This window comes from Pseudomonas sp. R3.Fl, assembly GCF_023516765.1.
Classification (GTDB): domain Bacteria; phylum Pseudomonadota; class Gammaproteobacteria; order Pseudomonadales; family Pseudomonadaceae; genus Pseudomonas; species Pseudomonas citronellolis.
This window is the reverse complement of record NZ_JAMGSO010000001.1, coordinates 5,912,650-5,969,534: the sequence shown is the minus strand read 5'-3', so window position 1 is coordinate 5,969,534 and position 56,885 is coordinate 5,912,650. Positions and strand designations below refer to the sequence as shown.

The following is a 56,885-nucleotide window of genomic DNA, read 5'->3' as shown; positions in this document are numbered from 1 at the left end:
AGCACGCTCAGCGGCTGGCTGGCGTGGCCGAAGCCGAGCACCACTATCACCAGCAGCGCGGCCACTTCGCAGAGCAGGAAGACCCCGGTGACCCAGGCGTTGACGCGGATGTTGAGGATGCCCAGCACGTAGCTGGCGGCGACTATGACCAGGGCCACGGTCTGGGTGTCGAACTGCGTGCCCAGCGCGCCGTTGAGGTAGGTGGCCGCGCCCGTGGCCAGCACCGGCGGGATGAACAGCAGCGAGACCAGCACGGCGAGGAAGGTGGCGTAGCCGGCCATGCCGCCGAACACCCGCTTGGCGTAGACGTACTCGCCGCCGGCCGAGCTGTGCGCGCGGCCCAGCTCGGCGTAGCACCAGGCGAACATCAGCGCCAGCGCCGCGGCCATGACGAAGGCCAGGAAGGCGCCGCTGCCGGCCTGCTGGATGGCGAAGGGAGCGATGACGAATACGCTGCTGGCGGGGGTGACCGCCGAGACGGTGATGGCGACCACGTCGAACACGCCCAGGCTGGGCTTGAGCGCGCCGTCCGGCGCTGCGGGAGAGCTCATGTCGTTTTCCTCGAATTGTTATTGGCGGTTGAGGCAGGAACGAAAACCCTTGTGGCGCCCTCTGCGCGGGGCGCTGCATGGCCCGCAGTCTGGGCGGCCGGGCCCTGGCGGCCAATCACCATTTGGGGTTACGCCCCTTGACGGCGGGGCCTGAAAAAGAGGAAACCGGGTGACCTTTCGCGCCGGAGCCCCGGGGATGCACAACCTGTTTCGCGAAGTCGGCATGCACGCCAACCTCGGCCGCGCCATCGAGCAGATCGGCCAGCCGCGCTTCTGGAAGCAGTTGATCCTGCTGCTGCACCAGTGGCTGCCGTTCGACAACGCCCTGGCGGCCTTCTACCCCGCCAACGCCATCCCGGTGGCGCTGGAGGAATACGACGCCGATCCACAGGCCGTCTCGGCGGCCATGCCCGCCTACCTCAGCGGCCTGTACCAGCTCGACCCCTTCTACCAGGCCTGCCGCGAAGGCCTGCCCAGCGGCCTGTACCGCCTGGAGGAAGTCGCCCCGGACCAGTTCCGCCAGAGCGAGTACTTCCTCAACTACTTCCACGACAACGTGCTGGAAGACGAGGTGCAGTTCATCCTGCAGTTGCCCGGCCAGGGCGCGCTGTCGCTGTCCCTGGGCATGCGCAAGCCGTTCGACGCCGCACAGTGCGGCCTGCTGGCGATGCTCTGCCCCTGGGTGCTGGCGCTGATGCAGCAGCACTGGCAGCAGCGCAGCCAGCGCCTGCTGCCGGCGAACCCGGAGGGCGTGGCCACCCAGGTGCGCGACGCCCTCAGCCACTTCGGCGCCGGGGTGCTCTCCGAGCGCGAGCTGGAGATCGCCCGGCTGATCCTGCGCGGCTACTCCTCCAAGGCCATGGCCGAGCGCCTGGCGATCTCTCCGGAGACCATCAAGGTCCACCGCCGGCACCTCTACGCCAAGCTCGACATCTCCTCGCAGCCGGAGCTGTTCTCGCTGTTCCTGCAGTCCCTCGGACACGACCCGGAGAACCCCTGAAGCAGGCTCCATCGACCCGGCGAATGCGCCCGCGCGGGGAGCTTCGCGGCCTGAATGGGCGTGTCCGGAGAGACAGCAGCCTGTCCGCCGCGGCCACTGGCCGGCTACGGCCGGGCCCCTAGACTGAAGGCCGTCCAAACGACAATCACAAGAGGACAGCCCGATGAATGCCCGCGCCAAGTTCACCCACATGGAAGACGGCAGCGTCGAGGACTGGTCGATCATCGCCCAGGACTTCGCCGCCTACGCCACCCAGTTGCCCGACCGCATCCTCACCCACCTGCGCCTGCTCGACGGCGACTTCGGCGGCTTCCCGGTGGACCGCCTGAGCCACTCGCTGCAGACCGCCACCCTGGCCCACCGCGACGGCCGCGACGAGGAATACGTGGTCTGCGCCCTGCTCCACGACATCGGCGACACCCTCGGTTCCTACAACCACGCCGACATCGCCGCGGCCATCCTCAAGCCCTTCGTCAGCCCGGAGAACCACTGGATGATCGAGAAGCACGCGATCTTCCAGGGCTACTACTTCTTCCACCACCTGGGCCTGGACCGCCACCTGCGCGAGCAGTTCAAGGACCACCCGCAGTTCGAGCAGACCATCGAGTTCTGCGCGCGCTACGACGCCGCGGCCTTCGACCCCGAGGGCGAGACGCTGCCGCTGGAGTTCTTCGAGCCGATGCTGCGGCGCGTCTTCGCCAAGCCGCGGCAGTCCATCTACATGGCGCGGGACGCCGACTGAAACCGGCCGCCGGCCGGGGCGATGAATCGTCACTGGCCGGCGGATGGGCGCTTGGTTAAGATCCCCAGGTCGTACTTGTGGAAGGCGCACGTCAGAATGCGCCATCACCGATCAGGGATAATCCGAGCGCATGAAGCCCAACCGTTCCGAAACGCCGTCCCGACCTGGCGCCGCCCCCCTGCGCGAGTACCATTCGCGCGTCCTGGCCTACCTCGCCGTGGCCGCCACCGTCAGCGCCGGCACCTTCAGCCAGTACTTCGGCTACGACGCGCTCTGGATGGTCCCCTACGCCCTGCTCTACCCGCACCTGGCGCAGAACCTGAGCCGCCGCTACAAGCACAGCCACCCGCAGCAGACACGCCTGGTCCTGCAGGCCCTGGACGCCCTGCACACCGGCGCCGGCGCCGCCCTGCTGGGCTTCTCGGTGGTGCCGGCGCTGATGCTGGTGCTGATCCTGGCCTTCTCCTCGCTGGTCGTCGGCGGCCTGCGCACCCTCGGCCTGGCCCTGCTGATGGCGCTGAGCGCCGCGGTGCTCACCGGCGCGCTGGCCGGCCCGGGCTTCAAGGGCAACGCGCCGCTGCTGGTGAACCTGGTCAGCGTGCTGTTCTGCGCCTTCTACATCTGCGTCACCGCCTACTTCACCCACCAGCAGGGCCTGCGCCTGGCCCAGGTGCGCGGCGAGATCGCCCGCGAGCAGGAAAAGGCCGCGAGGCTGGCGCACAACCTGGCCAAGTACCTGTCGCCGCAGGTCTGGGAATCCATCTTCAGCGGCAAGCGCAGCGTGCGCCTGGAAACCCAGCGCAAGAAGCTCACGGTGTTCTTCTCCGACATCAAGGGTTTCACCGAGCTGTCCGAGGAGCTGGAAGCCGAAACCCTGACCGACATGCTCAACAACTACCTCAACGAAATGTCGAAGATCGCCCTCAAGTACGGCGGCACCATCGACAAGTTCGTCGGCGACTGCGTGATGGTGTTCTTCGGCGACCCCGCCACCCAGGGCGCGAAGAAGGACGCCGTGGCCGCGGTGTCCATGGCCGTGGCCATGCGCAAGCACATGAAGGTGCTGCGCCAGCAATGGCGCGCCCAGGGCATCACCAAGCCGCTGGAGGTGCGCATGGGCATCAACACCGGCTACTGCACGGTGGGCAACTTCGGCGCCGACACGCGCATGGACTACACCATCATCGGCCGCGAGGTGAACCTCGCCAGCCGCCTGGAAAGCGCCGCCGAGGCCGGCGAGATCCTCCTCAGCCACGAGAGCTACTCGCTGGTGAAGGACGTGATCATGTGCCGCGACAAGGGCCAGATCAGCGTCAAGGGCTTCAGCAAGCCGGTGCAGATCTACCAGGCGGTGGACTTCCGCCGCGACCTGGGCGCCAACCCCAGCTTCATCGAGCACGAGTTGCCGGGGTTCTCCATGTACCTGGACACCAACAACGTGCAGAACTTCGACAAGGACCGGGTGATCCAGGCGCTGCAGCAGGCGGTGGAGAAGCTCAAGGACAAGATCATTCTTTGAGCTTGTGCCGCTGGCTGCCTTTGTAGGAGCGAGCTTGCTCGCGAACGGGGTTTGCCGGTGGCTGCGGTGCTGGGTAATTAGAGCACCCTCTCCCCAACCCTCTCCCTGAAGGGAGAGGGGGCTGTCCTGAGCGGGCTGCAAGTCAGGCACCATCCTTCCACCCCGTCATTCCCGCGAACGCGGGAACCCAGAGACTTTGGGGTGACTCCTTTCCCTCTCCCTGAAGGAAGAGGGGCCGTTCGGAGCAGTTGGGCTTTCCAGAGTCAGCCGGCAGCTCCAGAGTTGCCGGCCGACACCAAATCCTTTCTCGGCACGGACAGCTCCCTCTCCCTTCAGGGAGAGGGTTGGGGAGAGGGGGCGGAGTCAACCTGAAACACGACAGCCACCGGTAAACCTCGTTCGCGAGCAAGAACTAAGCGTCCCCCTCGCTCCTACAATCTCCCCGCCCATAAAAAAGCCCGCTGCGGGGGCGGGCTTGAAGGAGGCGCGGCGCTTCACGTCGCCACGCCCAACCGGAGAACCGGGAGGTATCAGGCGGCCTGGGCCTCCTTGGCTTCCAGCGCCGACGGGCCGGCGGCCAGTTCGCGCTCCAGTTGCGCGGAGTCCAGCTGCTTGCACCACTTGGCGACCACCACGGTGGCCACGCCGTTGCCCACCAGGTTGGTCAGCGCGCGGGCCTCGGACATGAAGCGGTCGATGCCGAGGATCAGCGCCAGGCCGGCGACCGGCAGGTGGCCCACGGCGGACAGGGTGGCGGCCAGGACGATGAAGCCCGAACCGGTGACGCCCGCCGCGCCCTTGGAGGCGATCAGCAGCACCAGCAGCAGGGTCAGCTGGTGGGTGATGTCCATCGGGGTGTCGGTGGCCTGGGCGATGAATACCGCGGCCATGGTCAGGTAGATCGAGGTGCCGTCGAGGTTGAACGAGTAGCCGGTGGGGATCACCAGGCCGACCACGCTCTTGTCGCAGCCCAGCTTCTCCATCTTGGCGATCATGCGCGGCAGCGCCGATTCCGAGGACGAGGTGCCGAGGACGATCAGCAGCTCCTCGCGGATGTACTTGATGAACTTCAGGATGTTGAAGCCGTGGGCGCGGGCGATGCCGCCCAGGACGATGAGCACGAACAGCAGGCAGGTGATGTAGAAGCAGGCCATCAGCTGGCCCAGCTGCACCAGCGAGCCCACGCCGTAGGCGCCGATGGTGAAGGCCATGGCGCCGAAGGCACCGATGGGGGCGACCTTCATGATCACGTTGATGATGTTGAACATCACCTGGGTGAAGCGCTCGATGAACTGGAAGATCGGCTGGCCGTAGCTGCCCAGGCGGTGCAGGGCGTAGCCGAACAGCACGGAGAAGAACAGCACCTGCAGGATGTCACCGTTGGCGAAAGCGCCGACCACGGTGTTGGGGATGATGTTCATCAGGAAGTCGACGGTGCTCTGCTTCGCGCCGGCGGCGGCGTAGGCAGCGATCTTGCTGGTGTCCAGGCTGGCCGGGTCGACGTGCATGCCGGCGCCGGGCTGGACCACGTTGACCACCACCAGGCCGATGATCAGCGCGATGGTCGAGACGATCTCGAAATACAGCAGGGCCATGCCGCCGGTCTTGCCTACAGCCTTCATGCTCTGCATGCCGGCGATGCCGGTGACCACGGTGCAGAAGATGATCGGCGCGATGGCCATCTTGATCAGTTTGACGAAGCCGTCGCCCAGGGGCTTCATCAGCACGGCGGTCTGCGGATAGTAGTGGCCCAGGGCGATGCCGATGGCGATGGCGATCAGCACCTGCACGTACAGGCTCTTGTAGAAGGGTTGCTTGGTCATTGCGGCAGGGTCCTCTTGAGCTGGCGGCCCGCCTTCCTGGCGGCGGCGCGTTGCCCGAAGCGTTATCTCCCTTCAGTGGGAGAATTTGTTTTCGTCCTGCCCGTCGGCAGGCCTTGAACCCTATTGGCAAGCCCTGTGCCAAATCGCCATCCTTTAATTTTCACTTAAATTTCAACAACTTAATAAATCACTAAAGCAACATGCGGGCTGATCGATGGCGGAAACCCGCCAAGCCCGCGGCGGGTTTCCCGCCACTTGGCGGGTATCCGCCAGGGCCCCGGGTGCCTTAGATTTGCCCCACGGCCGCCGCGAACCGGCGCCCGGCACACACGCAGCAGAACAAGGAAAACCCATGCGTGAACGCACCATCGCCAGCCATTTCGTCCGCGCCGCCCTGCGCGGCGCCCGCCAGCAGGGCCACGACCCCCTGCCCCTGCTGCGCGCCGCCGGCATCCAGCCGGCCTTGCTCGAAGAGCCGCGGGCGCGGGTCTCGCCCGAGCAGTTCGGCCGGCTGATCCAACTGGTCTGGGAAGACCTCGACGACGAGTACATGGGCTTCGGCGAGGTGCGCAGCAAGCGCGGCACCTTCGCCATGATGTGCCACGCCATCATCCAGTGCCGCACCCTGGAGAAGGCCCTGGGCCGCGGCGCGCTCTTCTACGACCTGTTCCCCGCCGCGCCGCGCATCGAGCTGCGCCGCGACGGCGAGCGCGCCGAACTGGTCATCGACCACAGCGCGCTGCAGGACCCGGAACACTTCCTCACCGAGAGCCTGCTGGTGATCTGGCACCGCCTGGGCAGTTGGCTGATCGGCCAGCGCATCCGCCTGGAGGAGGCCCGCTTCGCCTACCCCGAGCCGAGCCACGCCGCCGAGTACGACCTGCTGTTTCCCTGCCCGCGGCGCTTCGCCGCCGACAGCACCGGGCTGAGCTTCCACGCGCGCTACCTGGACATGCCGCTGCTGCAGGACGAACGCAGCCTCAAGCACTTCCTCAAGGACTCCCCGGCCGACCTGCTGGCCCGCCCGGACGGCGGCGACAGCCTGACCAGCCAGATCCGCCGCCTGCTCGGCCGCGACTGCCGGCGCTGGCCAGACCTGGAAAGCGTGGCGCAGCAGCTGCACATGAGCCCGCAGACGCTGCGCCGCCACCTGCGCGAGGAAGGCCCGAACTTCCAGGAGCTCAAGGACCAGCTGCGCCGCGACCTGGCCATCTACCACCTGGGCCGCGACGAACTGTCGATCCAGGACATCGCCGACCAGCTCGGCTTCTCCGAGCCCTCGGCGTTCCACCGCGCGTTCAAGAAATGGACCGGGCTGACGCCGGGGGCGTACCGGGCGCGGCAGGGGGAGTGACGTGTTTGCGGGCGATGGGTATCGCTGCGCTCAACGCCATCCTACGACAGCGTTTTTCCTGCCCCCGGAGCGGACCTTGTCCGCGATAGCCGGAGGTCCAGGCGCGATTCGCGGATGAGATCCGCTCCTACGCTGCCCCACCTACGCCATTCCCATGTAGGAGCGCGCCCTGCGCGCGAAATCGCGGGCAGGGCCCGCTCCTACAGGTTGCCGGGAAACACGGTATTCCTCCCCCGGAGCGGACCTTGTCCGCGATAGCCGGAGGTCCCGGCGCGGTTCGCGGATAAGATCCGCTCCTACGCCGCCCCCCCACGCCATTCCCCTGTAGGAGCGCGCCCTGCGCGCGATTTCGCGGGCAGGGCCCGCTCCTACAGGTTGCCGGGAAACACGGTATTCCTCCCCCGGAGCGGACCTTGTCCGCGATAGCCGGAGGTCCCGGCGCGGTTCGCGGATAAGATCCGCTCCTACGCGGCCCCACCCGCACCATTCCCCTGTAGGAGCGCGCCCTGCGCGCGAAATCGCGGGCAGGGCCCGCTCCTACAGGTTGCCGGGAAACACGGTATTCCTCCCCCGTAGGAGCGGACCTTGTCCGCGATAGCCGGCCGTCCCGGCGCGATTCGCGGATGAGATCCGCTCCTACGCTGCCCCACCCGCGCCATTCCCCCGTAGGAGAGCGCCCTGCGCGCGATTTCGCGGGCAGGGCCCGCTCCTACAGGTTGCCGGGAAACACGGTATTCCTACCCCGGCAAACGGATGCGGAAACAGGCGCCGCCCAGCTCGGAGTCATCCAGCGCCAGGCTGCCGCCGTAGCTGTCGAGGATGTCCATCACCACCGCCGTACCTATGCCCTGCCCCGGGTGCTGGGTGTCCAGCCGTTCGCCGCGCTGGAGGATGCGCTGGCGCTGGTCCGGGGGGATGCCCGGGCCGTCGTCTTCCACCCGCAGTTCGTAGCCGCCGTCCTGCTGGCGGGCGCTGATGCGCACCCGGGCCAGGCACAGGCGGTAGGCGTTCTCCAGCAGGTTGCCGAGCAGTTCCAGCAGCGCGCCCTGCTCCAGCGGCAGGCTCAGGTGCTCGGGGAAGTCGCGTTCGAGGATCACCCGCTTGTCGCGGTAGACCTTGTCCAGCGCGCCGGCCAGGGTGTCCAGCAGCGGGCCGAGCTGCACGCGGTGGCGCACCAGGCCGCTCTTGCGCAGGCTGGCGCGCTGCAGCTGGTAGCCGATCTGCTGGCTCATGCGCTCGATCTGGCTCTGCAGCACCTGCACCTGCTCGCGGTTGCGCGGCTCGTCGGCGAGGTTTTCGCTCACCCCCTGCAGCACCGCCAGCGGCGTCTTCAGGCTGTGCGCGAGGTCCGCCAGGGAGTTGCGGTAGCGCTCGCGCTGGCTGCGCTCGCCGTCCAGCAGGCGGTTCAGCGAGTCGGTCAGGCGCAGCATCTCGCTGGGGTGTTCGTCGCTCAGGCGTTCGCGCTCGCCAGCCTCGATCTGGTCCAGCTCCTCGCGTATTCCGCGCATGGAGCGGAAGCCCCAGCCCAGGCCGAGCCAGAGCAGCCCGAGCAACAGCAGCAGCGCGCCGCCGAGCCAGATGTACAGCTGCTCGCGGAAGCCGTGCACCAGCTCGCGAAAGGCGCTCACCGGCTGCATGGTGACGATGCTGTAGGCGGCCTGCTTGCCGCCCACCAGGTCGATCTCCACGTCGTAGACGAAGAATTCGTTGCCGTGGTCGTCGCGGGCGCGGGTGAACACGTCGGGCTCGCCGTCGTAGAGCGGCACGTACTGCACGCTCTCGTCCTGGGTCGAGGTGGAGCGCCAGACCATCCGCCCCTCGCGGTCGTAGATGTAGCCCAGCAGCTTGGACTCCGGCAGGTTGAAGTCCTCCACCGCCAGGTGCTCGGGCATGTTCAGGCGGTCGCCGTCGATGCGCGCGGACGACACCAACGTGGCGACGTCCGAGGCCAGGCGCTGCTGGATGGCGTTCACCAGGGCGATGCTGAAAGCCCGCTGCAGCGCCGGCAGCAGGGCCAGCATGAACAGGATCGCCAGGGCCGCGGCCCCCAGCATCAGGCGCAGGCGCAGCGAGCGCATCAGCGGCAACGCTCGGTGAACAGGTAGCCCTGGCCGCGCACGGTGTCGATCGGGCGGAAGCCCTCGTGCGACTCCAGCTTGCGCCGCAGGCGGCCGACCAGCACCTCGATGACGTTGGGGTCGCGCTCGTCGTCGTCCGGGTAGAGCTGCTCGATCAGCCGCTCCTTGCTCACCACCTGCTGGTGGTGGCGCATGAGGTATTCGAGGATGCGGTACTCGAAGGCGGTCAGGCCCAGCACCTGGCCGTCCACCGAGGCCTGCTTGCGGTTGAGGTCGAGCGACAGCGGGCCGGCCTCGATGGTGGCCTGGACGAAGCCGCTGGAGCGGCGCAGCAGGGCGTTCAGGCGCGCTTCCAGCTCCTCGAACTGGAACGGCTTGACCACGTAGTCGTCGGCGCCGGCGGCCAGGCCTTCGACCTTGTCCTGCCAGTTGCCGCGGGCGGTGAGGATGAGGATCGGGAAGGCCTTGCCCTGGCTGCGGAACTCGCGGATCAGGTCCAGGCCGCTCATGCCCGGCAGGCCGAGGTCGATGATCGCCAGGTCGTGATGGTATTCGTGGGCCCGGTACAGGGCCTCTTCGGCGTTGCCCACGGCGTCGACCACGTGGCCCTGTTCGCCGAGGCGGGTGTACAGGTGATGACGCAACAGCGCCTCGTCCTCCACCACCAGTAGTTTCATGGGACTTCCTCCTTATGCGGGGCCGGGCCGCGAGCCCGGCCCCCTGCCAGTCAGAACCGGTAGTTGGCGCCCAGGTAGAGCTGCGCGCTGCTGTGCAGGTCCAGCGAGCCGACCTTGTCGCCGCCGTGCGGGCTCATCTCCGTGCTGGCATTGGTACGCAGGTAACGATAGCCGCCTTCCAGCGAGGCGTTCCGGCCGATGTCCTGGAGGATACCGGCCTGGGCGCCGATGGCGTAGCCGATGTCGCTGTCACGGCTGTAGCCGCGGGAGTCCTGTTCCAGCTTGGTCAGGCCCAGGGTGCCGCCGCCGAACAGCTTGGTGCCCTGGTCGTTGAGCGGCAGGAAGGCGTCGTAGCTGCCGAGCAGGTTCTGCTGGCGCAGCTTCAGGCCGCGGTAGGTGTCGGAGGTGTTCTCGTAGGTGGCGTAGTAGCGGCCCTGCTCATTCTGCTGGCCGGCGCGCACGCCCCAGGTGCTGCTGTTGTTGATCACGCTGTCGAGCTTGGGATCGTTGAGGTTGCGGTTCAGCGCGTCGGACTTCTGGATGTTGTTGCTGGTTTCGCCCCAGGTCAGGCCGGCGAAGTTTTCCGAGGCCTGGGCGATACCTGCGGAGGCGCCGAGGATGGCGGTGGCGAGGGTGAGCTTCTGCAGCAGGTTCATGGTGTTTCTCCGTCAAGGATGTGGGTAAGTGGTTGACGGAGTGCAGGTTAAGGGGCGGCCACTGAACGCTACCTGACGCGCCGCTGAACCTGGCCTGAACGGAAAGTAGGACGCATGACGCCTATGGCGTTATCCGTCGTTTGACCTTGGTTCCCGGCGGCTCCGGGGTTGACCTGGGCGTTGGCTGTGGCCTCGGTGTATCGGCGTATAACCGCGAACGGTTATACGCCCTACGTCAAGGTCGGGCCTGGCGTAGGGCGGATAACGTTCGACGTTATCCGCCGTTTGGCCTCGGCCCTCGGCGGCTCCGGGGTTGACCTTGGCGTTGGCTGTAGCCTCGGTGTATCGGCGGATAACCGCGAACGGTTATTCGCCCTACGGTTCGGGAAGGCACGGCTCAGTGCGCGGCTTGCAGGGCCTTGAGGATCTTCTGCCCGGCGCGGCCATCGGCCGGCTGCAGGCCCAGGCGCTGCTGCTCGGCCTGGATGGCGCGGCGGGTGTTGTCGCCGATCAGCCCGTCCGGCTCGCCGATGGCGTGGCCGCGGGCCAGCAGCAGTCGCTGCAACTCCTTGCGCTGGGCGCGGCTCAGGCCGGGGTCGTCGGTCGGCCAGGGGGTGCGCAGGCCCGGCTCGCCGCGCAGGCGGTCGGACAGCAGGGCGATGGCCAGCGCGTAGCTTTCCGCCGCGTTGTACGAATAGATCGCGTCGTAGTTGCGCAGCACCAGGAAGGCCGGGCCGGCCTTGCCGGTGGGCAGCAGGATGGCGGCGCGGGCGTCGCCGGCCGGCAGCGGCCCGCCGTCGATGCGCTTCACGCCCAGGGCCTGCCAGTCTGCCACCGTGCGCCGCTTGGTGCGCCCGGCCTGGGACTCGGCGAAGTTCGCCGGCAGCTTCACCTCGTAGCCCCAGGCCGCGCCCGGCACCCAGCCGGCCTTGCGCAGGTAGTTGGCGGTGGAGGCCAGGGCATCGGGCACGCTGCCCACCAGGTCGCGGTGGCCGTCGCCGTCGAAGTCCTCGGCGATGCGCGCGTAGGTGCTGGGCATGAACTGCGTCTGGCCGAAGGCGCCGGCCCAGGAGCCGGTGATGGCCGGATCGCGCAGGTCGCCCTGCTGCAGCAGCTTGAGGGTGGCGAAGAACTCGCCCTGGAAGAACGCCTGGCGCCGCCCGTAGCACGACAGCGTGCCCAGCGAGACCAGCAGCGGGCGCTTGCCGGTGATGCGGCCGAAGTCGCTCTCCACGCCCCACACTGCCGCCACCGTGTACTTGTCCACCCGGTACTGGCGGGCGACGCGCTCGAACAGCTCGGCATGCTGCGCCAGCATGGCCTTGCCGTCGGCGACGCGCTGTTCGTCCACCAGCCCGGCCAGGTAGTCCCACAGCGGGGTGACGAATTCCGGCTGGGCGTTGAGCAGGTCGAGCACGCTGAGGTCGGCCGCAAGGCCGCCGGTGTAGCGCTGGTAGGCGGCGGCGCTCACGCCCTTGGCGGCGGCCTGCGGCTGCAGGCGCGCGAGGCAGGCGGAGAACTCGTCGGCCACGGCGCCCGGGGCCTGGGACAGGCCGGCGGCGAGCAGCAGGGCCGGGAGGATTCGGGAAGGCAGCATGGGGCAGTTCCTCAACGGTGCATGATCGACAGGGCGCTGAAGGTCGCCCGCCCGCCTTCGCTGGCGGGGCCGCGATTATCCTGCAGGTACAGCCCCGCCTTGAAGTACAGGCCCTGGCGCGCCCACTGCGGGTCGAGTTGGCGGACCAGGCGCTGGTCGTTGACCTCGATGCTCAGCACGCCCGAGCGCGACACGCCGATGCGGTAGTCGAAGCTGCGCCCCAGGGGGATGCCGTCCAGCACCGTGTAGGTGATGGCGGTGGCGTCGCCCGGGCGCTCGCGGATCTGCGCCAGCACCCGGCCCTGGTCCAGGCGCAGCTGGTAGACCAGCTTCAGCAGCGGCGCGGCATCGCCGCTGCCGGCGCCATCGCTGTGGATCTGGCCGATCACCATGCGCCGCATGGAGGGCACCGCGTCCACGTGCAGGGTGGCGCGCAGCAGGCTGTCGACGTTGGGATAGCGCCAGGTGTAGGGCGAGCCGTCGCTGCGCGTCTCGCGCAGTTCGGTGCGCGGGAACTCGCTGTTGCGCGTGTGGCTGCCGTTCACCGGCACCCAGAACTCCACGCCGTCGGCGCTGCGGTGGAAATACGGGCTCTGGTAGTCGCGCTGCAGCGCCGGGGTGGAAATGGTCCTGGCCGGGCGGCCTTCGGGAAGGGTGAGGTTCCAGGTACTGAGGTCGAACATCCGTTGTGGGTCCCGCACGGCTGACTGGCCCGGCAAGGGTAGCCGATGGCGCCGCGGCTTTCACGCCATGCCGCGGGCTTGAGCGGTTGCGCGGGGGAAATCCGACCGCCGCCGCACAACCGGCTATCTTTTTCAGTCCACCCTCTGGAGAAAACGCCCATGCGCCTGCTCGCCACCCTGCTGCTGCTCGGCCTGGGCTTCGCCGCCCAGGCGGAGGTCAAGACCCAGGAAATCCCCTACCAGGCCACCGACGGCACCAAGCTGGTCGGCTACTTCGCCTACGACGACGCCCAGGCCGGCATCCGCCCGGGGATCATCGTGGTCCACGAATGGTGGGGCCTGAACGATTACGCCAAGCGCCGCGCCCGCGACCTCGCCGCGCTGGGCTACGCGGCGCTGTCCATCGACATGTACGGCGAGGGCAAGGCCACCGAGCACCCCGAGCAGGCCCAGGCCTTCATGCAGGAAGCATTGAAGAATGCCGACGCCGCCAAGGCGCGCTTCCAGGCCGGCCTGGACCTGCTGAAGAAACAGCCGCAGACCGACCCGGCGAAGATCGCCGCCATCGGCTACTGCTTCGGCGGCAAGGTGGTGCTGGACATGGCCCGCCAGGGCCTGCCGCTGCTGGGCGTGGCCAGCTTCCACGGGGTGCTGGCCACCGCCACCCCGGCGCAGCCGGGCGCGGTCAGCGCCAAGGTGCTGGTGGAGCACGGCGGCGCCGACACCCTGGTGCCGGCCGACAGCGTGGCCGCCTTCAAGCAGGAGATGGACGCCGCCAAGGTGGACTACAGGTTCGTCGTCCAGCCCAACGCCAAGCACAGCTTCACCAACCCCGACGCCGACAAGCACAAGGGCCACGGCCTGGACGTGGGCTACGACAAGGCCGCCGACCAGAAGTCCTGGGCCGACCTGCAGGCCTTCCTCAAGGACATCTTCCAGCAGAAGGCCGACTGAAGCGGGATGCTCTTCGTAGGATGGGTTGAGCGAAGCGATACCCATCACCATTGCCCGATGGGTTTCGCAAGCTCAACCCATCCTACGGGGAGTTGTCCCTGGCCGGACCGGGCAAAAAAAAACGGGAGCCCGAAAAGGGGCTCCCGCCACGATCTGTGAAAAGGCCGGAGCGCGCGGCTCCGACAACAACCTCACCTGCGTTCCGGCAAAGGAACGCGAGGCGCAGTGTGGCAAATTCCCCGGCCGCCGATCCGTAGCGCTTCGGTAAGCCTTTGCAAGCGAATGTAAACGCCGCGTGACCGCCCGGACGCGACTGGGCGGTCACTCGCCACACGAATCCACTGGCACCGCGTCCGGCGGCCGGGCAGAATCCCCGCCATGCCCGACACCGACGACTTCCTCACCCCGCCCCAGGCGCACTGGCCGCTGCCCCAGGTGCTGCCCGGCGCCCTGCTCCACAGCTGCCGCTTCCAGCCGCAGAAGCTCGACGCCCAGGCCTTCGGCCGCCACGGCGTGGACCTGCCGCCGAACATCGGCCGCGCGGTGGCCAAGCGCCGCGCCGAATTCCTCGCCGGGCGCCTGTGCGCCCGCGCCGGCATCCAGCGCCTCACCGGCCTGCCGCAGACGCCGGGCCTGGCGCCGGACCGCGCGCCGATCTGGCCGGGCGGGCTGGTCGGCTCCATCACCCATGGCGACGACTGGGCCGCCGCCGTGGTGGCCCGCCGCGACGCCTGGCGCAGCCTCGGCCTGGACGTCGAGACGCTGCTGGACGACGCCCGCGCCAGCCGCCTGCTGGAGGAAATCCTCACCCCCGCCGAGCGCGAACGCCTGGCGCCGGAGCAGGTCGGCCTGGGCGTGACCCTGACCTTCTCGCTCAAGGAAAGCCTGTTCAAGGCCCTCTACCCTCTGGTGGGCCGGCGCTTCTACTTCGAGGATGCCGAACTGCTGGCCTGGGACGCCGAAGGCCGCGCGCGCCTGCGCCTGCTCTGCGACCTGTCCGCGGAATGGCACCACGGCCGCGAGCTGGAGGCGCAGTACGCGCTGTTCGACGGACGCCTGCTGAGCCTGGTGGCGGTCGCCTAGCGCTCCGCCGCCAAGGTGCGGCATCGCGGCCATTGACTGGAAAGTCAGAATTTGGCCTCATGCACCGCGTCCAGCGACCGACCCTAGCCTTTGCCTGACCGCGTCATCGTCACGGCAATCGCGTCTTGCGCCTATCGCTATATACAAAAACATATAGCGATGGACATCAGCCGCGGCTACCTTGGCCGGCGCGGACGGCGCCACCCCGGCCACATACATAGAAAAAGAACGGACCAAGGAGCATGACAATGAAGCGATCCACCCTCGCCCTGGCGATCGCCGCGGGCGTCCTCGCCCAGCAGGCCAGCGCCGGCGGGTTCATCGAAGACAGCAAGGCCAGCCTCGGCCTGCGCAACTTCTACATCAACACCGACAACCGCAACGGCCCCGCCTCGCCCAGCAAGCAGGAAGAATGGGGCCAGGGCTTCATGCTCAACTACGCCTCCGGCTTCACCGAAGGCACCGTCGGCTTCGGCGTCGACGCCCTGGGCCTGCTCGGCCTGCGCCTGGACGGCGGCGGCAAGTCCGGCAAGAGCGGCATCGACCGCCAGCCCGGCACCATCTTCCCGCTGGAGAGCGACGGCAGCGCGGTGGACGAGTTCAGCAGCCTGGGCCTGACCGCCAAGGCGAAAGTGTCGAAGACCGAGTTCCGCTACGGCACCCTGCAGCCCAAGCTGCCGGTGGTGGTCTACAACGACGCGCGCCTGCTGCCGATGACCTACGAGGGCGGCCAGGTCACCTCCAACGAGTTCAAGGACCTGACGCTGATCGGCGGCCAGCTGACCCACACCAAGGGCCGCAACTCCACCGACTGGCGCAGCATGTCCATCGCCGGCGCCAACGGCAGCAGCGCCAGCTCCCGCGACAGCAACAAGTTCTACTTCGCCGGCGGCGACTACAAGGCCACCAAGGACCTGACGCTGCAGTACTACTACGGCCAACTGACCGACTTCTACCAGCAGCACTTCCTCGGCCTGACGCACAACTGGGCAGTCGGCCCGGGCACCCTGAAGACCGACCTGCGGGTGTTCATCAGCGATTCCGACGGCAAGAACGGCAGCGCCTCCGGCCGCGCCGACGGCTACGTCAGCAGCGGCTACTACGGCAGCGGCGTGACCAAGGGCGAGGTGGACAACAACGTCTACAGCGGCCTGCTCACCTACAGCCTCGCCGGCCACAGCATCGGCGCCGGCTACCAGGTGCTCACCGGCGACAGCGACTTCCCCTACCTGAACCGCGGCGACGGCGAAGGCACCAGCACCTACCTGCACACCGACGCCCAGTTGCTGAAGTTCAACCACGCCGGCGAGCGCACCTGGATCGGCCGCTACGCCTACGACTTCGCCAAGCTCGGCGTGCCGGGCCTGACCTTCAGCGTGCTCTACCTCAACGCCGACGATATCAAGACCGGCCGCGGCGACCAGGGCGAATGGGAACGCGACATCGCGGTGGGCTACGTGGTCCCCGAGGGCACCTTCAAGGGCCTGGGCCTGGCCTGGAAGAATGCCACCATGCGCAGCGGCCTGCCGGTCAGCGGCTCGGGCACGGCGACGCAGCGGGATCAGGATGAGAACCGGTTGATCGTGAGTTATACATTGCCGTTGTTCTAGGTCTGGAGTGGGGGTTGTTGGAGTCAAGAGCCAAGAGCCCCTCTCCCTAACCCTCTCCCTGAAGGGAGAGGGGACCGTTCGGAGTGAGTGGATGTTTCGGCGTCAGCCGGAGATGACGGTTCAGGTTGAAACCATTGCTGTCCGCCGGCACGGACAAGCTCCCTCTCCCTTCAGGGAGAGGGAACGGAGCCAACCCAAGGCACGAAAGCCACCGGGCCGCGCCAGGATGCTCTTCGTAGGAGCGAGCTTGCTCGCGAACCGCATGGCACCGTATTTGTTCGCGAGCAAGCTCGCTCCTACGAAAAGCCATAAAGCCATCCGCCCTCAGGCCAACACCGCCACCGACTTCACCTGCGCCCACACCCCCTCCCCCACCCGCAACCCCAGTTGCTCGCAGGAATACCGGGTAATCCGCGCCAACAACGGATTCCCCCCCACATCCAGCCGCACCAGCAGATGCGCCGGCGTATCCGTGGGAGCCAGCTCGGTCACCGTGGCCGGCAGCAGGTTGAGGATGCTGCTCTGCTGCGGGCGCTGCAGAGTCAGGCTGACGTCGCGGGCCTGCACCTTGATGCGTAGCGCCTTGCCCACCGGCAGCGGGCCATGGGCCAGGCGGATGCGTTCGCCGCAGTTGGGCAGGCCGAGGTCGAGCAGGCCGTATTCGGCGTCGTGGCCCAGTACCTGGCCGTCGATCACCACGCCGGCGTCTTCCAGCAGCGAGGTGGGCAGGTCGGTGCGCGCCAGGGTCTCGCCCACCGCGCCGCTGGCCAGCGCGCGGCCGGCTTCCAGCAGCACCAGGTGGTCGGCCAGGCGCGCCACTTCATCCGGCGAGTGGCTGACGTAGAGGATGGGGATGTCCAGCTCGTCGTGCAGGCGTTCCAGGTAGGGCAGGATTTCCGCCTTGCGCTTGAGGTCCAGGGCTGCCAGCGGTTCGTCCATCAGCAGCAGCCGCGGGCTGGTCAGCAGGGCGCGGGCGATGCCCACCCGCTGGCGCTCGCCGCCGGACAGGTGGCGCGGCATGCGTTCGAGCAGGTGGCCGATGCCCAGCAGCTCGCAGGCCTGGTCCATGGCCACGCGGTGCTCGCGCGCCGGCACGCGCTTCATGCCATAGCGCAGGTTGCGTTTCACCGACAGGTGCTCGAACAGGTTGGCATCCTGGAATACATAGCCGATGGCGCGCTTGTGCGGCGCCAGGAACAGGCCCTGGGCGCTGTCCTGCCAGGTTTCGCCATTGACCACCAGGCGCGCCTCGCGCGGCCTTTCCAGGCCGGCCACGCAGCGCAGCACGGTGGTCTTGCCGGAGCCGGAGTGGCCGAACAGCGCGGTCACTCCGCGGCCCGGCAGGCGCAGGTCGACGTCCAGGGTGAAGCTGCGGTATTCGAGCAGGAAGCGCGCTTGGATGTCTGCCGGCATCTCAGTTCCAGGCCGAGTGGCTGCGGCGCGTGGAGTACAGCGCCAGCAGCACGAAGAAGGAGAACACCACCATGCCGCCGGCCAGCCAGTGCGCCTGGGCGTACTCCATGGCCTCGACGTGGTCGAAGATCTGCACCGAGACCACGCGGGTCTGGCCGGGGATGTTGCCGCCGATCATCAGCACCACGCCGAACTCGCCCACGGTATGGGCGAAGCCGAGGATGGCGGCGGTGACGAAGCCCGGCCGCGCCAGCGGCAGGACCACGCTGAAGAAGGTGTCCAGGGGCCCGGCGCGCAAGGTCGCCGCGGCCTCCAGCGGGCGCGTGCCGATGGCCTCGAAGGCGTTCTGCAGCGGCTGCACCACGAAGGGCAGCGAGTAGATCACCGAGCCCACCACCAGCCCGGCGAAGCTGAACGGCAGGCGCTGCCAGCCGAGGGCGTCGGTGAGCTGGCCCACCGGGCCGTTGGGGCCCAGCGTGACCAGCAGGTAGAAGCCGATGACCGTCGGCGGCAGCACCAGTGGCAGGGCCACCAGCGCACCCAGCGGGCCCTTGAGCCACGAACGGGTGCGCGCCAGCCACCAGGCGATGGGGGTGCCCAGCAGCAACAGGATCAGGGTGCTGACGGTGGCCAGCTCGAGGGTGAGCCGGATCGCCGTGAGGTCCGCCGCGGTCAGGTGCATCGTTTTCCCTGTTTACAGCTCGTAGCCGTAGGCCTTGATCACCGCTGCCGCCTTCGGCCCCTTCAGGTAGTCCACCAGGGCCTTGGCCGCGGCGTTGTCCTTGCCTTTTTCGAGGATGACCGCGTCCTGGCGGATCGGCTCATAGAGGTCGGCCGGGACGATCCAGGCCGAACCGGCCGTCACCTTGCCATCCTTGTAGATCTGCGACAACGCCACGAAGCCCAGTTCGGCATTGCCGCTGGACACGAACTGGTAGGCCTGGCCGATATTCTGGCCCTCGACGATCTTGCCGGTCAGCTTGTCCTTCAGGCCGAGCTTGTCCAGCACCTGGGTGGCGGCCAGGCCGTAGGGCGCGGTCTTCGGGTTGGCGATGGACAGGTGCTGGAAGCCGCCTTTCTTCAGGACCTCGCCCTTGGCATCGACGTAGCCGTCCTTCGGCGACCACAGCGCCAGCTTGCCGATGGCGTAGGTGAAGCGCGAGCCGGGGACCACCGCCTTCTCCTGCTCCAGCTTGGCCGGGGTGCTGTCGTCGGCGGCGAGGAACACCTCGAAGGGCGCGCCGTTCTTGATCTGCGCGTAGAACTGCCCGGTGGCGCCGAAGGAGGCCACCAGCTTGTGCCCGGTGTCCTTCTCGAAGTCCTTGGCGATGGCCTGGATGGGCGCGGTGAAGTTGGCCGCGACCGCGACCTGCACCTCGTCGGCCAGCGCCGCGTGGGTGGCCAGGCAGGCCGCCAGGGCCAGGGAAAGGCGGGCGAATGTCTGTTTCATCGATGTGCTCCAGTGGTTGGCTGTTGTTCTGCTTCGAAGGGCCCGCCGGCTCTGCTATACCTTCCTGACCTCACTGAAACCAAGGAGAGAAAGACATGAAAGTCAGCGCGCGCAATGTGTTCCGCGGCACGGTCAAGCAACTGCGCAACGGCGCGGTGAATGCCGAGGTGGTGGTGCAACTGCCCGGCGGCAACGACCTGGTGGCCATCGTCACCGAGGAAAGCGTGAAGAGCCTGGGCCTGGCCCAGGGCAAGGACGTGGTGGCGCTGGTCAAGGCGCCCTGGGTGATGCTGATGACCGATGCCGAGGGCATTCGCCTGTCGGCGCGCAACTGCCTGGCCGGCACGGTGAAGTCGGTGGCCGACGGCGCGGTGAACGCCGAGGTGGTGCTGGACCTTGGCGGTGGCAGCGAAGTGGTGGCGGTGGTCACCCGCGACGCCGTCGCCGAGCTGGGGCTGGCGGCCGGCGTCAAGGCCACGGCGGTGATCAAGGCTTCCCATGTGATTCTCGGTGTTCCTTCCTGACGGATGCCACGGCGCGACGCTGGAGGGCCCCGGTCTGTCCGGGGCCCACTGCCGGAGAATCGTTATATCAAAAATTACATAACGATACCCGCGCCGCAGCAATACCCATTAAGGGCAACGCCATGGGCTTGGCCACGGGCGTCGGTGCCGATGGGCACGCCAGCATTCTGCATTTATTGACCTAAAGGTCAATTTTTCCGCAAGGCTACAACGCCAGGTACAGCGTCAGCAGCAGGCCCAGGCCGGCCACCGTCAGGTTGAGCCAGGGCCCGGCGTTGACCCGGTAGCCCTCGGGAATCTCCACCGGCTTCAGCCCGCGCACCACGTTGCGGTACTGCAGCGCCGAGCTGCAGGCGGCCACGCAGCCGAGCAGGATGAAGCCCAGCCCCACCCAGAACGACATGCGCAGCGCCGCCGCGGTCTCCAGGCCGGCGTGCATCAGGCGCAGCAGCAGGCCGGTGCGCTCCACCACGAAGCCGAAGGCGATCAGCGCCAGGGCGGTACGGTTCCAGGCCAGCAGGGTGCGCTCGGCGGCGAAGAAGACGCGGGGGTCGTTCAGGTCGGACATGGGGCCTCGGTTCGCAGGGGAATCTCCGGGTAGCGTAGGCGGCGGGCGGCGCTGCGTCTAAGGCACGGCTTCATGCCCCCGCGCCCTTGCGCCGCTGCTGCCATTCGAACACCGCCATGCCGGCCAGCATCCCCAGCACGAACAGCGCCGCCTGCCAGTGGCCGGCGCCCAGGCCGACCAGCGCCGGCCCCGGGCAGATGCCGGCGATGCCCCAGCCGACGCCGAACACCAGGCTGCCCAGCACCAGGCGGCGGTCCAGGTCGCGGCGCGTCGGCAGCTGCATGGCGCCGCCGAGCAGGCCGTGCGCCTTGCCGCGGGCCAGGCCGAAGAACGGCAAGGCGGTGAGGATGGCGCCGACCATCACCAGCGCCAGGGACGGGTCCCAGGCCCCGGCCAGGTCGAGGAAGGCCAGCACCTTGGCCGGGTCGGCCATGCCGGCCAGCAGCAGGCCCAGGCCGAACAGCAGGCCGCAGAGGAAAGCGCTCAGGCGGGCCATGCTCAGGCTCCCAGCAGGTGGCGGATGCAGAAGACGGTGGCGAAGCCGCTGGCCATGAAGCACAGCGTGGCCAGCAGCGACCGCGGCGACAGCCGCGCCAGGCCGCACACGCCATGGCCGCTGGTGCAGCCGGCGCCATAGCGGCTGCCCAGCCCCACCAGCAGCCCGGCCAGCAGCAGCGCTGGCCAGGCGCTGTCGAAGTGCAGCGCCGGCAGCGGACCGAAGGCCAGCCACAGCAGCGGCGCCAGCAGCAGCCCGAGGAGGAACGCCAGGCGCTCGCCGCCGACGCCGCCCCTGGCCAGCAGGCCGCCGAGCAACCCGCTGATGCCAGCCACGCGGCCGTTGAGCAGGGCGAACAGGCCGGCGGAAAGGCCGATCAGCGCGCCGCCGGCCAGGGCGCTCCAGGGGGTGAAGGCAGTCCAGTCGATGTTCATTCGGCATCCTCTGCGCAGAACAATTGGTAGAGAGTCTGGATCACCGCCAGCGCCTGCGGGCTGCTGATGCGGTAGTACACCTGCTTGCCCTCCTTGCGCGTCGCCACCAGACCTTCGCGGCGCAGCACGCCCAGTTGCTGGGACAGCGTCGGCTGGCCGACGCCCACCCGCTCCTCCAGGGCGCCGACGTGCAGCTCCTCCTGGGACAGCATGCACAGCAGCAACAGGCGGTCGGGGTTGCCCAGGGCCTTGAGCAGGCGCCCGGCCTGGTCGGCGGAGCGGCGCAGGCGTTGCAGATCGATGGCTGGGGTGGCGGGCATGGGAACGCTCTATGAAATTACAATATATAAAAATATATAATATAAACCCGCAGAACGTCTACCCTAGCCCGCCGCGGGCTATTCCTTGGGCGCCTGGCGCCGCGGCCAGGCCAGGGTGAAGCAGGCGCCGCCCAGGGCCTGGCTGCGGGCGATGGACACCCGGCCGCCGTGCCAGCGGATGATCCGCCGCACGATGGACAGCCCCAGGCCGTGCCCGCCGGTGACCCGCGTGCGGCTGTCGTCGACGCGGAAGAACGGTGTGAACAGGCGCTCCCAGCGGTCCTCCGGCACGCCCGGGCCGTCGTCCTCGACGTCCACCTGGCAGCGGTCCAGGCTGACCCGGTAGCTCACCCGCACCCGCGTCTCGGCGTAGCGGATGGCGTTGCTCAGCAGGTTCTGCAGGGCGCGGTGCAGGTAGCGCGGCTCGGCCTCGATCCAGCTGCCCTGGTCGAAGGGCACCAGCGCGCCGGCCTCGCAGGTCACCTGCACCTCGCCGCGCAGCGGGGCGATCTCCGCCGCCACCTGGCGCACCAACTCGCCCAGCTCCACGCTCTGGTAGGTCAGCGCCGGCGAGCCCTGCTCCAGGCGCGCGTAGGTGAGCATCTCGTCCACCAGCTGGTCGAGGTCCTGGATGTCGCCGTCCATGCCCTCCAGGTACTTGCGCCGGGTCTTGTCGTCCTCGGCGGACTCGATCATCTCCAGGCCGAAGCGCAGCCGCGCCACCGGCGTGCGCAGCTCGTGGGACACCGCGCGGACCAGCTCGCGCTGCACGCTGATCAGGCGCTGGATCTGCTCGGCCATGTGGTTGAAGGTGCCGGCCAGGCGCCCCACCGAGTCGCTGCCGCGTTCCTCCACCCGGGTGTCCAGGCTGCCGCGGGCGATGCGCGAGGCGGCCGACTCCAGGCCGCGCAGGCGCTGCTCCAGGCGGCTGATCAGCAGGTACAGGGTGAGGCCGATCAGCGACAGGCCGACGGCGGCGATCAGCAACAGCAGTTGCGGCGGATAGGGGTTCATCTGGTAGATCGGCCCCAGCTCCAGCACCCAGGGCGTGTCGACGATGCCGGCCACCACGCGGATGGAGTCGCCGTTCTTGCCCAGCGCCAGCACGGTGTCGCCCTCCTCCACCCGGCGGCTCTGGTCGTCGTCCAGGTCGATCTCCTTCAGGCGCAGCAGGTGCACGTCGAAGCCGAAGCGCTTGTCGCGCACGATGCGCGCCAGGTGGTAGGGCTGCTCGCTGGCGGGGAAGCGGCGCAGCTCGTCCATCAGCATATAGATGGTGGCCCGCGCCAGTTGCTCGCTGACCTGCTCCACCTCGCCGGTGAGCACCAGGCCCTCCTGCAGGCTGACCTGGGTATGGATGCGCACCTGGTGCGGCCCGTCGGCCTCCACCAGCACCTGGTCGTTCATCAGCCGCGCGCGGTCACGGCCGTCCATGCCCAGGGCGTCGAGCTTCTGCAGGCTCAGCGGGATGCCCATCAGGCGGCTCCACTGCAGCAGCGCGCGCTTGCGGTCCACCTCCTCCATGCCTGCCATCTCGTCGGCCATCAGGCGGAAGGTGCCGCGCGCCAGCTCCTCGCGGTAGCGGTCGCCGCGCACCTCGTTGACCAGGTGCAGTGTCAGCACGCCGAGGACGGCGACCAGCACCAGGGTCAGCAGCATGCCGCCGTAGATGCGCAGGAAGATGGATTTCATCGGCGAAGCCCTGTGCCGGGTTCATGGGCCGGGGTGAAGTCGCTGGGTTCCCGCGTGCGCGGGAATGACGCCGGGGAGTCTGGATGCCGGGGGGTTGCTGCGCAGGGTGCGGGAAACACCGAACCCACCCCCGTCATTCCCGCGCACGCGGGAACCCAATGAACAGCCGCAGCAACGCACGACCCCGAAGCCAGGCAGCGAATCAGCGCAAGCCCCCTACTGCTCGCCAACGAACAGGTACCCCTTGCTGCGCACCGTCTTGATCAGCCGCGGGTGCATGGGGTCGTCGCCGATCTTCGGGCGGATGCGCGAGATGCGCACGTCGATGGAGCGGTCCTGGCCGTCGTATTCGATGCCGCGCAGGGAATTGAAGATTTCCTCGCGGGAAAGGATGCGCCCGGTGTTGGCCGCCAGCAGCCACAGCAGGTCGAACTCGGCGCTGGTCAGCTCGATGGTCTGGCCGTCCAGCCAGGCCTCGCGCATGGCGTTGTCGATCACCAGCTTGCCGAAGGTCAGGCGCTTGCTGCCCGCCGCGGGCGCCTCGTCCGGCCCCTCGCTGCGCCGCAGCAGGGCGCGGATGCGCGCCAGCAGCAGGCGCGGGCGCACTGGCTTGCACACGTAGTCGTCGGCGCCCATCTCCAGGCCCTGGATCTGGTCCATGTCGTCGGTGCGCGCGGTGAGCATCAGGATCGGGCCGTCGTAGTCCGGGCGCAGGCGCCGGCAGATCGACAGGCCGTCCTCGCCGGGCAGCATCAGGTCCAGCACCACCAGGTCCGGCCGTTCCGCCAGCACGCGGTCCACCGCGCGGGCGCCGTCGGCCTCGACGCCCACCTTCAGGCCGTTGCTTTCCAGATAGTCCTGGGTCAGCTCGGCCAACCGCTGGTCGTCCTCGACAATGAGGATTCGCGCCTCTTGCTCCACACCGCCTCCCAATGCACCTGAACGGGTCCGCCGCGCACCGCCGCGAGGCAGGCGGGACGTGCCGCATTGTAGCCAGGAAGCCGCGCCATGGCACGGGCGGAACGCGATGGGGCAGGACCACAAGATATTGTGGTAGGGTTCACACCCTGACAGCCTCAGGCCAACTCCTGAATCTGTCAGTCGCTCATGACGAACGGTGAAAATCAGCAGCGGTGCGGCCTGGCGCGATCCCTACGCGATCACGCACACGCCACCCACAATTTATCCACAGGTTTCCCCCAGCCTCCCGCCTTGCAAAGCCTCCCATAGCGCATTATCTTGTATCCCCGTTGCGGATAACCCCTACATGTTGGGTCCGCAACCTGGAACCGGACACAAGAAGAAGCACGAGGTCGCGAGCCTTTTCCACGGCTCCTCCGGTTCCCCCAGCAGCTGCATCCAGGCGTACGAAAGTCCGACGCGGCGTAGGCCGCAAAGGAGTGATCGATGTCGATGGCCATGCGGTACGGGTGTTGCAACCGATCGGTCAACACCACTAGGTATTGTGGTTCCGGCCCGTAAAGCCGGACACCCGACTTGGGCCAGGGAGGCGCTTGAGTCCCCTTCCCCTGTTACGCAAGTTTTCATGCGGCCGGCCCCGCCGGACGCACACGCTCTTTATTGCTGTTTTTCCGGAGCGGCGCCCCCGGCGCCAGTGACAGAACCCACTAAGAGAATGTGGAGACAACCCCCCATGCAGACCGACACCACTCGCGAGAACCCGCAGGCCGCAGCGCCGCAGGCAGCCGAATCCGCCCAGGATCTGGCCGCCACCGCGCCCGGCCAGCTGCGCGTGATCAAGCGCAACGGCACCGTAGTTCCCTACACCGATGACAAGATCACCGTAGCCATCACCAAGGCGTTCCTCGCCGTGGAAGGCGGCACCGCTGCCGCCTCGTCGCGCATCCACGAAACCGTCGCGCGCCTGACCGAGCAGGTCACCGCGACCTTCAAGCGCCGCATGCCCTCCGGTGGCACCATCCACATCGAAGAAATCCAGGACCAGGTCGAACTGGCCCTGATGCGCGCCGGCGAGCAGAAAGTCGCCCGCGACTACGTGATCTACCGCGAAGCCCGCGCCAACGAGCGCAAGACCGCCAGCGCCGCCGGCGAAGTCGCCCAGCCGCACCCGAGCATCCGCATCACCAAGGCCGACGGCAGCACCCAGCCGCTGGACATGGGCCGCCTACAGACCATCATCCGCGAGGCCTGCGAAGGCCTGGCCGAAGTCGACGGCGGGCTGATCGAACGCGAAACCCTGAAGAACCTCTACGACGGCGTGGCCGAGAAGGACGTCAACACCGCCCTGGTGATGACCGCCCGCACCCTGGTGGAGCGCGAGCCGAACTACTCCTACGTCACCGCCCGCCTGCTGATGGACACCCTGCGCGCCGAAGCCCTGGGCTTCCTCGGCGTGGTCGAGAGCGCCACCCATCACGAAATGGCCGAGCTGTACGCCCGCGCCCTGCCGGCCTACATCGAGAAAGGCGTCGAGTTCGAACTGCTCGATTCCAAGCTCAAGGGCTACGACCTGGCCAAACTGGGCGCCGCGCTGAACCACGAGCGCGACCAGCAGTTCACCTACCTGGGCCTGCAGACCCTGTACGACCGCTACTTCATCCACAAGGACGGCATCCGCTTCGAACTGCCGCAGGTATTCTTCATGCGCGTGGCCATGGGCCTGGCCATCGAAGAGCCGCAGAAGGAAGAACGCGCGATCGAGTTCTACAACCTGCTGTCGTCCTTCGACTACATGTCGTCGACCCCCACCCTGTTCAACGCCGGCACCCTGCGTCCGCAGCTGTCCAGCTGCTACCTGACCACCGTGCCGGACGACCTGTCGGGCATCTACAGCGCCATCCACGACAACGCCATGCTGTCGAAATTCGCCGGCGGCCTGGGCAACGACTGGACCCCGGTGCGCGCGCTGGGCTCCTACATCAAGGGCACCAACGGCAAGTCCCAGGGCGTGGTCCCGTTCCTGAAAGTGGTCAACGACACCGCCGTGGCCGTGAACCAGGGCGGCAAGCGCAAGGGCGCCGTGTGCGCCTACCTGGAAACCTGGCACCTGGACATCGAAGAGTTCCTGGAGCTGCGCAAGAACACCGGTGACGACCGCCGCCGCACCCACGACATGAACACCGCGAACTGGATTCCCGACCTGTTCATGAAGCGCGTGTTCGAAGACGGCACCTGGACGCTGTTCTCCCCGGCCGACGTCCCCGACCTGCACGACCTCTACGGCAAGGCCTTCGAAGAGCGCTACGAGTACTACGAAGCCCTGACCCAGTACGGCAAGCTCAAGCTGCACAAGGTCGTCCAGGCCAAGGACCTGTGGCGCAAGATGCTCTCCATGCTGTTCGAGACCGGCCACCCGTGGCTGACCTTCAAGGACCCGTGCAACCTGCGCAGCCCGCAGCAGCACGTGGGCGTGGTGCACAGCTCGAACCTGTGCACCGAGATCACCCTGAACACCAACAAGGACGAGATCGCCGTCTGCAACCTGGGCTCGGTGAACCTGGTCAACCACATCGTCGACGGCAAGCTGGACGTCGAGAAGCTCGGCCGCACCGTGAAGACCGCGGTCCGCATGCTCGACAACGTCATCGACATCAACTACTACTCGGTGCCCCAGGCGGAGAACTCCAACCTCAAGCACCGTCCGGTGGGCCTGGGCATCATGGGCTTCCAGGACGCCCTGTACCTGCAGCACATCGCCTACGGCTCCGACGCCGCCATCGACTTCGCCGACAAGTCCATGGAAGCCATCAGCTACTTCGCCATCCAGGCCTCCTGCGACCTGGCCGAGGAGCGCGGCGCCTACGAGACCTTCGCCGGCTCGCTGTGGTCGCAAGGCATCCTGCCGATCGACTCGCAGAAGCTGCTGATCGAAGCCCGCGGCGCCAAGTACATCGAAGTCGACCAGAGCGAGAGCCTGGACTGGGCCCCGGTGCGCGAGCGCGTACAGAAAGGCATCCGCAACTCGAACATCATGGCCATCGCGCCGACCGCGACCATCGCCAACATCACCGGCGTGTCGCAGTCCATCGAGCCGACCTACCAGAACCTCTACGTGAAGTCGAACCTCTCCGGCGAGTTCACCGTGATCAACCCCTACCTGGTGCGCGACCTCAAAGCCCGCGGCCTGTGGGACCCGGTCATGGTCAACGACCTGAAGTACTATGACGGCTCCGTGCAGCAGATCGAGCGCATCCCGCAAGATCTGAAAGACCTGTACGCCACCGCCTTCGAAGTGGAGACCAAGTGGATCGTCGACGCCGCCAGCCGCCGCCAGAAGTGGATCGACCAGGCCCAGTCGCTGAACCTCTACATCGCCGGCGCCTCGGGCAAGAAGCTGGACGTGACCTACCGCATGGCCTGGTACCGTGGCCTGAAAACCACCTACTACCTCCGCGCCCTGGCCGCCACCAGCACCGAGAAGTCCACCATCAACACCGGCAAGCTGAACGCCGTGAGCTCGGTGATCGACGAGGGCCTGCAAGCCGCCCCGGCCGAGCCGAAACCGGCTCCGGTGCCGCAAGCCTGCAGCATCGATAACCCGGACTGCGAAGCCTGCCAGTAAGGAAGCAGCGGCCCTCGCCCGAGGGCCGCGTTTCCACGCAGCACGGATATCCCCTCTCTCTTCAGGGAGAGGGCTAGGGAGAGGGGCTCTTGTCCCCTCCTCCCCCAGACATAACAGCTTCCCCTCGTCATTCCCGCGGACGCGGGAACCCAGAGAAGGGAAGCCAAGCAAGCTTTAGCGTGCCCCCCATCACGCAACCAGACCAGGAGAGGAACCAATGCTGAGCTGGGACGAATTCGACAAAGAAGACCCCACCGAAGCCAAGGCCGCCCCGGCCGTGGCCAAAGCCGCCGCCCAGGCCGCCGACAAGCTGGACGACGAAGCCGCCGGCTCCGTGGAAGAAGCCCGCGCCGTCTCCGCCAGCGACTCCGACGCGGTCGCCCGCGCCAAGCAGGCCCTCGACGCCCTCGACATCCAGGAAGGCCTGGACGACCTCGAAGGCGCCTCCGCCCGCGTGCAGGTCGGCGACAAGCAGATGATCAACGCCCGCGCCGACCTCAACCAGCTCGTACCCTTCAAGTACGACTGGGCCTGGCAGAAGTATCTGGATGGTTGCGCCAACCACTGGATGCCGCAGGAAGTGAACATGAACGCCGACATTGCCCTGTGGAAGAGCAAGGACGGCCTGTCCGAGGACGAGCGCCGCATCGTCATGCGCAACCTCGGCTTCTTCTCCACCGCCGACTCCCTGGTGGCGAACAACCTGGTGCTGGCCGTGTACCGCCTGATCACCAACCCCGAATGCCGCCAGTACATCCTGCGCCAGGCCTTCGAGGAAGCCATCCACACCCACGCCTACCAGTACTGCATCGAGTCGCTGGGCATGGACGAAGGCGAAATCTTCAACATGTACCACGAGATCCCGAGCGTCGCGAAAAAGGCGTCCTGGGGCCTGAAGTACACCCGCTCGATCTCCGACCCGCAGTTCCAGACCGGCACCCCGGAAACCGACCGCCAGTTCCTGCGCAACCTGATCGCCTACTACTGCGTGCTCGAAGGCATCTTCTTCTACTGCGGCTTCACCCAGATCCTCTCCATGGGCCGCCGCAACAAGATGACCGGCACCGCCGAGCAGTTCCAGTACATCCTGCGCGACGAATCCATGCACCTGAACTTCGGCATCGACGTGATCAACCAGATCAAGATCGAAAACCCGCACCTGTGGGATGCCCAGATGAAGGACGAAGCCACGCAGATGATCCTGCAGGGCACCCAGCTGGAAATCGAATACGCCCGCGACACCATGCCGCGCGGCGTCCTGGGTATGAACGCAGCGATGATGGAGGACTACCTCAAATTCATCGCCAACCGCCGCCTGACCCAGATCGGCCTGAAGGAAGAATACCCGGGCACGACCAACCCGTTCCCGTGGATGAGCGAAATCATGGACCTGAAGAAGGAAAAGAACTTCTTCGAGACCCGCGTGATCGAGTACCAGACCGGCGGCGCGCTGAGCTGGGACTGACGGAAGTAGTCGTCATTTTTCACTAAGAATTGGAATTTATTCACTTCAAAGTGGAATAAACGCACCAAATGAGTGCGGAGTGTAACAAGCAAGAACCTTGGAGCCGTTAAGGATGGCGGTGAAGAGGAGCAGTCGAAAGGGCCGGAGTGCTGCTATGCACACCGGCCTTTTTTTGATGATGCCCGCCAAACGCAAGCGTCCGCCACACACCGAAAAATCTAAGCGGGCGTGGCCTATGTGTATAAAGCCACTCCCGGCACATCGCAGACAGGCTGCGTACGAGACTGAACGCTAGACTCAGACTGCCGCAGGAAAGGAGTCACCAGATGGATGCCAAGAACCTCGAAGTTCGCCGGCATGGCGCGCGGGGCCGTGTTTCGCCGCCTGGATCGCTGGGGGCACCTGAACAACAAGGCGCTGCACCCCGGCAGCCTGATCAGCCTGCTACGCCAGATATTGTTGCGCGCCGGTGTCCCGGCTGAGCTGTACACCAGTCATTCGCTGAGCCGCGGCTTCGCCACCTGGGCCACGGCCAATGGCTGGGATCTCAAAGCGCTGATGACCTACGTGGGCTGGAAGGACATTAAATCAGCGATGCGCTACACCGACCCGGCGATCTCCTTCGGTAGCCTCGCGGCGAGGCCAGCATTGGAATCCTCTGTGGGCACTTCGACGCATTTGCTCGCTCACATCGACAGGTGACAGGAGTGAAGGCACAGGGATAACTGATCGATCTGATTCCGGGGGGCGATGCTATGGCGCCTGGCAACAACCAGTTCGGGACGGATACCGAGGCAGAAGCATGCGGTATTTCTTGTGCGTAGCGGTCAGCTGATGGCCTCGATCTACCCCAGATGGCTACTTGCCATTTGTGCAGCCTCGTCCTTTAATCGGGTGCCCAGGCAAAGGAGACTGCTATGTCATTGCTGGACGAGATCATCGCGTGGACTGGTGGACTTAGGCCCTGGCAACAAGAGGCACTGCGCCGGATTTTTACGCGGCCCGAACTCGCCCAAGATGACATCGAAACCATCCTGCAAATGGTTCGCGAGCAAGAACGGGAAAATGCGACCACAGGGGCCACCAAACCATTCACATTGGATGACGTTCCGGGGGCCTGCAGTGGCGCCACCGTGCGACTGACCGGTGTCTCCGGGCTGGATCAGGTCAACGGTTTCCCTTCTGGTCGAGCATTTGACCTCGTGCCGGAGGGCATGACCATCTTTTTTGGTCACAACGGGGCCGGCAAATCCGGCTATGCCCGCGTCTTCAAGAACGCCTGCAAAGCCCGACATCGAGTGGAGGTGCTGCCCAACGCCTTTGGGGCCGCAACTCCACCTCGGCCTCCATCTGCTGAATTCTCCATCCTGGTGGATGGCACGCCGGAAACTGCGCGTTGGGTTCAGAGCGGGCCAGCCCATCCACATTTGAGCGCGGTATCGGTATACGACGTAGCCTGTGCCAACGACTATATCGATGCGGAAGGCACCCCGGCATTTCAGCCATACGGACTGATCCACCTGACGCGCCTGGTCCTGCTGCAGCGCGACTTGCAGACCCGGATTGGAGCTGAGCGCAATGCGTTGGTTCTGGATTCCCAGCAGTTCGAGCCGCTGAAGGGTAATACCGAAGTCGGCCGTTACATCGCCAGCCTGGGGGCAGACTCGGATCGCGCAGTACTGGTTCGATTGGGAACGCTCACTGACGAGGAACTCCGAAGGCTTGAGTTTCTGAAGCGGACACTGCTGGAAACCGATCCTACTCCCCAAGCGCTGGCCTTGGAGCGCCTGGCGACCCGCCTGGACCAAGCGCAACGCCGTGCCGAGGCGGCACAACGATGGGTGGGTGACCGGGCCATTGCGAGGGCAAAGGAACTCATCACCGCGGAAAAAGCTGCACACCTCGCCATGCAACTAGCACAAGCGCGCCTCCAGGGGCGGGGGACACAGGACACCACGGAACCACCAACATTGGCTTCACACACCGCCACTCTGTTAGAGGGCACCGGCGATGTGCTTTGGCAAACGATGTACCGGGCCGCTGAAGCCTTCTCTCAGCGGGCAGCATATTCCGGACATTTATTCCCGCACCTGGAACTCGACGCACGCTGCGTGCTCTGCCAGCAACCCTACTCAGTCGATGCAGCGGAACGCATGCGGCGTTTTGCAGCTTTTATCTCGGATACTGCGACAGCAGATGCACAAACAGCCAACGATGCCCGTATGACCGCTCTGGGGAAAGTGAAGGCCGTTGACCTCAGCATCCTGGATGCGCCCACGCTGGCTGAAGTGGCGGAGCGGCTCCCCGATCTACACGCCACCATTACTACAGCGGCCTCGGTTTGGGCCGTCCGGCACACTTGGGTCAGTCAAACATTGGAAGCGGGAGACTGGTCTCCTGAATCAGAGCCACTTTCACCGGAAGCGAACCTAGACAGTGAGTTCGCCAGCAAGGCTGCTTCGCTGCGCGCTGACGCCAGTACCCTCCGGACCTCCACCGATCCTGCTGTGCGTTTAGCGCTGAGCCAAGAACTGGCAGACCTGGATGCGCGTCAGCGCCTTTCCGGCCAGCTCGGCGCGGTGGAGCGCTTCATTCAGGACAAGCAGACTCATGCTGTGTTAAGCCGCTGTCATGCAGCCCTAAATCCTGGAACGGTATCACGCAAGCTGACGGCTCTGGCCGCGACGTATGTAACCGAGGCATTGGCCGCCGCCATGAATGCCGAATTGAAAGCCTTGGGCTATAAACGCCGAGTGCAACCCGACCTGACCGGACGCACGGAGCTGGGGGTGACCAAGGTTACCCTACGCCTGCAGGAAATCACGGCGAAGGCTTCTAAAGTGCTTTCCGAGGGGGAACAGCGTGCTTTGGGGATGGCCATGTTCATCGCCGAACTCGAATCTCTGCCACATACCTCGACGGTCATTTTTGACGACCCCTCAACCTCTCTAGACCATGTTTATCGTCGGGCCATCGCTCGGCGTTTGGTTGCGCTAGCCGAGACCCGCCAGGTGTTGGTGTTCACACATGACGCGGTATTCCTGACCGAACTGGCCATGGCACTTCAGCGCGCTGATCGCCCGGCCAGTTACAAGACCATTGGTTGGGATGAGTCGCCAGGACTGGTAAGCGAAGGGCTAACATGGGCCACGATGGACACCAAAGCCCGCCTGGCTGATCTGCGTGATCGTGCGAAAGCGTTGAGCGCTCCGGAAGACAGCTACCCGGATGATGAACTTGAGCGGCAAATCGCTGCGGGCTACTCAAGCCTCAGAGGTACCGTCGAGCGCGCCATCCGGGAAGTTTTCCTGAACAATACGGTTCAACCGTTCAGCGACGTGGTGAGCGTCGAGGCCTTTGGCGCCGTCATCGGCCACCCTGCAGATGAGTGGGAGAAGATGCTGGCGGTTTATGCTCGGGCTTGTGAAGCCACTGAGGCCCATGACACCCCGGGTGAACGCCAACTGCCACTGCCCACGCGCGAGGAATTGCACAGCGACATCACTCTGATCTTGGAGCTAATCAACGAAGCGGCCAAGCGGCGAACCGCCTACGAAAACCTACGCAGGGAACGAACCGCACAACGCAAGAAGCTTTTCGGTGGCTAGTGAGTAATTGAAAAGGATTTTCAAATGACAAGAAAATCATATGTAAGTGAATCTGATTTAGCGGAGCGGATTTTTGAAGAAGAACATTTTCGAGATATAAGATTCGCTATCAGTTATTTTATCCCGCACTTTCGTGAGTACAATACGGAAACTTTCTTTCTAGCGTATTGGCCTGAAGTTGTAAAATCCAGATGGCTGTTAGATTTTGCAGCAAAACTTCCATTTGATGTAAGAGAGATCAAGGCCAGTAGGAAAAGCGTGGCAACTGCTAGAGCTTCTGGCATAACTAGCTTTGTGTGCATACCAGTTAATATCGAGTCAATGTACACGCACGCAAAGTCAACTCCAGTATTAAAAATAGTGCTATCCGACGAGCGAATGTATCTCCCCGTCAAAGACTTCCTCTCGAGCGAGTACGGGAATGGGTTCTTGCACATATCTACCGCAAAATCAGCGAGCAAGGAAGAAAGGGATTTTAGTCCAAGAAAAATAGGTAACTATGCCATAGCAAGAGCTCTTGCTCTTCTAGAAGACGGTAGAGTGCCGCAAGAGTTTTTTGAGGCAGTAAGTGAAGTGCTAGGGCCCAAGAAAAAGTCTTGGAAGCGATTAGCTTTCCCTGGCTATCGTCATGGGCTGACATATGCAAATGAATTGATAGCCGAAAGTTTATGCTTGGACATTGTCCGCGAGGGGAGACTCATGCCCAGCGGCAATGAAAACTACATCCCGGCGATACTACGTAGTAGTCGAGCGCTATGGGGGAGCAGATCGAGCCTGACAGATAACGCTTCTACTGAAAACCGTTTATGTATCAGTGTAGAGCCGATTCTATGGAGAATCTACAAGGTAGATTTAGATAAGCTATTCCCTGATGGCTCTCTAAAAAAAGAACTTGTCGCCGCCCTCAGAATCTATGTTAACTCAGCTGTAAAGTCTGAGAATTACATTAGAAGATTGGTTGGCTATCAATCAGAAGCGATAGCTGCCATAACCTCAGATTCTGTGGGGAAAACTTTTATTTCGCTACATCGGCAAGAGCTTGAGTTGTTCAATATCTCCTTGGGCATATTGGGCTTGTCTGATTTATTTCCGATCATCCGAATTGAGCCTAAAATAAATAAGATCAAAGGCGATTTAATCAATCTAGCCAATTGCGCCAGAGGGAATGGCTGTCATGCCAATTTTAAATTAAACAAGCTCGGAATGACACTTAAGGAGCGAATGCTCTTGTTGGTTGACAAGCGATTTTTGTCTTTTTTTAAAGAAAAGCTTCCCGAGTTTTCCGGGGTGTCTATAGTAACTGATTTACCACTTGAATGGCTTCCGCTGAGGGGGTTGCCATTGATGTTAAGATGTGACGTCAGCCGGATACCAGCAACTCCAGGCAATATAAACTTACTCCAAACCCTTAGAAGTCGACATAAGACAATAGCTCTCTCTGACTTTGATGAGATATTGATTGTTCGATCTTTCTCGGAAAGCGACAAAATCAAATACACTCTTGAAACCACTCTTCAGCATTGGACCAACATGCATGAGGAATATCCAAAATACAGGATTGTTGATATTGAGTCATCTGAAGAATTTGTTGCTATAATTAATAGCTTCAAAGGGGCGCTGATGATTTTTGATGGTCACGGCTCACTAAAAACAGATTCTGCTATGGGCTCAATTATAGTTGGGGGCGAGGAATTAAATGTTTGGGAGTTACAGAGCCAGATCAATATGCCTCCTATTGTATTGCTCAGTGCTTGCGATACTATTCCAGTAGATGGCGGACACGGAGCAACCGCTAGCGGTATGCTTGCACTAGGAGCTATGACAGTGCTTGGAACGCTTCTACCTGTGAACGCTGTTCAATCCGCCTCCTTCATTGCTCGACTTCTATTCCGCATGTCAATGCTGCTTCCAATGGTGGTAAAAAATGTAAGCTACATGCCTTGGCGAGGGCTCATGAGCGGAATGCTGCGAATGACTTTTTGCACAGAGCTAATCGAAAATTTAATTAATGAGGCAAAAATAATTAATATAATAGATCGCCCCGGCATTCAACTGATTGCAAATAATGCTATTAACTCTATGTCTGCTGACTGGTATGAACAGGTTGTTGCGGAGATTTGTAAAAGATCAGTCGCTGAGGAAAAGGAGACTGTAGAGCGGTGCAAGTTTTGGGGAAGCATGGTAGATACCTTGAAATATACTCAGCTTGGGCGGCCTGAAAATATAAAACTGAGATCGAAAAATATTCACGAAGCTGCCGATCTCCTCATGAACTCCTGAAGGAGGGCCTAGTATTCGCTGGTGAGGACTCGCCGATGACCAACCTAATGCTGTCGATGATGGGGGCCTTTGCTGAATTCGAGCGCACCCTGATCCGTGATCGGCAGCGCGAAGGTATTGTCCTGACGAAGCAACGCGGCGCGTATCGGGGCCGCAAGAAAGCCCTGTCCGACGAGCAAGCTGTTACCCTGCGGCAGCGGGTGAGGGCCGGCCAGTCCAAGGCGCAACTCGCCCGTGAATTCAACATCAGCCGGGAAACCCTCTATCAGTACCTCCGCACGGACGATTGATACATGCCGCGTCGCTTGATCCTCTCAGCCACGGGGCGGGATAGCCTGCTCGCGCTGCCGGAAAGCCAGGATGACCTGGTCCGTTACTACACCTTCAACGACTCCGATCTGTCGCTGATTCGCCAGCGGCGCGGCGACGCCAACCGCTCGCCAGGTACTGAGGTCAACTATGGCCCATGTCCTCGTCACGTGATGTCATCGTAGGTATTTTGACGTGCGGTTCTCGCATGCGACTCCGAACTCGAGATCAGTCGCTCATTAGTAACGGTACTCTTGCGGCGAAAAGCGCCCCTTGCAGCCAAACAGCAACTTGGCCGTGAACTTTTCCAGGCAGGCCATCCACCTCCGCTGGTGCATGCTGCTCGAAGTATGCCCGCTGCGCCTCAGGCAGGGTGGCGCGGTGCGCCAGGTAGGCCGCCACCGTCATAGCCGCGAACGTCATAACGCTCATCCACGGAGCGCAAGACAGTGCGATAGGTGGCTGCGACGATAGGCAATGATCTGGTCGGCAAACACGGCAGGGCTGAGGCCAAAGATCTCGGCATAGTGCTCAACCGAATAGGGCGCCTCGTTCGTGGGACGCAGGCAGTCGATCAGCTCGGCGACCGATAGCGCCGCTGGCTGGAGTACTCCCTTCATGGCTTATTCCTCCTGCCGCCTTTCGCTCACCGCATATCCGCATGCCAGCGCTGGGCAAAGCCCTCGTAGCAGGAAATCAGGAGGTCGTGCTACCGCAGTCATTGAAGAAATCATCGCGAGCAAGGCGTCCAAAATGGCTGAGCTCTTGGTCCTCATCGCCGAACATGAAGCTCACCATGCGCTCTCGCCTGAGCCCGGAAAGCACCCTAAAAAAGCAGGGCTCGCACAGATGGACCTCATAGCGCTCACCATCATGGGACGAGCCATAACCCCAACTGGCGCGAAGAGTACCAAATTGCAATCCATACCCTTCAACACGCGTGCTATCGCCACAAACGTCGCATAGGACATCTCTGACCGATTCGGTCTGTTCCATAGCTGTGATCTTCATTGAGAACCTCCTGCTCGGGTACATGTACGACATCGTTTATCCGACACACGATACTCCTTCAGGTGCCTTGCACGGTGGGGTTATGTGCTCCCCGAAAACGGCCCTTCGGTGCTCCGGACCAGCGGCAGAACTCAGCAGAGATTTTCACACAGCTTGGGCCGCATTCAGGCATTCACCGGTCCGAGGCCGGTATTGAGCCATTTCAAACACAGACGGCATACTGCCTTCCGTCATCGAATGAGTGAAAGTGAACAGGCACAAAGCCTGTCTCGCCTCCGATGAGCTCTTCGAACAACCTTTCACACAGCCCTGAGCCTCGCTGCAATCCAAGTGTCCCCACATGCGCATTCTCACAATTTAATAGATGACCACCAGCAGATTGCTCTGATACGTTGCGACAGGAAGGCAATATCAATGTGCGTTTACGACCAATCAAAAGAAGGAACGGTATGTTGGCAACTCAGGATCACTATCCGGAGGAGTTCGCACACTGCTATGACTGCGGCACGGAGAATGAAAATGGCCACAAGCTGAAGAGCTACCTAATCGGGGACGTGGTGCAAGCACGATTTCTTCCCGACCCGATGTACAGCGGTGGTTATCCAGGCAATGCCTACGGCGGACTGATTGCATCGCTCCTCGATTGCCACGGTGCCGCAAGCGCAGCCGCCTTCTGCTATCTAGCTGAGAATCGCCAGATGGGCGACGAGGTTGAGGCGATTCGATTTGTCACCGGAACACTCACGGTTGTTTATCGCAAGCCAACCCCGCTCTGTGTCGAGTTGAGTCTCGAGGGGAAGCTTAAGTCTCTGGAGGGTAGAAAGGCGATTATAGAACTTTCTCTGAGTGCCAATGGCCAAGTGTGTGCCACGGGAGAGATGATTGTATTTCGCTTTAACGCGTGAGCGTAAGAGTCAGCACGAGATTAAAACTAAAACCAGAAGCCATCATACGACCGTTCGGTGGGTTCTGTTGTATTTGTGGTACAGATGTCGTCGCTTCCAATGCCTCTTGCTAAAACTCGGCCCAGGATGCGACGTCTCCGCATAGCTTTGCTGGCATTCATCCATCAGTATCTGCCTGTGCCAAAATTGTCACGCCGAACTCGACTACGGTGTCCGTAGCCTGCGTATGAAAGACATCACGATCGTCCCTGAGCACGTGATTGACGAACAGCTCATCATTATCATAGCTAGGTGACTCTTTGCCGATGGTGAACAGATTGATAGTTCGAAAACACAAATGAGAAGCAAGTATCTGCACAGCACGGACGAGGCTCAACGAGAAACCTGGCAAACCATCACCTAGACGTCAATCCCAATTGAAGAAAACAAGAGCAGCAGTACTAATTAAAAAGACAACCAAAAACAAAAGGACTATTGGTCGCTTCGGGAACAACCTCAAATTAAGCCGAGCCCAAAGTATCGGCATGGCGACAATAGAAATCGCAAACAGAGCTACTGGTGCTGCGTACACCCAGGCAAACAGGTATAGGCACGCAAGCGATATAATAAAGATACTCCCCAGAACAAGAGCACTTTGAAGTAAACCAACAGGAATAGCACCACCCCACAAGTAGCCATAATCACGAGCAATCAGAGATGCGATACCTTGGGTGACATTTATATTCAATAGCATATCTCCCATTGGCAGCATCAGGCAGGAACCCCCAAAAAATCCGGCAATCCCCAGAAACTCCCGAATAATTATTCTATGTCGGAGAACCCAAAATAAAGACCCTGTAAGTAGCACAGCCCCAAGAAACGTGGTAACTAAAGCGAAGCCGATACCATCCAGCCTCCAACGAAACCAGCCTGCGATTAGAATCATTAAAAAAGAAAAGAAAGCCAATCCACCAAAGACCTTGGCGACCCAAACCAATACCACCGAGACTTGCGAACGCCTAGCTATAGAGATCATCGAAAAATAACCACGATCAACCTCTTGCATAAACTGCCTAGCCTTTTCGGTTTGAAGTAGCATGTCCCCCATGAAAAACATACCAGATATTGAGTTCAACAAATACCAAAAGACTTTCAAGAACACCTCCAAACTCCAAGCAATCAATCACCTAGCGCAGGACTAAATCCCCCCCCCTACAGCATAATCTATGCGCGCTGCTTGCCTGCGGAGTGCGCTAACGCACAAGGAATGACTCCTCATCCCTGGCGACAATGACCATCAAGGCAGGGAGGCCCTCCGCACTCATCTTGCGGTGCAACGTATCGAGCAATTTCTCATCATCTTGGCTTGGGCGAGAAGAACAACCATCTGGGTGGGAATGCCATTCGCCAATATAGTCCACCACTCGCGCAGTTCGGCGGTGCACCTCCTCAAGCATCTCTTGCTGGCCCTCTTCCCCTCTAATGAAATGACTGGAGCTAGCCCGACTATCACTCGGAGTGGGAAGCACGTCGACAACAACAATAGTCTTGGACTTAAAATCCGTGACACCTAGGACGCTTCCACCAGTTTCATTAGGAAGAGCCGCAACCCGAGCGTGCCTGAGCTTCTCGACCAAGAAAGTATCGTATTTAATTGTCCAGCCGTTCGACTCCCGGGAAACTACGTCCCATACCGGCACTTCATGAGCAGACACTGCTCCGGAATGCTCCTCATAGGTCCAGATGCAGAGGCGCGCGTCCGGCCTAAGCACCGACTGCCGCAGCTGACGCGACAGAATACCTGCGTGGGTATGAACACTCTCATTGGACATCCGTACCGAAATATCTCGGCATCCACCACCGACCCAGCGATCGCCCAAGTGATTGGCTAAATGTGTGCTACCCCATTCGCTGGTCAAAATCGCCCGGTAGTACTGTCCCTCGAGTCCATCGATGCGTTGCTTTCGATCCTGGTCTTCAAGAATCATCACGCTCGAAAGCCCCGACGGCGCCAGGAAAAGGCTCACCGTACGAGGTGCATCCTGCATATGAGCCAGCTCGCGAGGAACTTCGAAGGTAGTCGTAACGTCGACGACGAGTTGAGCTTTATCCAATGCGGCATGGACCTGTTCGTCATCGGCGACAATGCTTTTTGCAATGGCAACTGGCGCCAGTTCATTGGGGTAAATGTCCCGTGCAAATGCGCGCATGACGTCAGCTTTAAGAAAGCCGATGCAGTCATCGGATGCTAGGTGACGACTGAGGTTGTGTGGCATGAGCCGATCCGGATCGACATACGTCCACCGCCCCCAGCCCTGACGAACCCAGAGGTCAGCCAAAGCACTACCTAGCGCACCTACACCGGCTAAGACTCCGTCGAACTGTGCGCTCTCTGGCTCCACCGCAGACAGCTCTCGAGCGAATTGTGCAGTGAGAGCCGAACGCACCTCTACCGGCAATAGCGGCAGGGAGCGCCATCCAGAGCCCCGGTACCCATCAAGCAGAGCGATCCGCAAGCGACGACCATTCTGATCGGGCATACCAAGCATCTCAAACGCATCAGCAAGCTCAAGCAGGGACGAAGTCATCAAGTAACCGATCACATCTGCCCGCTCGAGAGCCCCAGCGCGAGTGCGAGGAACCCACAGGAGGATCAACATCCCCTCACCAGCCCCGTCAGCGAGCACAACACCATCTGGGATGGCGTCAAAGACACTGGTGTACAACTGTTCTGCTAGATCGCTCCCCCAGGCCTCCAACTGCTCCTGCAATGAACCAAGCGTGCCAGGCAGAGCAACCACTGCGGTTGAATCCACGGGTGGCACGTTGATGGAGATTACCCTAACGGCTTTGGATTGATTTGACGGATCAGCTGGTACAGCCCGAAGGATGATCGATTCTTCTGACGGCACCCTCAAAAAGTTAAGTGCCTGATCATCTGAGGCGATGTAATCCGCATAATTGGCAGGAAGAATCAGCTGGCAGGGGCTCATATAGAAAAGCGGCTCGAGAGGCTGATCCTCCCGATGTAGTTTGAGTTGTGCCGACTCTCTTAGCCACCAGAACATCCGTGCAATGAAGCGCTGTGGCGTCCAACCGCGCTGCACTGCTGCCCATGCAGAATCATACAAGCAGAGCATCCTAGGACGCCCAAGCACGGTCGGGTGCTGATGTGAGAGCGCAGGAAAATCCTTACGCAGCGTGTGTACCAAAATAGGTACCCGATACTGCGGATTGATCCCTATTGCCAAGCGCTCTCGTCGACGAATGCCAGCGGGGTTTCCAGAGTCTACGGTGCCGTCGCCAGCATCAATGATAATGTAATCCGTGCGAGCCCCATCAATCGTCTCACACCGCAATTCGCGTACATCGATGTGCGGGCTCGCACGACAAGCGTTCAGAAGCGTGATCGTCTCGGGATAGAGTGCATCCTCCTGGAAGCACGCCACAGCGTCGCCGAGCTCGAAGTACTCGATCATTTTCCGCTTCCAGCCCGCGGCGCGACTGCAGCCGCTACCGAAGTCGTTGCAGCCCCAGCCAGGACCGCCGCCACAGTGGCCCGCCTGACTGTACCGCCCGACTCCACCGTGAACTCCAGAACTGCTTCATCCTTCAGATCTCCCGTGCAGCCAAACCAGCCATCCACCCCGTCCAGGATATCCTTGTACTCACGCTTTGCACGAATGTTCGGCGGGTCGATGTCGTCGTCGAGAATCTCTTTGCTACTGGAGACAATGGTTGCGCCACTACGGGCTTGGCCAAGGGCATTACGCGCACCTTCGTTGAGCCTGGCGTCCTCCCCATTCTCCGACCAACTGTCGTAAGACAGGGTGCGCCAAGAGCAATGGTGGGGAGCAAGAAGTAGATCGTACTCAAGGGTCTCAGGGGACCGCTCAAAACGATCCCACAGGCGCTCCCAGATAAGCACCGCTGCGTCACCGCCAATCAGGAAACGAGCCTTAGAAGGCGAATACGCCGATTGAGAGATCTCCATATTCATGACAACGCTGGACTCATTCTTGCTGAGCTGCTCCTCGAGCGCCTCATCATCGTCATGCGGCGTCGGGGCCAGCAGGTGAGCTCTAAAAAATGCAGAGCAATCCTCTCCGTCAATTCGGCTGAACTTGTCGCCCGACTTGATGACAATCGATCCAAGGTCGTCAGTCTTACCCTTGATGTCCTCTCCCATGATGAGGATACGGTTGCCGGTGCTGGCACTCCTATAGGTACGCCAGTATTTGACCCTGCGCCGGGCTTCCTTGTCGAATGCCCCGGCATCGTTACACAGCGTATGGTTTGCTGAGCGACGACGGAAAATCAGGGGCGAAGACCAGATCTCACCGATCAGGATGCGCCTGTCAGCCTGATCCAGATCGTCGTCGGGATAATCGGCGGGATCACCCAGCCAGAAATGCTTAATCAGACCTCGACAGTGGTCCTGGTCGGGGTGACTCAGCAGAAACACATCAACAAACGGACGTCCGTCCTTGTCGATCATCAGCCGCTTGCGAAGCGCCTTTGCGACGTCTGGCGTCTCATCATCAGGATCATCAGCTGCTGCACGAATATTGCTGTCAATGAGAATAGTTGTAACACGCGTGTCCGCGAGACGAACAAGCGTCATGTCACCATTGCCGACTTGGAAAAATGTGATCTTCGCCGCCATAAAACCCTCCCCGGGTCGCTACGCGAGCTTGAGAAAGCCAACAGGCACGCTAAGATACGCATAGAAAAACTACCCGTCTAGACTTTATGCGACTATTTTTTATGCCCACAATTACTTTAGCGGAACGCCTATGACCAGTCCAACAGCTCGCACCGGACGCTGGGGACAAGATCGTCGCCTGGAGTTCATCGATTTTCGATTGCTTTGGGAGGGGCGGCTTAACCGCTCTGATCTGACGACCTTCTTCCGGATATCGGTACCCCAGGCATCACTTGACCTTGCGGCTTATCAAGAGCTGGCGCCAGGCAATATGGTCTATGACCGCACGCTGAAGACCTACGTGGCCACTTCAGCATTTCGGCCCGTCCTGACTAATCCAAGCAGCAGCCATTACCTCAATGAACTGCTGTTGCGAGAGACTGGTACGGTCGCTGCCAGTGACAGCTTCGTTGGGTGGGCACCACCAGTGGCAAGCCTGCCCTCACCTACCCGACAGGTCGACGCGCAAATACTCATACATCTGATCAGAGCGATCCAAAGAAGTGAGGCGCTCACCGTTGACTATCGCTCAATGACTCACTTCGATGAGCCGACACTACGAACCATTTACCCGACGTCGTTTGCAAGCGACGGCTTCCGGTGGCACGTCCGAGCATTCTGTTTCAGGTCGCTCATTTTCAAGGACTTTGTACTGGGGCGAATTACAGAGGTCATCAACTCCTCCCCCCCCCCCTCACCTATCCCACGAGATGCAGAGTGGGAAACATTGATCGACGTAGTCATCGGACCCAATCCGACTTACCCCCCTAATAAGCGCCGAGCGATTGAGCACGACTACCAAATGGTAAATGGAGAAACCAAGCTTCGTGCCCGCAAAGCCCAGCTCTACTACCTCAATCGCCGCCTGAACTTGAATCTCAAGGCGGGCGACCCCGTGAATGACTCCCAGCAAATCGTCATGCTTCGCATCGAGGAACATATTCCTATAGGGGAGGCACAGCAAAATGAGTGATAACGGCGTAACAGGGGACGCTCCAGCCAAGCACATATGGATGATCCTAGGGATCCTGTTCTATCTATTGGGCTGGCTCATCTTCGCAACCTACTCGATAGGTGCCATGGCATTAGGTTGGTTACCAGTCCCCTACGCGCCATTGCGCGTGCCGCTCATGTGTGGCGCTATCGCTTATGTGGGCGGGGCGCTGTATTGCTTCCGGGCGATATACCTAAACAAATGCGTTCATAAGCGTTGGGACCCAGACTGGCACATCTGGTATTTCATTCGCCCCATCACCAGCACTATTGCCGGGGCAGTCAGTTTTCTATTCCTCAAAGCTGGCCTCCTTGTGCTGGAGTCGAGCTCAAAGGCCGACGCAAGCGAGATTGGTTTCTTCGCCCTTGCATTCATCGCCGGTTTCAACGTCGACAAGTTCGTTGCAAAAATTGAAGAGGTAGCGAAGGCCGTTTGGGGGATTGACAAATCAAGAAGCGCCAAAACCCTTGCCGGAGAACCAACGCCGCCGCCCAGCGGAACATCCACGCCTTCCAAGACACCCTGATCGTTAGTATGTGCAAAATCACAGATACTTTGGTGATCTAGAGTGAAAAATATGTATATCTGACTACTTCGAGATCGACTTTCTTTATGTCGAAACCGCGAAAGTGAAGATGTAACCACGTTGCTCTATTTGCGTCATTTGTCACTATGAGCTGGAATTTTTCACTTCAAGGGGGCATGTTAGGGACAGCACCGGAATCGCTCTGACAAAGCCCATCGACACCGCTTCCCGTCGTTGCCCATGGGACTTCATTAGAAAACTTTCCCCTCCTCTGCCAGAGCCTCATCGAGGATCGAAAGGATCTGGTCGGCCTGTTCGCGGTCGATGGTCAGCGCCGGGCTCAGGCACATGGTGTTGTTGAAGTCGGCGAAGGAACGGTTGGTACGGCTGTACCTACGACTACTTAGCCTTGGTCCCGGCAAATTCGCATCCTGCACAGCCCCTCGCAACCAGAGGCTTGCCGGGACAATACGGAGGTGGAGCGTTTCTTCCGCTCGCCGAAAGCAGAACGGCTGTACCTGACGCACTACACCAGCAACCAGAATGCGAAAAGTGACTTGCTCGACTGCATCTACCTTTACAATCACCTCCGTCGCCACTCGATATTGGGCAATCTCCGTCCGATGGAGTTTGAGCGGCGAAATGCAAGTAATAGCCTTAACTAACTGCACATCAGTTGCGGATCAGGCCACAAAGCAGATCAAAGCGGAGACTCACGTGACCAACAGTCATTCCTCATCAAGATCAGACGGCGCTGCCACTCGCGAGCACATTATTGAGGAGGCCGGTCGGCTTATTGCTAAGTACGGTCTGGCAGGAGTGAAAAGCGCATTAATTGCAGAGAAATCTGGCACCAGCTCTGCCTCAATAAATTACCATTTTGGCAGTCGCGCAAAGCTTTACGAGGAGGTTATTTCCGAAGCTAAAAGGCGAATAGATCGCCTTCCAGAACTGAGCCCTACCTCTGACCTAGGGCTCCCGGCATCGATACAATTGCGTCGCACCTTAGAGCGTCTGATCGACATAATTACAACAAAAGACATATGGTATGTCCAGATACTTATAAGAGAACTATTCCAGCCATCTTCGAGACTTCAGAAGCTCTTTGAAAAAGAGGGTGATGCTCAAATATCGAGACTACTGGAGATTTCTAGCCAGATTAGCGGCATTCCTAGAACCGCTCCCGACCTGCCGTACTTCGTACTCTGCATTGTCGGACCTTGTATTGCTCTACTCATGGAAAACACTTACAAAAATCCCACCATCGACATGAAGAAAACTACAGCCGCCGCGCTCTTAGACTTCTTCCATAGTTTCTTCCTGGCAGGTCTATTGGCGGCAGGCCAGAATTACTCTAGCGACACTCAACAACTTGACATAGCCACAATCACCCCAAGTACTCGCACCTAGAGGCAAAACCAAGTGTCATGACCATTCTTTTCAACCGCTGAAAACAGGCCATTCCAAAGTCACAGCAAAAGCTCGTGGAAAAAACCGGCTCGTCAGCCTATGCCTGAACCATTACCAGTTTGTCGAACCGCTGCATTAAATAAAGTCGCAGCATCTTCAACAGCGACTCCATTGAACCTGACAACCTAGCACTTCGGGCTTACCAGTGCCCCCCCCCCCGCTCCAGAACTTCGGTGACGCCATCGACACAGAGCAGCCGCCCCAACACCAGGCTATTTGCCGGACTAGCCAGGCAGAAGCGCTCAACCGGGCATCCGCCAGAATTTGCGACACCTCGACTGACGTCGGCACATGGATGCACTCTACGTCTGCCCGACTCATTCGAGGTTCAGACAAGTGGCAACGATCTTGTGGCCATCCAGATCACGTACATACGCGGAATATACGTGAGGGCCGTAGTTCCGCGGACCGGGGGCCCCCGCATCGACGCCTCCAGCCTGCAGAGCCACCTTGTGAAATTCATCCACCGCAGCCCGGGTGGGGGCGGTGAAACCTATCGTTACGCCGTTACCTACTGTTGCGACATTGCCATCAGTTGGCTTCAGGACCACGAAGCGAGAATCTGCTCCTCCCCAGACTGCGGAATTTTCCATGGATGCCAAACAGACGTAGCCCAGTGTGGGAAGAACAAGATTGTAGAAGGCGTGCGCCTTTACCAGGTCATTGGTGCCCACAGTCAAATGCGTAAACATCATTACAGTCCTCCGGTAGGGTAATTTCTGGTTTCTAAGAGACCAAGCAACTACACGCGCGAATTATCTGGACCTAGTCCCCAAGCGCCGTACTTCATCATCAAGGGCGGTCATCGCTTTCATCAGGTACAGCGCTACCGCATTCGGCGCCCAGTGCCTTGACGGCTCCAGAAGGCGCGGACGCACGAAATGGTAGTCACGCTGTGGAGCGTTCAGAGTCGTGGACAGATCGTGGCCGCGCGCGGATAGCTCAGCAAAGTGCCGTTCGATACTGCTATCCAGCGAGGCGAGTGCTTGATCGTCGAGAATCCAGAGGTCGCCGCCGAAGTTCGGAAAGGACGCCAGTTGGTACGAGATCAACATCTGCCCGATATTCTGACTTAGCTCGTGCAGTTCGTCTTGCATCTTCCCCGGATCAGGAGCAGCGTCGTAGTGCTCGGTCAGTAACCTTTCTAGGTTGGAATACCCCTCAACGACAGCGGGCAACCAACGTGTATAAGCTGCCTGAACCTGGCGAGCGTCAGCGATGCTTTGTGGCAGGTGCTTGAGTTCGACAACCGCATTGTCGAACCGGCGGACCTGCTCAATCAGAGACGCATCCCCCACTTGCGTGGCCATTTCGTGCAAGCGCTCCAGTTCACGGGTGGAGACTTCGATGTTCTCTGCCTCATAGGGGGTGCCGTTGAGGTTGTAGTAGAGCAGCGCATTGACGGCCGCCCGGGTCGCCAGAGTGCGCATCCCGTGCAACGCCTGTCGGTCCTGTGCCCCCAAAGCCTCTCCCCTGGCACAAGCCAGCAGCATCAATATCAGCAGGTAACTCCGAAACCGATTGTCTTTCTTGTTATCGCGATTCAAGTAGAAGTTCCTTCACAAATCCTGTGATGCCTTCGACCCAATGGCAATGTCCGGCTCCAGGCAGAGCCGAACCCACCCTCAACGATCTCCCTGGCCTCAGCTGAAATTCCCGTCGGTGAGTGCCGACCAATCGCGCCACTGCTCCACTTCGCGAGTCAACGCCACCAGTTTTCCTGTCATTACTTGCAGGGCATCGGAACCGGCCAGGTAGCGCAGCGGCGGATGCTCTTCACCGGCCAGCCTCACAAGCATCACACCCAGCTTGGCGGGATCGCCCTTCTGTTGGTGATTGTTAGCCGCCGACGACGCCTTGATACGACGACTGAGCTCGGCATAGTCCTCCAGGCTGTTGCTACCCAAAGCGGCCGAACTGCCATCGAGAAAGTCGGTACGAAAGGCGCCAGGCTCGATCAGAGTTACGCGTATGCCGAATTGCGCGACCTCTTGGGCAAGGGATTCGGAAAACCCCTCCACAGCGAACTTCGCCGAACAATACAGCGCCGCACCAGCCATACCGGTCAGACCAGCAATGGAGGAAACATTGAAGATGTGTCCACTGCGCTGTCGGCGCAACGTTGGCAGCACTGCACGGCAGACATGGAACAGGCCGAAGACATTGGTTGCAAACTGCCGCTCTGCTGCTCCGGCGTCGTTCTCCTCGAAGGGACCCAGTTGGCCATATCCCGCATTATTCACGACAACGTCAATACGCCCGAAACGTTGTACTGCTGCCTCAACCACGGCGGCCGCCTGGCCAGCCTCGGTGACATCCAATTGCAGAGCCAGTACACGCTCAGCAAAGGGCTCGAACACCCGTTCGAGACGAGTCAGATGGCGACCTGTCGCAACAACATTGTCACCTGCTTCCAGCGCTGCTCTGGCAATGGCCTCGCCGAGACCACGGGTGGCCCCCGTGACGAACCAAGTCTTATTCATTGTTGATCTCCGGGCTCGGTGGATTCCTGGGCCAGCCAATGTCGAAGGCCGGCTTGATGGTTGCCTGGAAAGCATATGAACAAATTTTTAATTTATGTTCAAATAAGATTTTATAAATCCGTGCCACTGCCTTGCAACCCACCCTGAGGACTACACCGTGCTGATCGATATCCATGCCCACCTCGTGACAAAGGGAATGCTGAACCGCCATGAGTTCTGGGGCCCCTTCATGAAGACCACAGGCTTTACAGTCGGTCACTTTTCCTTGGGCACCAAGCAGCCGTCCAAGGCGCGAAGCGACGAGGAAGCCGAAGCCAACCTACTGGGTCGCATGACCCATGAAAGCCGCCGACGCCTGATGGCCGAGCGCGGCGTAGACAAACTGGTAGTTTCAGTACCCTCTCATGCATTCATGTACTGGGCAGGTGAGTTCGGGACCGAATACGCACGCATATGCAATGACGAAATGGCCGCCTATTGCCGTCAGGATCCGCAGCATTTCGACTTCTGGTGCCATGCAAACCTGGCCGAGCCGGAAGCAGCAACAAGGGAGATCGAGCGCGCTGTCCAGCAGTTGGGCGCCAAGGGAGTCTGTGTCGGCGGTACCAATTTCAATGGTATCGAAACCCATGACGAACGCCTGTTTCCGGTCTGGGAGAAAATCGAGCAGTTGGATGTGCCTATCATGGTGCACGGCTTCAACCAGTCCATCTACTGGGGCGAGAAGCACACCGACGACAAGTTCGAGACCACCTCGATCGTTGGTGACTGCGTCGATGAAACGCTGTTCTTCTGGTACCTGATCTGCGGTGGTGCGCTGGATGCGTATCCTAAACTCAAGGCCTACATCACCCATGCTGGCGGTATGGCGGTGTTTCAGCTCGGCCGCCTCAGCGAACTGAACCAGGCCATGGCACCGGATGCCCGCAACCGCAGGCCGTTGATGGACTACCTGGACAACTTCTACTTCGACCTCGACGTACATGCGCTAGGCCTGCGCCGTGGCGTGGTGGAGGTCGTCGGCGTGGATCGGCTGGTCTACGGCACTAACTTCGGGGGAGCCTATGCCCATGGCGACCTCACCGAGAACCTGGGCCTGAGCGGAGATGACCGGGAGAAGATTCGCAGTGGCAACGCGATCCGCCTGCTCAAACTGGAGCCCCAGGTCAGCCGCTGATCATCCCCAAGCGGGCTCAGGTGTCGGAGCACCTGGGTCCCGTCCCTCCCGTACCGGTCCTGGTCCCCCTGCGCGGCATCGGTACGAGTCCCTGTACCACAGCGATGCCAAACAGAATCAGGCCACCACCAATAGCGTGATAGCCATGCAGTTCCTCACCCAGTAGCACCACTGCCAGCAAGCCGGTGAACAATGGCGTAAGGTTCATAAACACCGCAATCCTCTCCGCTCCGATCTCCCCAAGCGCATGGTTCCAGAGCCCGGGCGCCAGCGCCGACGCGAACAGACCGGCATAGACCACCAGCGGCAAGTTGTGCGCTGTCAGTTGCACCGAAGGGGCCAGCAGGAACGCTGGTAGCAACACGATCAAGCCACAGAACACCTGCACATAGAGTGACTCCCAGGTCGCTATCGGTAATTGCCAGCGCTTGAGCAGCAGGCAGTAGACCGCATAGGACAGCGACGCCATGAGCATGAGGAACTCGCCCAAGCCCATTCCTTCCCGCCACAGCCGACTCGGCTGTCCGGCACTGATAAGCAGGGCGAGCCCGCAGAATGAGACCAGACAACCGAGCCAGACAGAAGGCGTCGGCCGCACCCCCATCAACGGTAATGCCAGCAGCGTGGTCAGCAGCGGCATGGTACCGAGAATCAGGCCCATCGAGGTGGCAGAAACCGTATGCGCGGCGAAGTAGGCTAGCGACTGATACAGGGCCATGCCCAACACTCCGAGGGCAAACAGCTGCCAGAAGTGCCGGCGGATCAACCGCCGTTGCTTCCAGGCCCTGGGCAGCAACCAGGGGCTGAGCAAGATGAACGCCAGGAGCCAGCGATAGAAGGAAATGGCCGCCGGCTCGATAGCACCGACGGCCAGTCGATTGACTACCGTGCTACCGGCCCAGATCAGCGAAGCTAGAATGGGGAACAGATAGATCATGAGTCATCCGTCCTAACGAACCCAGGAGTCACTGGAAACCAGCGCACATCCAGACAAGCTCCACAGGCTCCCCGCTTCGCGTACCACAACGCCCTTCAGGTCCCAGGGCGTATGTAGTAACCGACCGCCACGGCGTATCGCCCTACTTGGCGAAGCAGGGTGCTCTTCTGCTCAAGGCGATTGCTCGCAGGGTTGCGCCACAGATAGCTCACCTCTGCATATCCACCACCCTTCTTCAGCGCATCGAGCATCTGTATACCGATCCGCTTTTGGTCGGCGGACTGCAAAGCACGGAATTCAGTACCAACCAAGCGCAGGTTGTAACCGTGGGCGCTGAACTTCAGAGTATCCAGGTCGACGATGAAGACATACAGATCATCACGGATAAACTCCATGTCCAGGCTGTTGACCTGCTCGATCACCTTCGCGGGGTTGACTGCTATCGCGGCACTCGCGCGCTCCAACAGTTGGATAGCCTCCTGCTTGCTGGAGCGAGGCATGTAATAGCCGACCGCGAAGATCCGCTCACCAACACGCCTGAAAAACACTCGCTTGCGCTCGGTCTTGCCATCAACCCAGTTCACCCAGTGGTAATCGGCGCTATGGGTTTCACCATCCTCTGGCAACGCCAACGCCGCCTTGAAGGACTTGTTCAATTCAGCGTCAAGCACGCCACCGATATTGCGCCCCACCAAGTTCGCCGACGGCCCTCCGCTGGCCAACATCACGCCGCTAGTGTCGACGACATAAACATAGAATTCGCCATCGACGAACTCTCCCTGACGACTGAAGGCAGCAAAAGCAGCCTCCCCCTTTTCCCGGTAGTAGGCAACAGCTCGGTCCAACAGACGATTAGCCTGCATAGCCTCCGCCGCATAATTTCCTTCGTCTTGGGCCAGGGCGCTGGACAGGCAAAGCACACCGAGCAGCAGTAGCAATACATGGCGAAAAATAGACAACTTGGAGGCCTCGGTGTCAGCAATAGTCATTGGCTCGAAGCCCTCCGATTACAGGGTACGTCCAATGATTTCTTTCATGATTTCAGAGGTGCCGCCATAGATGCGTGCAACTCGTGCATCCACCCAGGCGCGACTGACCTTGTATTCGCTCATGAAGCCGTAGCCACCGTGCAGTTGAAGGAATTCGTCGAGCAACTTGCCCTGCATCTCCGAACCGAGCAACTTGGCCATGGCGGCGACATCCGCCGGTAGTTCACCACGCATAACCTTGGCTAGGCAGTCGTCGACGAAAACCCGCAACATGGTCGCCTGCGCCTTGGCCTCGGCTAGCTTGAAACGGGTGTTCTGGAAATCCAGTACCGGCTTACCAAATACCTTACGATCGCGGGTGTATTCGATGGTTTCTTCCAGTAGGGTATGGATTGACTGCGCCGCACGGATGGCGATGATCAGACGCTCCCAGGCCAACTGGTGGGTCAGATACTTGAAGCCCTGCCCCTCCTCACCCAGGCGGTTGCTAGCCGGTACCCGCACCTCGTCGAAGAACAGCTCGGCGGTATCCTGGCCCTTGAGGCCTATCTTCTCCAGCAAGCGCCCCTTGGAGAAGCCCTTGCGCTCTTCCTCGATACAGATCAGCGTCAGTTCCTTGGCCGCCGGGTCGAGCTTGGTGGCGGTGACTACCAGTCCGGCATTACCGCCATTGGTGATGAAGGTCTTCTGTCCGGAAACGATGTAGTCGCCACCGTCGCGGCGTGCCAGAGTGCGCATCGAGCGCAGGTCGCTGCCGATGCCAGGTTCGCTCATGGCTATCACGCCAATCAGCTCGCCACTGACCATCCGTGGCAGCCACTTCTGCTTCTGCTCTTCGCTGCCATAGGCGACGATGTAGGGTGCGACTATCTCCGAGTGAGTGGTGAAGCCCACGGCAGTCGCATTGGCCCTGGCCAACTCTTCGATCATCACAGCGGAGTGGCCGAAATCGCCACCGGAGCCGCCATATTCTTCCGGCACGGTGGAGCACAGCAGCCCGGTCTCGCCCGCCTTCAGCCAGATCTCCTTGGGCACGATGCCGTTCTTTTCCCACTCATGCAGGTGAGGCACGATCTCGCGATCGACGAAACGTCGCGCCTGCTCGCGGAACAAGTTGTGGTCTTCACGGAAAACACCACGCATAACTATCACTCCAGTTCAGTCGGTCTTCTCAACGGTCCAGATAATCCGGCTTGCGCTTGTCCAAGAAGGCGGAGACCGCTTCCTGATGGTCTTCCGTGTGGTGGGCCAGCGACTGGTAAGCGGCGGACAACTCCAGCAGCGAATCGAGGCGCATGTGCTGGCCCTCTCGCAGCAATCGCTTGCACAGGCGCAGGGCATGCCCCGGATTCACAGAGATGCGCTGTGCCAGCGACCGGGCCTCGGCCTGGAGCGTCTCGTGGGTGCAGACTTGCTCCACCAACCCCCACTCCAGAGCCTTGGCGGCATTGACGGTGTCACCGGTGAAAGCCATCAGACTTGCCTTGGGGATGCCGATGATGCGTGGCAGCAACCAAGCCCCCCCATCGCCCGGTACAATCCCCAGTCGGACAAAACTTTCCGCGAACAGTGCCGAAGTCGACGCCAGGCGAATATCACACATGCAAGCCAGGTCCAGTCCGGCGCCAATCGCCGGGCCGTTGATAGCGGCAATCACCGGAATATCCAGCTCGTACAACGCCAGCGGGATGCGCTGGATACCATCACGATAGGTATTACGCAGTTCGTAAGGGGACCCGGCGAATATCCCCTCGCGACTGCGCATGTCCTTGACGTTGCCGCCGGCGCAGAAGGCGCTGCCGTTGCCGGTCAGTACCATAACCCGCGCCGAGTGATCCCGACGCAGTTCGGCGCAAAGGTCGACGAACTCCTGGATTTGCTCCGGCGAGGTCAGCGCGTTGCGGGTTTCCGGGTGGTTCATGCGCACGGTGACGATGGCGCCGTCCCGCTCGATCTGCAGAAAGGGATTCATGCTGTATGTCCCCCGAGTCCAGGTAGAGATTGGGTTGCGTGCCCTGTAAGCAACGGCCAGTAGCCTTGGCCACCAGCGGCGCAGGCCAGTTGGCCGATACGCTGGCTCCACAGGCTGGCCGAACCAAACTCGCTACGCCAGGCCCACAGGCGACGCGACAGCAGGTGCAGCGAATACTCCTGGGTAAAGCCGATGGCGCCGTGCACAGAATGGGCGATACTGGCGCCGACGCTGGCTGCCTCGGCGGTACTGACCTTTGCAACAGCAATACTGAGGGCGGCCAGGTCAGTGTCCGATTCGACGAAGGCAGCCTCCGCAGCGACACCAGCGGCCGCCGCCTGCTCGGCGAATACCGCGAGCTGTTGCTGGATAGCCTGGAAGGCGCCGATCGGGCGGCCAAACTGGTTGCGCTCGCAGGCGTAGTCAGAGGTCATGTCCAGCAGCGCTCGCAAGGCCCCGGCGATCTGTGCGGAACGCAGCAACGCCCCCCCCAACAAAAGAACATCACCCGGCATCCCCGCCGGCAGGGGTGCACTGGCGAGCACCGGAGCCGAGCTGAAGCGCAGGCCATCGCGTGGCTCTCCAGCCACGTTCAGGGCCAGGATCTGTTCAGCCGCCGCGGCACGGTCCAACAGGACTACACGTGGACCATCAGCGGTATCGGCAACGGCCACCACCGCATCGACATACCGCCCCCAAGGCACGTCATGCACGGAGCCATCCACCTTGTCGCGCCGCAGGCTGAGTTGAACGCTGGCGCCAAAGCTGAGGACGCCACTATGTCCTTCGAGCCCGGCCTTGCCAAGCAACCAGTTGGCCAGCAGCGCTTCACCCAGGGGCACTGGCGCAGCAAAACGGCCGGCGGCGCGAGCCAGCACATAGAGATCAGCCCACCCCGCCTCGCCCCCACCCAGGGCTTCAGGTACGGCAGCCAGTGTGAAACCAGAGTCCTCCAGGACGCTCCAGAGTTCTGCTGGCCACGCACCACCTTCGCAGCCGAGCACGTATTCCGACGTGGCCAGATTGCCGAGCAGGCGCTCAATGGTCGATTCAAATAGTTCTCGCATGATTATCGCAACCCCAGGCCACGCGCGATGATGCCGCGCAGGATTTCGCGAGTACCACCGCGCAGAGAGAAGGAAGGTGCCATCTGCATCAGATAGGCCAGGACCCGGGCGTGTTCGCTGCCACCAACTAGGCGAGGCTCGGCCTCGACCAGCAGTTGGGCGACCTCGGGCAGTTCCTGCTCGAACAGATTGCCCAGATCCTTGACGCAGGAAGCAGCCCAGGTCGGATGCTCGCCGGCAGCCAGTTGCGCGGTGACTGCCAATGACATATTGCGCAAGGTCAGCAGCTTCGCCGTGAGGCGGCCAACCTCGCGGCACTGTAGGGCATCCGGACTGTGGCCGAGTGCATCGATCAGTGTCCTGAACAAGGCCATGCAGCTGAGGAAGCGTTCCGGACCGCTACGCTCGAAAGCCAGCTCGGCGGTGACCTGCTCCCAGCCCTTGCCTTCGGTACCGATCAGCGCATCCGCATCGAGCTGAACGTTGTCGAAGAACACCTCGTTGAAATGCTCGCCACCGGCCAGGTCTCGGATGGGACGGATGATGATCCCCGGCAGGCTGAGGTCGACGATGAACTGCGACATACCCTCATGGCGCGCCGCCTGCTTCTCGCCGGTACGCACCAGGGCGATCATGAAATGCGAGTGCTGGGCGTTTGTGGTCCACACCTTCTGTCCGTTGAGCAACCAACCACCGTCATTGCGACGAGCGGAGGTCTTGATCGAAGCTAGGTCGGAACCTGAGTTCGGCTCGCTCATACCAATGCAGAAATAGCTTTCGCCGCGGCAGATCGACGGAAGGTAACGGTCTTTCTGCGCCTCGCTGCCGAAACGGTTTATCAGCGGGCCGCTCTGCCGGTCAGCAATCCAGTGCGCCGACACCGGTGCACCGGAGGCCAGCAACTCCTCAATGATTACGTAGCGAGAGAAAGGACCGGCTTCAATGCCGCCATAGCGCTTCGGCAACGCCATGCCGACCCAGCCCCGGGCGCCGAGCTGGCGACTGAACCCCGCATCGAACCCCATCCAGGATTGCGCCCGGGCGGTCGCCGGATACTCGGCAAGATAGTCCTGGAGAAATGTCCGCACCTCGTGGCGGAGCAACTCCGCTTCGTGGGGAATCCTGCTGTAAGTGAATTGAGCGATAGACATGCGAACTCTCGAAATGGGGCACAAGGCCAATCACTGACAGGTGAGCCGAAACCCGCCAGCCCTCCCCGACATTAAGGGAGAGGGCTGGTAGGCGCCTTATCAGAGAGCAGTGCCGGCGTCTGCCTTCGCAAACATCGCATTGATGTCGCCAGAAGTGACCGGCTTGCCATCGGCACGCCCGTGGTCGGCGCCACCAAGGCCCAGCGCCGGCTCGGTTTTCACGTGCGCAGCTTGGGCGCGCAAGGCGCCGACCGTGCAGTTCTCGCGACCGAGAATCGCGAACGGGTCGTAGGAGAACTCGCGCATGGCGTTGAGGTGGGTGACCTTGTCGATGGTCTCCTTGGGCAAGTGCCTCAGGCCTTCCCAGGCCGTTTCCGGCGAGTTCGGCCAGGTGCAGTCGGAGTGCGGGTAGTCGCTTTCCCAGGTCACCATCTCTTCGTTCATGAACTTCAGGTTCTGCAGCCCGAAGTTATCCTCGATGAAGCAGGTGATGAAATGCTTCTTGAAGATGTCGCTAGGCATCTGTCCACCGAAGTTGGAATTGGTCCAAGCGTTGTGATGGCGATGGGTGAAGTCGGCGCGTTCCAGCAAGTAGGGAATCCAGCCGATGCTGCCTTCGGACAGGGCCATACGTAGGCTCGGGAATTTCTTCCACATCGGCGCCCAAATCCAGTCGGCCGCCGAGTTGGCGATGGAGATCGGCATAGAGGTGATCCAGGCGTCGATCGGAGACAGGTCGGAGGCGTGCTCGGCCTTGACGCCGGTACCGATGTGGCAGCAGATCACCACGTTGTGGTCGGCGCAGGCTTTCCATAGCGGGTCCCAGTAGTCACTGTGGATCGACGGGAAGCCGTGAATCGCCGGGTTGTCGGATAGCGAGAGGGCATGCACGCCTTGCTTGGCCAAGCGCGCAACCTCCGCGGCTGCGGCCTGCATGTCCCACCAGGGCACCAGCATCAGCGGGATGAAACGTCCCGGCGCGGCATTGCACCAATCGTGCAGGTGCCAGTCGTTGTAGGCCTGGATGGCCGCCAGGGACACGGCGCGGTCCGAGTGGTTCTGGAAGCGCTGGCCGGCGAAGCCAGGAAAGGTCGGGAAGCAGAGTGAGCCGAGTACGCCATTGGCGTTCATGTCGTCCACACGATCACTGATGTTCCAGGTGCCGCGGCGCATCTGCTCATAGCCCAGCGGCTCCATGCCGTACTCCTCCTTGGGCCGCCCGACCACCGAGTTGAGGCCCATATAACCGGTGGCCTGCTCCTCGAAGACCCACACATCGCGCTCTCCGCGCTTGACAACGTGGGGCTCGCGCCCCTTGAAGCGGGCCGGCATGTGACGTGCAAAGGCATTCGGCGGCTCGATCGCGTGGTCATCAACGCTGACAAGAATCAGATCTTCAATCTTCATTGTTGTTTTCCCCTTGGCTTACGGGTTCCTGATGTGTTTCCGATCATAGAGCACGACCGAGATAAATTAAACACTTTTTTTAAATATGTTCAACTACATATTCTATCAGGAACACATCGAGCACGCCCCGCAAAGACCAGGGCCACGTGGCTCAATCCCAGATCACATGTAGGTGATGGGGGCCACGCAGTTGCGCTCCGATAATTTGTGGGGCCGGTTTGCCGACATCGAGGCGAATATTGGGCATCAGGTCGAGGACGGCATTAAGCGCGCAGTTGATTTCTGTTTTGGCGACGAACTGACCAATGCACATATGCGGACCGAAACCGAAACCGAACGACGGCCTGGACTTGCGGTCGATGTTGAAGCTGTCGGCCTGCTCGAACGCGTCCTCGTCACGGTTGGCCGAGCTGACAATGCACGAGACCATGGCCCCCTTGGGAATGGCCACGCCACGAATCTCGACGTCCTTGGCCGCCTGGCGCACCTTGAAAGTGGCCACCGGCTCGTAGCGCACCGTTTCGTCGATGACTCTGGGCACTAGGCTGCGGTCCTCACGGATACGCGCCAGTAGCTCCGGCCGCTCCAGCAGCAGTGCCATCAAGGTGCCAAAGGTACGAGTGGTAGTCTCGCTCGCCGCCGGGAGCAGCGAACGGACAAAGGTGGTGATCTCATGATCATCA

At 62.0% G+C, this 56,885-nt stretch carries 52 protein-coding genes and 2 pseudogenes (2 of these 54 only partly in view); 21 read left to right on the top strand and 33 right to left on the bottom strand.

The window, feature by feature from the left end; translation table 11 throughout:
- Positions 1 to 551, bottom strand: the beginning of a protein-coding gene (locus M8R19_RS26400; protein WP_043270678.1) for an APC family permease. 814 nt of this gene lie to the left of the window's left edge; 551 of the gene's 1,365 nt are visible here — the first part of the coding sequence; the start codon lies at positions 549 to 551; its stop codon lies off the left edge, out of view.
- Between the two features lie 196 nt (positions 552 to 747).
- Here M8R19_RS26400 and M8R19_RS26395 point away from each other — a divergent pair, with 196 nt between their 5' ends.
- The 3 genes from M8R19_RS26395 (at position 748) to M8R19_RS26385 (ending at position 3,812) form a co-directional block, all read left to right on the top strand.
- On the top strand, positions 748 to 1,551 hold the full coding sequence (locus M8R19_RS26395) for a LuxR family transcriptional regulator (RefSeq protein WP_043317234.1): 804 nt from the start codon (positions 748 to 750) through the stop codon (positions 1,549 to 1,551).
- 163 nt (positions 1,552 to 1,714) lie between these two features.
- Positions 1,715 to 2,293: an HD domain-containing protein gene (locus M8R19_RS26390; RefSeq protein ID WP_074980376.1), complete on the top strand. Its 579-nt coding sequence runs from the start codon at positions 1,715 to 1,717 to the stop codon at positions 2,291 to 2,293.
- Between the two features lie 130 nt (positions 2,294 to 2,423).
- Positions 2,424 to 3,812, top strand: a complete 1,389-nt coding sequence (locus M8R19_RS26385) for an adenylate/guanylate cyclase domain-containing protein (RefSeq protein WP_249919325.1) — start codon at positions 2,424 to 2,426, stop codon at positions 3,810 to 3,812.
- Positions 3,813 to 4,342: 530 nt separating this feature from the next.
- Here the strand turns inward: M8R19_RS26385 and M8R19_RS26380 are convergent.
- On the bottom strand, positions 4,343 to 5,635 hold the full coding sequence (locus tag M8R19_RS26380; RefSeq protein ID WP_009616960.1) for a dicarboxylate/amino acid:cation symporter: 1,293 nt from the start codon (positions 5,633 to 5,635) through the stop codon (positions 4,343 to 4,345).
- A 352-nt stretch (positions 5,636 to 5,987) separates the two neighbouring features.
- Here M8R19_RS26380 and M8R19_RS26375 point away from each other — a divergent pair, with 352 nt between their 5' ends.
- The gene (locus M8R19_RS26375; RefSeq protein WP_249919324.1) at positions 5,988 to 6,989 is read left to right on the top strand and encodes an AraC family transcriptional regulator; all 1,002 of its coding nucleotides are present in this window, start codon (positions 5,988 to 5,990) and stop codon (positions 6,987 to 6,989) included.
- A gap of 737 nt (positions 6,990 to 7,726) precedes the next feature.
- On the opposite strand, the gene M8R19_RS26370 is transcribed toward M8R19_RS26375, so the two are convergent.
- From M8R19_RS26370 to M8R19_RS26350, 5 genes are all read right to left on the bottom strand, one after another.
- Positions 7,727 to 9,070: an ATP-binding protein gene (locus M8R19_RS26370; protein ID WP_074980473.1), complete on the bottom strand. Its 1,344-nt coding sequence runs from the start codon at positions 9,068 to 9,070 to the stop codon at positions 7,727 to 7,729.
- Positions 9,067 to 9,744, bottom strand: a complete 678-nt coding sequence (locus tag M8R19_RS26365; protein ID WP_249919323.1) for a response regulator — start codon at positions 9,742 to 9,744, stop codon at positions 9,067 to 9,069. The genes M8R19_RS26370 and M8R19_RS26365 overlap by 4 nt, the downstream gene beginning before the upstream one ends.
- 50 nt (positions 9,745 to 9,794) lie before the next feature.
- Complete coding sequence (locus M8R19_RS26360) at positions 9,795 to 10,400, bottom strand: outer membrane beta-barrel protein (protein ID WP_116425993.1); 606 nt, start codon at positions 10,398 to 10,400, stop codon at positions 9,795 to 9,797.
- A 397-nt stretch (positions 10,401 to 10,797) separates the two neighbouring features.
- Positions 10,798 to 11,997: a lytic murein transglycosylase gene (locus M8R19_RS26355; RefSeq protein WP_116425991.1), complete on the bottom strand. Its 1,200-nt coding sequence runs from the start codon at positions 11,995 to 11,997 to the stop codon at positions 10,798 to 10,800.
- A gap of 11 nt (positions 11,998 to 12,008) precedes the next feature.
- Positions 12,009 to 12,680 (bottom strand): alginate lyase, encoded by a 672-nt coding sequence (locus tag M8R19_RS26350; RefSeq protein ID WP_074980371.1) that lies wholly within the window; start codon positions 12,678 to 12,680, stop codon positions 12,009 to 12,011.
- 159 nt (positions 12,681 to 12,839) lie between these two features.
- Between M8R19_RS26350 and M8R19_RS26345 the strand changes: the two genes are divergently transcribed.
- From M8R19_RS26345 to M8R19_RS26335, 3 genes are all read left to right on the top strand, one after another.
- On the top strand, positions 12,840 to 13,634 hold the full coding sequence (locus tag M8R19_RS26345) for a dienelactone hydrolase family protein (RefSeq protein WP_249919322.1): 795 nt from the start codon (positions 12,840 to 12,842) through the stop codon (positions 13,632 to 13,634).
- Between the two features lie 378 nt (positions 13,635 to 14,012).
- Positions 14,013 to 14,717, top strand: a complete 705-nt coding sequence (locus M8R19_RS26340) for a 4'-phosphopantetheinyl transferase family protein (RefSeq protein WP_249919321.1) — start codon at positions 14,013 to 14,015, stop codon at positions 14,715 to 14,717.
- 248 nt (positions 14,718 to 14,965) lie between these two features.
- Positions 14,966 to 16,327 (top strand): OprD family porin, encoded by a 1,362-nt coding sequence (locus M8R19_RS26335; protein WP_502942989.1) that lies wholly within the window; start codon positions 14,966 to 14,968, stop codon positions 16,325 to 16,327.
- 324 nt (positions 16,328 to 16,651) lie between these two features.
- Here M8R19_RS26335 and modC read toward each other — a convergent pair whose 3' ends face one another.
- The 3 genes from modC to modA are packed head-to-tail and all read right to left on the bottom strand — an operon-like array spanning position 16,652 to position 19,190.
- On the bottom strand, positions 16,652 to 17,740 hold the full coding sequence (gene modC / locus M8R19_RS26330; protein WP_249919319.1) for a molybdenum ABC transporter ATP-binding protein: 1,089 nt from the start codon (positions 17,738 to 17,740) through the stop codon (positions 16,652 to 16,654).
- Position 17,741: 1 nt separating this feature from the next.
- Positions 17,742 to 18,422 (bottom strand): molybdate ABC transporter permease subunit, encoded by a 681-nt coding sequence (gene modB, locus M8R19_RS26325; protein WP_043270704.1) that lies wholly within the window; start codon positions 18,420 to 18,422, stop codon positions 17,742 to 17,744.
- 12 nt (positions 18,423 to 18,434) lie between these two features.
- Positions 18,435 to 19,190 carry a molybdate ABC transporter substrate-binding protein gene (gene modA, locus M8R19_RS26320; RefSeq protein WP_116424765.1) on the bottom strand — a complete coding sequence of 252 codons (756 nt, stop codon included), beginning with the start codon at positions 19,188 to 19,190 and terminating at the stop codon, positions 18,435 to 18,437.
- A 95-nt stretch (positions 19,191 to 19,285) separates the two neighbouring features.
- On the opposite strand from modA, the gene M8R19_RS26315 reads away from it, so the two are divergent.
- Positions 19,286 to 19,714, top strand: coding sequence for a TOBE domain-containing protein (locus tag M8R19_RS26315; protein WP_043270708.1), 429 nt, complete (start codon positions 19,286 to 19,288; stop codon positions 19,712 to 19,714).
- Positions 19,715 to 19,919: 205 nt separating this feature from the next.
- On the opposite strand, the gene M8R19_RS26310 is transcribed toward M8R19_RS26315, so the two are convergent.
- The 6 genes from M8R19_RS26310 to M8R19_RS26285 form a co-directional block, all read right to left on the bottom strand.
- On the bottom strand, positions 19,920 to 20,282 hold the full coding sequence (locus M8R19_RS26310; protein WP_009621770.1) for a YidH family protein: 363 nt from the start codon (positions 20,280 to 20,282) through the stop codon (positions 19,920 to 19,922).
- Between the two features lie 70 nt (positions 20,283 to 20,352).
- Positions 20,353 to 20,778 (bottom strand): DUF6691 family protein, encoded by a 426-nt coding sequence (locus M8R19_RS26305; protein WP_116424767.1) that lies wholly within the window; start codon positions 20,776 to 20,778, stop codon positions 20,353 to 20,355.
- Positions 20,779 to 20,780: 2 nt separating this feature from the next.
- Positions 20,781 to 21,212, bottom strand: a complete 432-nt coding sequence (locus M8R19_RS26300; RefSeq protein WP_058071240.1) for a YeeE/YedE family protein — start codon at positions 21,210 to 21,212, stop codon at positions 20,781 to 20,783.
- The gene (locus M8R19_RS26295) at positions 21,209 to 21,532 is read right to left on the bottom strand and encodes an ArsR/SmtB family transcription factor (protein ID WP_058490369.1); all 324 of its coding nucleotides are present in this window, start codon (positions 21,530 to 21,532) and stop codon (positions 21,209 to 21,211) included. Before M8R19_RS26295 ends, M8R19_RS26300 begins: the two co-directional genes overlap by 4 nt.
- A 78-nt stretch (positions 21,533 to 21,610) precedes the next feature.
- The gene (locus M8R19_RS26290) at positions 21,611 to 23,224 is read right to left on the bottom strand and encodes an ATP-binding protein (protein ID WP_249919318.1); all 1,614 of its coding nucleotides are present in this window, start codon (positions 23,222 to 23,224) and stop codon (positions 21,611 to 21,613) included.
- A 216-nt stretch (positions 23,225 to 23,440) separates the two neighbouring features.
- Positions 23,441 to 24,145 carry a response regulator gene (locus tag M8R19_RS26285; protein WP_074979735.1) on the bottom strand — a complete coding sequence of 235 codons (705 nt, stop codon included), beginning with the start codon at positions 24,143 to 24,145 and terminating at the stop codon, positions 23,441 to 23,443.
- 733 nt (positions 24,146 to 24,878) lie between these two features.
- On the opposite strand from M8R19_RS26285, the gene M8R19_RS26280 reads away from it, so the two are divergent.
- From M8R19_RS26280 to M8R19_RS26250, 7 genes and pseudogenes are all read left to right on the top strand, one after another.
- The gene (locus M8R19_RS26280) at positions 24,879 to 27,767 is read left to right on the top strand and encodes a ribonucleoside-diphosphate reductase subunit alpha (protein ID WP_249919317.1); all 2,889 of its coding nucleotides are present in this window, start codon (positions 24,879 to 24,881) and stop codon (positions 27,765 to 27,767) included.
- A 217-nt stretch (positions 27,768 to 27,984) separates the two neighbouring features.
- Positions 27,985 to 29,232 (top strand): ribonucleotide-diphosphate reductase subunit beta, encoded by a 1,248-nt coding sequence (locus M8R19_RS26275; RefSeq protein WP_074979739.1) that lies wholly within the window; start codon positions 27,985 to 27,987, stop codon positions 29,230 to 29,232.
- 330 nt (positions 29,233 to 29,562) lie between these two features.
- Positions 29,563 to 29,934: a tyrosine-type recombinase/integrase gene (locus M8R19_RS26270; RefSeq protein WP_042929798.1), complete on the top strand. Its 372-nt coding sequence runs from the start codon at positions 29,563 to 29,565 to the stop codon at positions 29,932 to 29,934.
- 215 nt (positions 29,935 to 30,149) lie between these two features.
- Complete coding sequence (locus M8R19_RS26265) at positions 30,150 to 32,840, top strand: AAA family ATPase (RefSeq protein WP_042929796.1); 2,691 nt, start codon at positions 30,150 to 30,152, stop codon at positions 32,838 to 32,840.
- 24 nt (positions 32,841 to 32,864) lie between these two features.
- Positions 32,865 to 35,120 carry a hypothetical protein gene (locus tag M8R19_RS26260; protein ID WP_145923928.1) on the top strand — a complete coding sequence of 752 codons (2,256 nt, stop codon included), beginning with the start codon at positions 32,865 to 32,867 and terminating at the stop codon, positions 35,118 to 35,120.
- Positions 35,111 to 35,410: pseudogene (locus M8R19_RS26255) on the top strand (helix-turn-helix domain-containing protein); the annotation flags it as partial. The gene M8R19_RS26260 and the pseudogene M8R19_RS26255, both read left to right, overlap by 10 nt.
- Positions 35,411 to 35,413: 3 nt before the next feature.
- A pseudogene (locus M8R19_RS26250) lies at positions 35,414 to 35,557 on the top strand (DUF4158 domain-containing protein); the annotation flags it as partial.
- A 300-nt stretch (positions 35,558 to 35,857) separates the two neighbouring features.
- Here the strand turns inward: M8R19_RS26250 and M8R19_RS26245 are convergent.
- Positions 35,858 to 36,049 (bottom strand): hypothetical protein, encoded by a 192-nt coding sequence (locus M8R19_RS26245; protein ID WP_153562516.1) that lies wholly within the window; start codon positions 36,047 to 36,049, stop codon positions 35,858 to 35,860.
- A gap of 76 nt (positions 36,050 to 36,125) precedes the next feature.
- A complete protein-coding gene (locus M8R19_RS26240) occupies positions 36,126 to 36,440 on the bottom strand; it encodes a hypothetical protein (RefSeq protein ID WP_116424902.1) in 315 nt (104 codons plus the stop codon).
- A gap of 449 nt (positions 36,441 to 36,889) precedes the next feature.
- Here M8R19_RS26240 and M8R19_RS26235 point away from each other — a divergent pair, with 449 nt between their 5' ends.
- The gene (locus M8R19_RS26235; RefSeq protein WP_116424773.1) at positions 36,890 to 37,345 is read left to right on the top strand and encodes a PaaI family thioesterase; all 456 of its coding nucleotides are present in this window, start codon (positions 36,890 to 36,892) and stop codon (positions 37,343 to 37,345) included.
- Between the two features lie 157 nt (positions 37,346 to 37,502).
- Here M8R19_RS26235 and M8R19_RS26230 read toward each other — a convergent pair whose 3' ends face one another.
- The 4 genes from M8R19_RS26230 to mblB all read right to left on the bottom strand — a co-directional run bounded on the left by M8R19_RS26230 (position 37,503) and on the right by mblB (position 41,990).
- Positions 37,503 to 37,721: a hypothetical protein gene (locus M8R19_RS26230; protein WP_145923929.1), complete on the bottom strand. Its 219-nt coding sequence runs from the start codon at positions 37,719 to 37,721 to the stop codon at positions 37,503 to 37,505.
- Positions 37,722 to 37,751: 30 nt separating this feature from the next.
- Complete coding sequence (locus M8R19_RS26225) at positions 37,752 to 38,486, bottom strand: hypothetical protein (RefSeq protein WP_147310753.1); 735 nt, start codon at positions 38,484 to 38,486, stop codon at positions 37,752 to 37,754.
- Between the two features lie 91 nt (positions 38,487 to 38,577).
- Positions 38,578 to 40,803 (bottom strand): anti-phage 6A-MBL system cap2_3 protein, encoded by a 2,226-nt coding sequence (cap2-3, locus tag M8R19_RS26220; RefSeq protein ID WP_061562283.1) that lies wholly within the window; start codon positions 40,801 to 40,803, stop codon positions 38,578 to 38,580.
- Complete coding sequence (gene mblB / locus M8R19_RS26215) at positions 40,800 to 41,990, bottom strand: anti-phage 6A-MBL system MBL-fold protein (RefSeq protein ID WP_061562284.1); 1,191 nt, start codon at positions 41,988 to 41,990, stop codon at positions 40,800 to 40,802. Before mblB ends, cap2-3 begins: the two co-directional genes overlap by 4 nt.
- Positions 41,991 to 42,120: 130 nt before the next feature.
- Here mblB and M8R19_RS26210 point away from each other — a divergent pair, with 130 nt between their 5' ends.
- The 4 genes from M8R19_RS26210 to M8R19_RS26195 all read left to right on the top strand — a co-directional run bounded on the left by M8R19_RS26210 (position 42,121) and on the right by M8R19_RS26195 (position 44,959).
- On the top strand, positions 42,121 to 43,002 hold the full coding sequence (locus tag M8R19_RS26210) for a BrxR family helix-turn-helix transcriptional regulator (RefSeq protein WP_079281391.1): 882 nt from the start codon (positions 42,121 to 42,123) through the stop codon (positions 43,000 to 43,002).
- Positions 42,995 to 43,549, top strand: coding sequence for a hypothetical protein (locus tag M8R19_RS26205; RefSeq protein ID WP_225617171.1), 555 nt, complete (start codon positions 42,995 to 42,997; stop codon positions 43,547 to 43,549). Before M8R19_RS26210 ends, M8R19_RS26205 begins: the two co-directional genes overlap by 8 nt.
- A gap of 476 nt (positions 43,550 to 44,025) precedes the next feature.
- Entirely contained in the window at positions 44,026 to 44,214 is a 189-nt protein-coding gene (locus tag M8R19_RS33535; RefSeq protein ID WP_366917378.1) for an IS3 family transposase, read from the top strand.
- 52 nt (positions 44,215 to 44,266) lie between these two features.
- Positions 44,267 to 44,959 (top strand): TetR/AcrR family transcriptional regulator, encoded by a 693-nt coding sequence (locus tag M8R19_RS26195; RefSeq protein ID WP_181926015.1) that lies wholly within the window; start codon positions 44,267 to 44,269, stop codon positions 44,957 to 44,959.
- Positions 44,960 to 45,336: 377 nt separating this feature from the next.
- On the opposite strand, the gene M8R19_RS26190 is transcribed toward M8R19_RS26195, so the two are convergent.
- The 3 genes from M8R19_RS26190 to M8R19_RS26180 all read right to left on the bottom strand — a co-directional run bounded on the left by M8R19_RS26190 (position 45,337) and on the right by M8R19_RS26180 (position 47,502).
- Entirely contained in the window at positions 45,337 to 45,714 is a 378-nt protein-coding gene (locus M8R19_RS26190) for a VOC family protein (RefSeq protein WP_082816375.1), read from the bottom strand.
- A 60-nt stretch (positions 45,715 to 45,774) separates the two neighbouring features.
- On the bottom strand, positions 45,775 to 46,566 hold the full coding sequence (locus M8R19_RS26185) for a hypothetical protein (protein WP_061562285.1): 792 nt from the start codon (positions 46,564 to 46,566) through the stop codon (positions 45,775 to 45,777).
- 96 nt (positions 46,567 to 46,662) lie between these two features.
- Positions 46,663 to 47,502 carry an oxidoreductase gene (locus M8R19_RS26180; RefSeq protein ID WP_058490372.1) on the bottom strand — a complete coding sequence of 280 codons (840 nt, stop codon included), beginning with the start codon at positions 47,500 to 47,502 and terminating at the stop codon, positions 46,663 to 46,665.
- Between the two features lie 157 nt (positions 47,503 to 47,659).
- On the opposite strand from M8R19_RS26180, the gene M8R19_RS26175 reads away from it, so the two are divergent.
- Positions 47,660 to 48,679 carry an amidohydrolase family protein gene (locus M8R19_RS26175; protein WP_058490373.1) on the top strand — a complete coding sequence of 340 codons (1,020 nt, stop codon included), beginning with the start codon at positions 47,660 to 47,662 and terminating at the stop codon, positions 48,677 to 48,679.
- A 16-nt stretch (positions 48,680 to 48,695) separates the two neighbouring features.
- On the opposite strand, the gene M8R19_RS26170 is transcribed toward M8R19_RS26175, so the two are convergent.
- The 8 genes from M8R19_RS26170 to M8R19_RS26135 form a co-directional block, all read right to left on the bottom strand.
- Complete coding sequence (locus M8R19_RS26170) at positions 48,696 to 49,616, bottom strand: DMT family transporter (RefSeq protein WP_116424774.1); 921 nt, start codon at positions 49,614 to 49,616, stop codon at positions 48,696 to 48,698.
- Between the two features lie 95 nt (positions 49,617 to 49,711).
- Positions 49,712 to 50,605, bottom strand: coding sequence for a cache domain-containing protein (locus M8R19_RS26165; protein WP_082816376.1), 894 nt, complete (start codon positions 50,603 to 50,605; stop codon positions 49,712 to 49,714).
- An 18-nt stretch (positions 50,606 to 50,623) separates the two neighbouring features.
- A complete protein-coding gene (locus M8R19_RS26160) occupies positions 50,624 to 51,748 on the bottom strand; it encodes an acyl-CoA dehydrogenase family protein (RefSeq protein WP_058490376.1) in 1,125 nt (374 codons plus the stop codon).
- Positions 51,749 to 51,776: 28 nt separating this feature from the next.
- A complete protein-coding gene (locus tag M8R19_RS26155) occupies positions 51,777 to 52,577 on the bottom strand; it encodes a crotonase/enoyl-CoA hydratase family protein (RefSeq protein ID WP_058490377.1) in 801 nt (266 codons plus the stop codon).
- Complete coding sequence (locus tag M8R19_RS26150) at positions 52,574 to 53,644, bottom strand: acyl-CoA dehydrogenase family protein (protein WP_058490378.1); 1,071 nt, start codon at positions 53,642 to 53,644, stop codon at positions 52,574 to 52,576. The genes M8R19_RS26155 and M8R19_RS26150 overlap by 4 nt, the downstream gene beginning before the upstream one ends.
- A gap of 2 nt (positions 53,645 to 53,646) precedes the next feature.
- A complete protein-coding gene (locus tag M8R19_RS26145; RefSeq protein ID WP_058490379.1) occupies positions 53,647 to 54,795 on the bottom strand; it encodes an acyl-CoA dehydrogenase family protein in 1,149 nt (382 codons plus the stop codon).
- A 99-nt stretch (positions 54,796 to 54,894) separates the two neighbouring features.
- A complete protein-coding gene (locus M8R19_RS26140) occupies positions 54,895 to 56,202 on the bottom strand; it encodes an amidohydrolase family protein (protein WP_058490380.1) in 1,308 nt (435 codons plus the stop codon).
- Positions 56,203 to 56,353: 151 nt separating this feature from the next.
- On the bottom strand, positions 56,354 to 56,885 hold the 3' portion of the coding sequence (locus tag M8R19_RS26135) for a cytochrome P450 (RefSeq protein WP_058490381.1). The gene runs 743 nt beyond the window's last position; 532 of the gene's 1,275 nt are visible here — the last part of the coding sequence; its start codon lies beyond the right edge, outside the window; it ends in the stop codon at positions 56,354 to 56,356.

Coding starts and splice junctions, on each gene's coding strand:
- M8R19_RS26395 (WP_043317234.1), top strand. CDS start 748: ATGCACAACCTGTTTCGCGAAGTCGGCATGCACGCCAACCTCGGCCGC.
- M8R19_RS26390 (WP_074980376.1), top strand. CDS start 1,715: ATGAATGCCCGCGCCAAGTTCACCCACATGGAAGACGGCAGCGTCGAG.
- M8R19_RS26385 (WP_249919325.1), top strand. CDS start 2,424: ATGAAGCCCAACCGTTCCGAAACGCCGTCCCGACCTGGCGCCGCCCCC.
- M8R19_RS26380 (WP_009616960.1), bottom strand. CDS start 5,635: ATGACCAAGCAACCCTTCTACAAGAGCCTGTACGTGCAGGTGCTGATC.
- M8R19_RS26375 (WP_249919324.1), top strand. CDS start 5,988: ATGCGTGAACGCACCATCGCCAGCCATTTCGTCCGCGCCGCCCTGCGC.
- M8R19_RS26365 (WP_249919323.1), bottom strand. CDS start 9,744: ATGAAACTACTGGTGGTGGAGGACGAGGCGCTGTTGCGTCATCACCTG.
- M8R19_RS26360 (WP_116425993.1), bottom strand. CDS start 10,400: ATGAACCTGCTGCAGAAGCTCACCCTCGCCACCGCCATCCTCGGCGCC.
- M8R19_RS26355 (WP_116425991.1), bottom strand. CDS start 11,997: ATGCTGCCTTCCCGAATCCTCCCGGCCCTGCTGCTCGCCGCCGGCCTG.
- M8R19_RS26350 (WP_074980371.1), bottom strand. CDS start 12,680: ATGTTCGACCTCAGTACCTGGAACCTCACCCTTCCCGAAGGCCGCCCG.
- M8R19_RS26345 (WP_249919322.1), top strand. CDS start 12,840: ATGCGCCTGCTCGCCACCCTGCTGCTGCTCGGCCTGGGCTTCGCCGCC.
- M8R19_RS26340 (WP_249919321.1), top strand. CDS start 14,013: ATGCCCGACACCGACGACTTCCTCACCCCGCCCCAGGCGCACTGGCCG.
- M8R19_RS26335 (WP_502942989.1), top strand. CDS start 14,966: ATGAAGCGATCCACCCTCGCCCTGGCGATCGCCGCGGGCGTCCTCGCC.
- modC (WP_249919319.1), bottom strand. CDS start 17,740: ATGCCGGCAGACATCCAAGCGCGCTTCCTGCTCGAATACCGCAGCTTC.
- modB (WP_043270704.1), bottom strand. CDS start 18,422: ATGCACCTGACCGCGGCGGACCTCACGGCGATCCGGCTCACCCTCGAG.
- modA (WP_116424765.1), bottom strand. CDS start 19,190: ATGAAACAGACATTCGCCCGCCTTTCCCTGGCCCTGGCGGCCTGCCTG.
- M8R19_RS26315 (WP_043270708.1), top strand. CDS start 19,286: ATGAAAGTCAGCGCGCGCAATGTGTTCCGCGGCACGGTCAAGCAACTG.
- M8R19_RS26310 (WP_009621770.1), bottom strand. CDS start 20,282: ATGTCCGACCTGAACGACCCCCGCGTCTTCTTCGCCGCCGAGCGCACC.
- M8R19_RS26305 (WP_116424767.1), bottom strand. CDS start 20,778: ATGGCCCGCCTGAGCGCTTTCCTCTGCGGCCTGCTGTTCGGCCTGGGC.
- M8R19_RS26300 (WP_058071240.1), bottom strand. CDS start 21,212: ATGAACATCGACTGGACTGCCTTCACCCCCTGGAGCGCCCTGGCCGGC.
- M8R19_RS26295 (WP_058490369.1), bottom strand. CDS start 21,532: ATGCCCGCCACCCCAGCCATCGATCTGCAACGCCTGCGCCGCTCCGCC.
- M8R19_RS26290 (WP_249919318.1), bottom strand. CDS start 23,224: ATGAAATCCATCTTCCTGCGCATCTACGGCGGCATGCTGCTGACCCTG.
- M8R19_RS26280 (WP_249919317.1), top strand. CDS start 24,879: ATGCAGACCGACACCACTCGCGAGAACCCGCAGGCCGCAGCGCCGCAG.
- M8R19_RS26275 (WP_074979739.1), top strand. CDS start 27,985: ATGCTGAGCTGGGACGAATTCGACAAAGAAGACCCCACCGAAGCCAAG.
- M8R19_RS26270 (WP_042929798.1), top strand. CDS start 29,563: ATGCCAAGAACCTCGAAGTTCGCCGGCATGGCGCGCGGGGCCGTGTTT.
- M8R19_RS26265 (WP_042929796.1), top strand. CDS start 30,150: ATGTCATTGCTGGACGAGATCATCGCGTGGACTGGTGGACTTAGGCCC.
- M8R19_RS26260 (WP_145923928.1), top strand. CDS start 32,865: ATGACAAGAAAATCATATGTAAGTGAATCTGATTTAGCGGAGCGGATT.
- M8R19_RS26245 (WP_153562516.1), bottom strand. CDS start 36,049: ATGAAGGGAGTACTCCAGCCAGCGGCGCTATCGGTCGCCGAGCTGATC.
- M8R19_RS26240 (WP_116424902.1), bottom strand. CDS start 36,440: ATGAAGATCACAGCTATGGAACAGACCGAATCGGTCAGAGATGTCCTA.
- M8R19_RS26235 (WP_116424773.1), top strand. CDS start 36,890: ATGTTGGCAACTCAGGATCACTATCCGGAGGAGTTCGCACACTGCTAT.
- cap2-3 (WP_061562283.1), bottom strand. CDS start 40,803: ATGATCGAGTACTTCGAGCTCGGCGACGCTGTGGCGTGCTTCCAGGAG.
- mblB (WP_061562284.1), bottom strand. CDS start 41,990: ATGGCGGCGAAGATCACATTTTTCCAAGTCGGCAATGGTGACATGACG.
- M8R19_RS26210 (WP_079281391.1), top strand. CDS start 42,121: ATGACCAGTCCAACAGCTCGCACCGGACGCTGGGGACAAGATCGTCGC.
- M8R19_RS26205 (WP_225617171.1), top strand. CDS start 42,995: ATGAGTGATAACGGCGTAACAGGGGACGCTCCAGCCAAGCACATATGG.
- M8R19_RS26190 (WP_082816375.1), bottom strand. CDS start 45,714: ATGATGTTTACGCATTTGACTGTGGGCACCAATGACCTGGTAAAGGCG.
- M8R19_RS26180 (WP_058490372.1), bottom strand. CDS start 47,502: ATGAATAAGACTTGGTTCGTCACGGGGGCCACCCGTGGTCTCGGCGAG.
- M8R19_RS26170 (WP_116424774.1), bottom strand. CDS start 49,616: ATGATCTATCTGTTCCCCATTCTAGCTTCGCTGATCTGGGCCGGTAGC.
- M8R19_RS26165 (WP_082816376.1), bottom strand. CDS start 50,605: ATGACTATTGCTGACACCGAGGCCTCCAAGTTGTCTATTTTTCGCCAT.
- M8R19_RS26160 (WP_058490376.1), bottom strand. CDS start 51,748: ATGCGTGGTGTTTTCCGTGAAGACCACAACTTGTTCCGCGAGCAGGCG.
- M8R19_RS26155 (WP_058490377.1), bottom strand. CDS start 52,577: ATGAATCCCTTTCTGCAGATCGAGCGGGACGGCGCCATCGTCACCGTG.
- M8R19_RS26150 (WP_058490378.1), bottom strand. CDS start 53,644: ATGCGAGAACTATTTGAATCGACCATTGAGCGCCTGCTCGGCAATCTG.
- M8R19_RS26145 (WP_058490379.1), bottom strand. CDS start 54,795: ATGTCTATCGCTCAATTCACTTACAGCAGGATTCCCCACGAAGCGGAG.
- M8R19_RS26140 (WP_058490380.1), bottom strand. CDS start 56,202: ATGAAGATTGAAGATCTGATTCTTGTCAGCGTTGATGACCACGCGATC.